Origin of the sequence: Pseudomonas sp. NFPP25 (genome assembly GCF_900116505.1) — a bacterium.
Taxonomy (GTDB): Bacteria; Pseudomonadota; Gammaproteobacteria; order Pseudomonadales; family Pseudomonadaceae; genus Aquipseudomonas; species Aquipseudomonas protegens.
In genome coordinates, this window is record NZ_FPBG01000007.1 from 224,286 (window position 1) to 278,940 (window position 54,655).

General features: G+C 62.8%; 57 protein-coding genes (2 of these 57 only partly in view). 24 read left to right on the plus strand and 33 right to left on the minus strand.

What is annotated here, in order from left to right; all coding sequences use genetic code 11:
- From nuoG to BM382_RS26295, 15 genes are all read right to left on the minus strand, one after another.
- A protein-coding gene (gene nuoG / locus BM382_RS26225) for an NADH-quinone oxidoreductase subunit NuoG (RefSeq protein WP_072444507.1) crosses the window boundary here: on the minus strand, window positions 1-751 show its beginning. Its footprint begins 1,964 nt before the window's first position; the window shows 751 of its 2,715 coding nt (coding positions 1-751); the start codon lies at window positions 749-751; its stop codon lies off the left edge, out of view.
- A 137-nt stretch (window positions 752-888) separates the two neighbouring features.
- Entirely contained in the window at window positions 889-2,244 is a 1,356-nt protein-coding gene (gene nuoF, locus BM382_RS26230; RefSeq protein WP_011062189.1) for an NADH-quinone oxidoreductase subunit NuoF, read from the minus strand.
- The gene (nuoE, locus tag BM382_RS26235; protein ID WP_011062188.1) at window positions 2,241-2,738 is read right to left on the minus strand and encodes an NADH-quinone oxidoreductase subunit NuoE; all 498 of its coding nucleotides are present in this window, start codon (window positions 2,736-2,738) and stop codon (window positions 2,241-2,243) included. Before nuoE ends, nuoF begins: the two co-directional genes overlap by 4 nt.
- Before the next feature lie 2 nt (window positions 2,739-2,740).
- Window positions 2,741-4,522: an NADH-quinone oxidoreductase subunit C/D gene (gene nuoC / locus BM382_RS26240; protein ID WP_011062187.1), complete on the minus strand. Its 1,782-nt coding sequence runs from the start codon at window positions 4,520-4,522 to the stop codon at window positions 2,741-2,743.
- Between the two features lie 70 nt (window positions 4,523-4,592).
- The gene (locus tag BM382_RS26245) at window positions 4,593-5,267 is read right to left on the minus strand and encodes a NuoB/complex I 20 kDa subunit family protein (RefSeq protein WP_011062186.1); all 675 of its coding nucleotides are present in this window, start codon (window positions 5,265-5,267) and stop codon (window positions 4,593-4,595) included.
- A gap of 10 nt (window positions 5,268-5,277) precedes the next feature.
- Window positions 5,278-5,691 (minus strand): NADH-quinone oxidoreductase subunit A, encoded by a 414-nt coding sequence (locus BM382_RS26250; protein WP_011062185.1) that lies wholly within the window; start codon window positions 5,689-5,691, stop codon window positions 5,278-5,280.
- A 602-nt stretch (window positions 5,692-6,293) separates the two neighbouring features.
- Complete coding sequence (gene aceA, locus BM382_RS26255) at window positions 6,294-7,619, minus strand: isocitrate lyase (RefSeq protein WP_011062184.1); 1,326 nt, start codon at window positions 7,617-7,619, stop codon at window positions 6,294-6,296.
- Window positions 7,620-8,134: 515 nt separating this feature from the next.
- Window positions 8,135-8,890: a secretin N-terminal domain-containing protein gene (locus tag BM382_RS26260; protein WP_019092908.1), complete on the minus strand. Its 756-nt coding sequence runs from the start codon at window positions 8,888-8,890 to the stop codon at window positions 8,135-8,137.
- A 178-nt stretch (window positions 8,891-9,068) separates the two neighbouring features.
- Window positions 9,069-9,491 carry a GNAT family N-acetyltransferase gene (locus BM382_RS26265; protein ID WP_011062182.1) on the minus strand — a complete coding sequence of 141 codons (423 nt, stop codon included), beginning with the start codon at window positions 9,489-9,491 and terminating at the stop codon, window positions 9,069-9,071.
- Window positions 9,484-10,650 carry a ribosomal protein uL16 3-hydroxylase gene (locus tag BM382_RS26270; RefSeq protein WP_011062181.1) on the minus strand — a complete coding sequence of 389 codons (1,167 nt, stop codon included), beginning with the start codon at window positions 10,648-10,650 and terminating at the stop codon, window positions 9,484-9,486. The genes BM382_RS26265 and BM382_RS26270 overlap by 8 nt, the downstream gene beginning before the upstream one ends.
- Before the next feature lie 83 nt (window positions 10,651-10,733).
- Entirely contained in the window at window positions 10,734-12,104 is a 1,371-nt protein-coding gene (purB, locus tag BM382_RS26275) for an adenylosuccinate lyase (protein WP_019092906.1), read from the minus strand.
- Between the two features lie 119 nt (window positions 12,105-12,223).
- On the minus strand, window positions 12,224-12,847 hold the full coding sequence (hflD, locus tag BM382_RS26280; protein WP_011062179.1) for a high frequency lysogenization protein HflD: 624 nt from the start codon (window positions 12,845-12,847) through the stop codon (window positions 12,224-12,226).
- The gene (gene mnmA, locus BM382_RS26285; protein WP_072444505.1) at window positions 12,844-13,977 is read right to left on the minus strand and encodes a tRNA 2-thiouridine(34) synthase MnmA; all 1,134 of its coding nucleotides are present in this window, start codon (window positions 13,975-13,977) and stop codon (window positions 12,844-12,846) included. Before mnmA ends, hflD begins: the two co-directional genes overlap by 4 nt.
- Window positions 13,978-14,048: 71 nt before the next feature.
- Window positions 14,049-14,495, minus strand: coding sequence for an NUDIX hydrolase (locus BM382_RS26290; RefSeq protein ID WP_011062177.1), 447 nt, complete (start codon window positions 14,493-14,495; stop codon window positions 14,049-14,051).
- A 147-nt stretch (window positions 14,496-14,642) separates the two neighbouring features.
- Window positions 14,643-16,868 carry an NADP-dependent isocitrate dehydrogenase gene (locus tag BM382_RS26295; protein WP_072444503.1) on the minus strand — a complete coding sequence of 742 codons (2,226 nt, stop codon included), beginning with the start codon at window positions 16,866-16,868 and terminating at the stop codon, window positions 14,643-14,645.
- Window positions 16,869-17,372: 504 nt separating this feature from the next.
- Between BM382_RS26295 and icd the strand changes: the two genes are divergently transcribed.
- Window positions 17,373-18,629 carry an NADP-dependent isocitrate dehydrogenase gene (gene icd, locus BM382_RS26305; protein ID WP_011062175.1) on the plus strand — a complete coding sequence of 419 codons (1,257 nt, stop codon included), beginning with the start codon at window positions 17,373-17,375 and terminating at the stop codon, window positions 18,627-18,629.
- 79 nt (window positions 18,630-18,708) lie between these two features.
- On the opposite strand, the gene cspD is transcribed toward icd, so the two are convergent.
- The gene (cspD, locus tag BM382_RS26310) at window positions 18,709-18,972 is read right to left on the minus strand and encodes a cold shock domain-containing protein CspD (protein WP_275656340.1); all 264 of its coding nucleotides are present in this window, start codon (window positions 18,970-18,972) and stop codon (window positions 18,709-18,711) included.
- Between the two features lie 218 nt (window positions 18,973-19,190).
- Between cspD and clpS the strand changes: the two genes are divergently transcribed.
- Window positions 19,191-19,553: an ATP-dependent Clp protease adapter ClpS gene (gene clpS / locus BM382_RS26315; protein ID WP_011062173.1), complete on the plus strand. Its 363-nt coding sequence runs from the start codon at window positions 19,191-19,193 to the stop codon at window positions 19,551-19,553.
- A gap of 29 nt (window positions 19,554-19,582) precedes the next feature.
- Entirely contained in the window at window positions 19,583-21,853 is a 2,271-nt protein-coding gene (gene clpA / locus BM382_RS26320) for an ATP-dependent Clp protease ATP-binding subunit ClpA (RefSeq protein ID WP_011062172.1), read from the plus strand.
- Window positions 21,854-21,979: 126 nt separating this feature from the next.
- Here clpA and infA read toward each other — a convergent pair whose 3' ends face one another.
- The 4 genes from infA to trxB form a co-directional block, all read right to left on the minus strand.
- A complete protein-coding gene (gene infA, locus BM382_RS26325; protein ID WP_002553999.1) occupies window positions 21,980-22,198 on the minus strand; it encodes a translation initiation factor IF-1 in 219 nt (72 codons plus the stop codon).
- Between the two features lie 100 nt (window positions 22,199-22,298).
- Window positions 22,299-23,006 (minus strand): arginyltransferase, encoded by a 708-nt coding sequence (locus BM382_RS26330; protein WP_015636288.1) that lies wholly within the window; start codon window positions 23,004-23,006, stop codon window positions 22,299-22,301.
- 58 nt (window positions 23,007-23,064) lie between these two features.
- Window positions 23,065-23,745: a leucyl/phenylalanyl-tRNA--protein transferase gene (gene aat / locus BM382_RS26335; protein WP_011062170.1), complete on the minus strand. Its 681-nt coding sequence runs from the start codon at window positions 23,743-23,745 to the stop codon at window positions 23,065-23,067.
- 72 nt (window positions 23,746-23,817) lie between these two features.
- The gene (gene trxB / locus BM382_RS26340; RefSeq protein ID WP_011062169.1) at window positions 23,818-24,768 is read right to left on the minus strand and encodes a thioredoxin-disulfide reductase; all 951 of its coding nucleotides are present in this window, start codon (window positions 24,766-24,768) and stop codon (window positions 23,818-23,820) included.
- A gap of 295 nt (window positions 24,769-25,063) precedes the next feature.
- Between trxB and BM382_RS26345 the strand changes: the two genes are divergently transcribed.
- From BM382_RS26345 to cysG, 6 genes are all read left to right on the plus strand, one after another.
- Window positions 25,064-27,472, plus strand: coding sequence for a DNA translocase FtsK (locus BM382_RS26345; RefSeq protein WP_019092904.1), 2,409 nt, complete (start codon window positions 25,064-25,066; stop codon window positions 27,470-27,472).
- Window positions 27,473-27,540: 68 nt separating this feature from the next.
- Complete coding sequence (gene lolA, locus BM382_RS26350) at window positions 27,541-28,164, plus strand: outer membrane lipoprotein periplasmic chaperone LolA (protein ID WP_011062167.1); 624 nt, start codon at window positions 27,541-27,543, stop codon at window positions 28,162-28,164.
- Window positions 28,165-28,197: 33 nt separating this feature from the next.
- Window positions 28,198-29,523: a replication-associated recombination protein A gene (locus tag BM382_RS26355; RefSeq protein WP_015636284.1), complete on the plus strand. Its 1,326-nt coding sequence runs from the start codon at window positions 28,198-28,200 to the stop codon at window positions 29,521-29,523.
- Complete coding sequence (gene crcB, locus BM382_RS26360; RefSeq protein WP_011062165.1) at window positions 29,520-29,894, plus strand: fluoride efflux transporter CrcB; 375 nt, start codon at window positions 29,520-29,522, stop codon at window positions 29,892-29,894. The genes BM382_RS26355 and crcB overlap by 4 nt, the downstream gene beginning before the upstream one ends.
- Before the next feature lie 16 nt (window positions 29,895-29,910).
- Entirely contained in the window at window positions 29,911-31,191 is a 1,281-nt protein-coding gene (gene serS / locus BM382_RS26365; protein ID WP_011062164.1) for a serine--tRNA ligase, read from the plus strand.
- Window positions 31,192-32,586 (plus strand): siroheme synthase CysG, encoded by a 1,395-nt coding sequence (gene cysG, locus BM382_RS26370; RefSeq protein ID WP_011062163.1) that lies wholly within the window; start codon window positions 31,192-31,194, stop codon window positions 32,584-32,586.
- Window positions 32,587-32,657: 71 nt separating this feature from the next.
- Here the strand turns inward: cysG and BM382_RS26375 are convergent, their stop codons facing one another.
- The 6 genes from BM382_RS26375 to tusD form a co-directional block, all read right to left on the minus strand.
- On the minus strand, window positions 32,658-33,659 hold the full coding sequence (locus tag BM382_RS26375) for a glutathione S-transferase family protein (RefSeq protein WP_065363241.1): 1,002 nt from the start codon (window positions 33,657-33,659) through the stop codon (window positions 32,658-32,660).
- An 88-nt stretch (window positions 33,660-33,747) separates the two neighbouring features.
- Window positions 33,748-34,749 carry a glycosyl transferase family protein gene (locus tag BM382_RS26380; RefSeq protein WP_072444497.1) on the minus strand — a complete coding sequence of 334 codons (1,002 nt, stop codon included), beginning with the start codon at window positions 34,747-34,749 and terminating at the stop codon, window positions 33,748-33,750.
- Window positions 34,746-35,081, minus strand: a complete 336-nt coding sequence (locus BM382_RS26385; protein WP_019092901.1) for a TusE/DsrC/DsvC family sulfur relay protein — start codon at window positions 35,079-35,081, stop codon at window positions 34,746-34,748. Before BM382_RS26385 ends, BM382_RS26380 begins: the two co-directional genes overlap by 4 nt.
- Entirely contained in the window at window positions 35,078-35,374 is a 297-nt protein-coding gene (gene tusB, locus BM382_RS26390) for a sulfurtransferase complex subunit TusB (protein ID WP_065363243.1), read from the minus strand. The genes BM382_RS26385 and tusB overlap by 4 nt, the downstream gene beginning before the upstream one ends.
- Window positions 35,374-35,736 carry a sulfurtransferase complex subunit TusC gene (tusC, locus tag BM382_RS26395; RefSeq protein WP_011062158.1) on the minus strand — a complete coding sequence of 121 codons (363 nt, stop codon included), beginning with the start codon at window positions 35,734-35,736 and terminating at the stop codon, window positions 35,374-35,376. Before tusC ends, tusB begins: the two co-directional genes overlap by 1 nt.
- A 1-nt stretch (window position 35,737) precedes the next feature.
- A complete protein-coding gene (gene tusD / locus BM382_RS26400) occupies window positions 35,738-36,130 on the minus strand; it encodes a sulfurtransferase complex subunit TusD (RefSeq protein WP_019092899.1) in 393 nt (130 codons plus the stop codon).
- A gap of 186 nt (window positions 36,131-36,316) precedes the next feature.
- Here tusD and BM382_RS26405 point away from each other — a divergent pair, with 186 nt between their 5' ends.
- The gene (locus BM382_RS26405; RefSeq protein ID WP_011062156.1) at window positions 36,317-37,066 is read left to right on the plus strand and encodes an SDR family oxidoreductase; all 750 of its coding nucleotides are present in this window, start codon (window positions 36,317-36,319) and stop codon (window positions 37,064-37,066) included.
- A 15-nt stretch (window positions 37,067-37,081) separates the two neighbouring features.
- On the opposite strand, the gene BM382_RS26410 is transcribed toward BM382_RS26405, so the two are convergent.
- From BM382_RS26410 to BM382_RS26420, 3 genes are all read right to left on the minus strand, one after another.
- Window positions 37,082-37,786 (minus strand): YoaK family protein, encoded by a 705-nt coding sequence (locus BM382_RS26410; RefSeq protein ID WP_011062155.1) that lies wholly within the window; start codon window positions 37,784-37,786, stop codon window positions 37,082-37,084.
- 42 nt (window positions 37,787-37,828) lie between these two features.
- Window positions 37,829-38,164, minus strand: coding sequence for a DUF6388 family protein (locus tag BM382_RS26415; protein ID WP_011062154.1), 336 nt, complete (start codon window positions 38,162-38,164; stop codon window positions 37,829-37,831).
- A gap of 61 nt (window positions 38,165-38,225) precedes the next feature.
- Entirely contained in the window at window positions 38,226-38,681 is a 456-nt protein-coding gene (locus BM382_RS26420; protein ID WP_072444495.1) for an RDD family protein, read from the minus strand.
- Between the two features lie 184 nt (window positions 38,682-38,865).
- Here BM382_RS26420 and BM382_RS26425 point away from each other — a divergent pair, with 184 nt between their 5' ends.
- Entirely contained in the window at window positions 38,866-39,618 is a 753-nt protein-coding gene (locus tag BM382_RS26425; protein ID WP_011062152.1) for an outer membrane beta-barrel protein, read from the plus strand.
- A gap of 72 nt (window positions 39,619-39,690) precedes the next feature.
- On the opposite strand, the gene BM382_RS26430 is transcribed toward BM382_RS26425, so the two are convergent.
- Window positions 39,691-40,599 carry a LysR family transcriptional regulator gene (locus BM382_RS26430; RefSeq protein ID WP_011062151.1) on the minus strand — a complete coding sequence of 303 codons (909 nt, stop codon included), beginning with the start codon at window positions 40,597-40,599 and terminating at the stop codon, window positions 39,691-39,693.
- A 125-nt stretch (window positions 40,600-40,724) separates the two neighbouring features.
- Between BM382_RS26430 and BM382_RS26435 the strand changes: the two genes are divergently transcribed.
- The 8 genes from BM382_RS26435 (at window position 40,725) to BM382_RS26470 (ending at window position 48,259) form a co-directional block, all read left to right on the plus strand.
- Complete coding sequence (locus BM382_RS26435) at window positions 40,725-41,873, plus strand: muconate cycloisomerase family protein (protein ID WP_011062150.1); 1,149 nt, start codon at window positions 40,725-40,727, stop codon at window positions 41,871-41,873.
- A gap of 10 nt (window positions 41,874-41,883) precedes the next feature.
- On the plus strand, window positions 41,884-42,174 hold the full coding sequence (gene catC / locus BM382_RS26440) for a muconolactone Delta-isomerase (protein ID WP_011062149.1): 291 nt from the start codon (window positions 41,884-41,886) through the stop codon (window positions 42,172-42,174).
- A gap of 51 nt (window positions 42,175-42,225) precedes the next feature.
- Window positions 42,226-43,155 carry a catechol 1,2-dioxygenase gene (gene catA / locus BM382_RS26445; RefSeq protein ID WP_072444493.1) on the plus strand — a complete coding sequence of 310 codons (930 nt, stop codon included), beginning with the start codon at window positions 42,226-42,228 and terminating at the stop codon, window positions 43,153-43,155.
- Window positions 43,156-43,291: 136 nt separating this feature from the next.
- Window positions 43,292-44,248 carry an AraC family transcriptional regulator gene (locus BM382_RS26450; RefSeq protein ID WP_072444491.1) on the plus strand — a complete coding sequence of 319 codons (957 nt, stop codon included), beginning with the start codon at window positions 43,292-43,294 and terminating at the stop codon, window positions 44,246-44,248.
- Between the two features lie 221 nt (window positions 44,249-44,469).
- A complete protein-coding gene (gene benA / locus BM382_RS26455; RefSeq protein ID WP_072444640.1) occupies window positions 44,470-45,834 on the plus strand; it encodes a benzoate 1,2-dioxygenase large subunit in 1,365 nt (454 codons plus the stop codon).
- A complete protein-coding gene (benB, locus tag BM382_RS26460) occupies window positions 45,831-46,319 on the plus strand; it encodes a benzoate 1,2-dioxygenase small subunit (protein ID WP_011062145.1) in 489 nt (162 codons plus the stop codon). The genes benA and benB overlap by 4 nt, the downstream gene beginning before the upstream one ends.
- A 10-nt stretch (window positions 46,320-46,329) precedes the next feature.
- Window positions 46,330-47,343 carry a benzoate 1,2-dioxygenase electron transfer component BenC gene (gene benC / locus BM382_RS26465; protein ID WP_072444489.1) on the plus strand — a complete coding sequence of 338 codons (1,014 nt, stop codon included), beginning with the start codon at window positions 46,330-46,332 and terminating at the stop codon, window positions 47,341-47,343.
- A gap of 142 nt (window positions 47,344-47,485) precedes the next feature.
- Window positions 47,486-48,259 (plus strand): 1,6-dihydroxycyclohexa-2,4-diene-1-carboxylate dehydrogenase, encoded by a 774-nt coding sequence (locus BM382_RS26470; protein ID WP_072444487.1) that lies wholly within the window; start codon window positions 47,486-47,488, stop codon window positions 48,257-48,259.
- Window positions 48,260-48,334: 75 nt separating this feature from the next.
- Here BM382_RS26470 and BM382_RS26475 read toward each other — a convergent pair whose 3' ends face one another.
- From BM382_RS26475 to BM382_RS26485, 3 genes are all read right to left on the minus strand, one after another.
- Complete coding sequence (locus BM382_RS26475; protein WP_019095866.1) at window positions 48,335-48,877, minus strand: hypothetical protein; 543 nt, start codon at window positions 48,875-48,877, stop codon at window positions 48,335-48,337.
- 190 nt (window positions 48,878-49,067) lie between these two features.
- The gene (locus BM382_RS26480) at window positions 49,068-50,450 is read right to left on the minus strand and encodes an ATP-binding protein (protein WP_072444485.1); all 1,383 of its coding nucleotides are present in this window, start codon (window positions 50,448-50,450) and stop codon (window positions 49,068-49,070) included.
- Window positions 50,447-51,109 carry a response regulator gene (locus BM382_RS26485; RefSeq protein WP_019092959.1) on the minus strand — a complete coding sequence of 221 codons (663 nt, stop codon included), beginning with the start codon at window positions 51,107-51,109 and terminating at the stop codon, window positions 50,447-50,449. Before BM382_RS26485 ends, BM382_RS26480 begins: the two co-directional genes overlap by 4 nt.
- A 170-nt stretch (window positions 51,110-51,279) precedes the next feature.
- On the opposite strand from BM382_RS26485, the gene BM382_RS26490 reads away from it, so the two are divergent.
- The 5 genes in view from BM382_RS26490 to BM382_RS26510 are tightly spaced (at most 49 nt apart) and all read left to right on the plus strand, a layout consistent with a single transcriptional unit that may run on beyond the window.
- On the plus strand, window positions 51,280-51,546 hold the full coding sequence (locus BM382_RS26490) for a PepSY domain-containing protein (RefSeq protein ID WP_042941807.1): 267 nt from the start codon (window positions 51,280-51,282) through the stop codon (window positions 51,544-51,546).
- Window positions 51,546-52,091, plus strand: coding sequence for a cytochrome b/b6 domain-containing protein (locus BM382_RS26495; protein WP_072444483.1), 546 nt, complete (start codon window positions 51,546-51,548; stop codon window positions 52,089-52,091). The genes BM382_RS26490 and BM382_RS26495 overlap by 1 nt, the downstream gene beginning before the upstream one ends.
- 45 nt (window positions 52,092-52,136) lie before the next feature.
- Window positions 52,137-53,432, plus strand: a complete 1,296-nt coding sequence (locus tag BM382_RS26500) for a sialidase family protein (RefSeq protein ID WP_072444480.1) — start codon at window positions 52,137-52,139, stop codon at window positions 53,430-53,432.
- Window positions 53,432-54,043 (plus strand): hypothetical protein, encoded by a 612-nt coding sequence (locus BM382_RS26505; RefSeq protein WP_072444478.1) that lies wholly within the window; start codon window positions 53,432-53,434, stop codon window positions 54,041-54,043. Before BM382_RS26500 ends, BM382_RS26505 begins: the two co-directional genes overlap by 1 nt.
- 49 nt (window positions 54,044-54,092) lie before the next feature.
- Window positions 54,093-54,655, plus strand: partial view of an LTA synthase family protein gene (locus tag BM382_RS26510; protein ID WP_072444476.1) — the 5' portion only. It continues 1,471 nt past the right edge of the window; 563 of the gene's 2,034 nt are visible here — the first part of the coding sequence; its start codon is at window positions 54,093-54,095; its stop codon lies beyond the right edge, outside the window.

The window sequence follows — 54,655 nt, forward strand, 5'->3', positions numbered from 1 at the left end:
TCTCGATGCGGCGCAGCTCGCCGTAGCGCTCGCCCGGGGAGATGTTGCAACCGCTGGAGCAGCCATGGCAGATGCTCGGCGAGAACTGCATGTCCCACTTGCGGTTGTAGCGCTCGGAGTGAGTCTTGTCGGTGAACACACCGGTCGGGCAGACCTCGGTGAGGTTGCCGGAGAACTCGCTTTCCAGGGTGCCGTCTTCAACGCGACCGAAGTACACGTTGTCGTGGGCGCCGTAGACGCCCAGGTCGGTGCCGCCGGCGTAGTCCTTGTAGAAGCGCACACAGCGATAGCAGGCGATGCAGCGGTTCATCTCGTGGGAAATGAACGGGCCGAGGTCCTGGTTCTGGTGGGTACGCTTGGTGAAGCGATAACGGCGCTCGTTGTGGCCGGTCATCACCGTCATGTCCTGCAGGTGGCAGTGACCGCCTTCCTCACAGACCGGGCAGTCGTGGGGGTGGTTGGTCATCAGCCACTCGACGACACTGGCGCGGAACGCCTTGGATTCTTCATCGTCGATGGAGATCCAGGTGTTGTCGGTGGCCGGGGTCATGCAGGACATGACGATACGACCACGGGTGTCGTTCTCGTCGGTGTACTGCTTGACCGCGCACTGGCGACAGGCACCGACGCTACCGAGAGCGGGGTGCCAGCAGAAATAAGGGATGTCGAGGCCTAGTGACAGACAAGCCTGTAACAGGTTGTCCGCCCCATCGACTTCGAGCGCTTTGCCGTCTACGTGGATAGTGGCCATGGTTCAAAGTTCTTCGTTGGCCCGGTGTCAGCGGGCGTGGCTAATGGAATCTTGTTATGCGTGCGAATCAACACAGCCGTTCACGGCGTCATCGCACGTCGAGCACAGGGCACGGACCCGGCGCCCTCATTTAAGCGTTACGCGCCGACTACGATCGGTCGGGCCAGAGGCGGGACGGCGGCGCTGGTGGGCGCGATGCCGGCTTCGAACTCTGGACGGAAATACTTGATGGCGCTGCCCAAAGGCTCCACGGCACCCGGTGCGTGAGCACAGAAGGTCTTGCCTGGGCCGAGGAAACCCACCAGGCCCAGCAGGGTCTCGATGTCCCCTTGCTGGCCCTGGCCTTTTTCCAGGGCCATCAGCAGCTTGACGCTCCAGGGCAGGCCGTCGCGGCACGGTGTGCAGAAGCCGCAGGACTCGCGGGCGAAGAACTGCTCCATGTTGCGCAGCAGGGACACCATGTTGATGCTGTCGTCCACCGCCATGGCCAGGCCGGTACCCATGCGGGTGCCCACTTTGGCGATGCCGCCGGCATACATCTGGGCGTCCAGGTGCTCGGGCAACAGGAAGCCGGTACCGGCGCCGCCTGGCTGCCAGCATTTGAGCTTGAAGCCGTCGCGCATGCCGCCGGCGTAGTCTTCGAACAGCTCGCGGGCGGTCACGCCGAAGGGCAGCTCCCACAGGCCGGGGTTCTTCACTTTGCCGGAGAAGCCCATCAGCTTGGTGCCGTGGTCTTCGCTGCCTTCGCGGGCCAGGGATTTGTACCATTCCACGCCGTCGCCGATGATCGCCGGCACGTTGCACAGGGTCTCGACGTTGTTCACGCAGGTCGGCTTGCCCCACACGCCCACGGCGGCAGGGAAGGGCGGCTTGGAGCGCGGGTTGGCGCGACGGCCTTCCAGGGAGTTGATCAGTGCGGTTTCTTCACCGCAGATGTAACGCCCGGCGCCGGTGTGGACGAACAGCTCGAAATCGAAACCGCTGCCCAGGATGTTCTTGCCCAGAAGGCCTGCGGCCTTGGCTTCTTCCACGGCACGACGCAGGTGCTTGGCGGCGGTGGTGTACTCGCCCCGCAGGAAGATGTAGCCGCGGTAGGTTTTCAGTGCGCGGGCACTGATCAGCATGCCTTCGATCAGCAGATGGGGCAGTTGCTCCATCAGCATGCGGTCTTTCCAGGTGTTGGGCTCCATTTCGTCCGCGTTGCACAGCAGGTAGCGGATGTTCATGGATTCGTCTTTGGGCATCAGGCCCCACTTCACACCGGTGGGGAAGCCCGCACCGCCGCGACCCTTGAGGCCGGCATCCTTGACGGTCTGCACGATGTCGTCCTGGGACAGGTCGGCGAAGGCCTTGCGGGCCGCCGCGTAACCGTTCTTGGCCTGGTACTCGTCGAACCAGACCGGCTCGCCGTCGTCGCGCAGGCGCCAGGTCAGGGGATGGGTTTCTGCGGTGCGCGCAATGCGGTTCGCAGGACCGAAAGAGGTCAGGGTCATACGTAGCCCTCCAACAGTTTGGCCACGCCAGCAGGCTGCACGTCGCCGAAAGTGTCGTCGTCGATCATCAGCGCCGGTGCCTTGTCGCAGTTGCCCAGGCAGCACACCGGCAGCAGGGTGAAGCGGCCGTCGGCGGTGGTCTGGCCGAGGCCGATGCCCAGCTCGCTCTGGATCTGGCTGACCACGGACTCGTGGCCGCCGATGTAGCAGACCATGCTGTCGCAGACGCGAATGATGTGGCGGCCCACTGGCTGGCGGAAGATCTGGCTGTAGAACGTCGCCACGCCTTCAACGTCGCTGGCAGGAATGCCGAGGATCTCGCCGATGGCGTAGACCGCGCCGTCAGGCACCCAGCCACGTTCCTTCTGGACGATCTTCAGGGCTTCGATGGACGCCGCGCGCGGGTCCTCGTAGTGATGCATCTCGTGCTCGATGGCCGAGCGCTCGGTTTCGCTCAGGGCGAAACGGTCTGTCTGGATAAGCGTGCTGTTCATGCTTAGCGGTCCACGTCGGCCATAACGAAGTCGATACTACCCAGGTACGCGATCAAGTCCGCGACCATGCTGCCGCGGATCACCGAAGGGATCTGCTGCAGGTGAGCGAAGCTTGGGGTACGGATCCGGGTGCGGTAGCTCATGGTGCCGCCATCGCTCGTCAGGTAATAACTGTTGATGCCCTTGGTCGCTTCGATCATCTGGAAGGATTCGTTGGCCGGCATCACCGGCCCCCACGAAACTTGCAGGAAGTGCGTGATCAAGGTTTCGATGTGCTGCAGGGTGCGCTCTTTGGGTGGCGGCGTGGTCAGCGGGTGATCCGCCTTGTACGGGCCTTCCGGCATGTTGCGCAGGCACTGATCGATGATCTTGATGCTCTGGCGCATTTCCTCGACGCGAACCATGCAGCGGTCATAGGCGTCACCGTTGGCGGCCAGCGGGACTTCGAACTCGAAGTTCTCGTAGCCGGAGTACGGACGGGCCTTGCGCAGGTCGAAATCGCAACCGGTGGAGCGCAGGCCGGCACCGGTGACGCCCCACTCCAGGGCTTCCTTGGTGTTGTAGGCGGCAACGCCGATGGTCCGGCCCTTGAGGATGCTGTTCTGCAGGGCAGCCTTGGTGTATTCGTCGAGGCGCTTGGGCAGCCATTCGACGAAGTCCTTGACCAGCTTCTCCCAGCCACGCGGCAGGTCGTGGGCGACGCCACCGATGCGGTACCAGGCCGGGTGCAGGCGGAAGCCGGTGATGGCTTCGATCACCGTGTAGGCGCGCTGACGGTCGGTAAAGGTGAAGAACACCGGGGTCATGGCGCCGACGTCCTGGATGTAGGTGCCCAGGAACAGCAGGTGGCTGGTGATGCGGAAGAACTCGGCCATCATGATGCGGATGACGTCGACCTTCTCTGGCACCTTGATGCCGGCCAGCTTCTCGACCGAGAGCACGTACGGCAGGTTGTTCATCACCCCGCCGAGGTAGTCGATACGGTCGGTGTACGGGATGAAGCTGTGCCAGGACTGACGTTCGGCCATCTTCTCGGCACCACGGTGGTGGTAGCCGATGTCCGGTACGCAGTCGACGATCTCTTCACCGTCCAGCTGCAGGATGATGCGGAAGGCACCGTGGGCCGAAGGGTGGTTCGGGCCCAGGTTGAGGAACATGTAGTCCTCGTTGGCACCGGAACGCTTCATGCCCCAGTCTTCCGGACGGAAGCGCGCGGCTTCTTCTTCCAGCTGCTGCTTGGCCAGGTTCAGGCTGAACGGGTCGAACTCGGTGGCGCGGGCCGGGAAGTCCTTGCGCAGCGGGTGACCTTCCCAGGTCGGCGGCATCATGATGCGCGAGAGGTGAGGGTGGCCGGCAAAGTCGATGCCGAACATGTCCCAGACTTCACGCTCGTACCAGTTGGCGTTAGGCCAGATACCGGTCACGGTGGGCAGGCTGAGGTCGCCTTCGGACAAGGCCACCTTGATCATCACGTCGCTGTTACGTTCGATCGACAGCAAGTGGTAGAACACGCTGAAGTCGGCACCTGGCAGGCCCTGGCGCTTGGTGCGCAGGCGCTCGTCCACGCCGTGCAGGTCATAGAGCATGACGTACGGCTTGGGCAGGTTGCGCAGGAAGGTCAGGACTTCAACGAGCTTGGAGCGGGTAACCCACAGCACCGGCATGCCGGTGCGGGTGGCTTGGGCGGTGAACGCCTCAGGGCCAAAACGGTTATTGAGTTCGACGACCACATCCTGGTCGTCAGCCTTATAAGGCGGGATGTACAGAGCACTGCCTGTAGTCATGGTTTTTTATCGCTTTCGGTCAACGTAAAGAGTGAAGCCAGGTTCGTTTCTTTGTAAGAACAGAACTGGATCAGACTTCGTCAGGGCTGCGCAGGTTGGTGACCTGTATACGCTGTTCGCGGCGCTGTTCCTTTTGCGACGGCATCTCGGCGCGATACACGCCTTGGTCGCCGACGACCCAGGAAAGTGGGCGACGCTCCTGGCCAATGGATTCCTGCAAGAGCATCAGGCCTTGCAGGAACGCTTCGGGGCGGGGCGGGCAGCCAGGTACGTAGACGTCCACGGGCAGGAACTTGTCCACCCCCTGGACTACCGAGTAGATGTCGTACATGCCGCCGGAGTTGGCGCACGAACCCATGGAGATAACCCATTTCGGCTCGAGCATTTGCTCATAGAGACGCTGGATGATCGGCGCCATCTTGATGAAGCAGGTCCCGGCGATAACCATGAAGTCCGCCTGACGCGGCGATGCCCGGATAACCTCGGCGCCAAAGCGCGCGATGTCGTGGGGCGCCGTGAAGGCGGTGGTCATTTCCACGTAGCAGCAGGACAGGCCGAAGTTGTACGGCCACAGGGAGTTCTTACGCCCCCAGTTGACCGCGCCGCTCAGCACGTCTTCGAGCTTGCCCATGAAGATGTTTTTGTGGACCTGATCCTCTAACGGATCGGAAACGGTTTCCCGTTCGCCGATCGGATACTGATCGTTAGGAGCATCGGGGTCGATCCGGGTGAGATTGTATTGCATCGCCAAAGCCTCATTGTTTTAGCTTCGCCTGCCGCTTACGACGACCTTCCGGAGCCCAGTCAAGAGCCCCCACCCGCCAAAGGTAGACAAGACCTGCCAACAGAATTGCTATGAAAACGAGAGCTTCGACGAATCCGGTCCAGCCGCTTTCGCGGACGGACACAGACCAGGCAAAGAGAAAGAGGGCTTCGATATCGAAGATCACGAAGAGCATCGCGACCAGATAGAATTTGGCTGAGAGCCGCAAGCGGGCGCCACCGGTAGGTAGCATGCCGGACTCGAACGGTTCGTTTTTGCTGCGGCCCCAGGCTTTTGACCCGAGGAGGCTGGAGACGCCGAGCATGAAGGCGCAAAGGCCGACAACGCCCAGAAGGAAAATGGCAAAGCCCCAGTTGTGGGCCATGAGTCCTGTCGCTTCGGGCATGCTGGTAATCCTTAACAGAGAGCAAGAGTCTCTGAGCTTGATAAAGAAATAAAGCAGTGACGATATGTCGCAGCGCAATCAATCGCGCTGATTTTATGGCTAAACACCGGGCAAGTAAAATTTCTAAAGCGAAATTGTTTATCGTAATAAGGACATAGCTCACCCCGGTAGCCCCGTAAGCCGCGGCCTGCGGGCATTAGGGGAGGTTTTGTTAATTATGTTTTGTAGCGGCTGTAACGAAAGTTACAACTGCTAAATGATAATCAATATTGTTTAGGGGCTGTTTTAATCTGCTTTCCTTCGGGGAGTGGGAAAGTTGCTTGTTATATCCCTGTTACTGCAAGTAGCAGGGGCGCACCTTTTAACCTCTTTCGCCCTTGCTAACACCGCCCTGGATCAATGTTTGGCCAGCTTTTTTGCAGGGGCGGTCATGGCGAGGCTTTTGAGGAGGGCGCGCAGGGTAGAGGTTCGCCGGCAAGCCGGCTCCTACAGGAGGGGTGGGCAAAAAAACGCCCCGAACCAGTCGGGGCGTCAGCTGTACAGCAATGCAGTTGTTTTTACCGGGTCTGCATTGGCCGCTCGATCAAGCCGTGAGGCCTAAATCAGTGGAACTGTTCTTCTTCGGTGGAGCCGGTCAGCGCGGTTACCGAGGACGAGCCACCCTGGATCACGGTGGTCATGTCGTCGAAGTAGCCGGTGCCCACTTCCTGCTGGTGAGCCACGAAGGTGTAGCCCTTGGCGGCGTCAGCGAACTCTTGCTCTTGCAGTTTCACGTAGGCGGTCATGTCGTTGCGGGCGTAGTCGTGCGCCAGGTTGAACATGCTGTGCCACATGTTGTGGATGCCGGCCAGGGTGATGAACTGGTGCTTGTAGCCCATGGCGGACAGTTCGCGCTGGAACTTGGCGATGGTCGCGTCGTCCAGGTTCTTCTTCCAGTTGAAGGAAGGCGAGCAGTTGTACGACAGGATCTGGTCCGGGTATTCCTTCTTGATCGCCTCGGCGAAGCGACGGGCTTCGTCCAGGTCCGGCTTGGCGGTTTCGCACCAGATCAGGTCGGCGTACGGAGCGTAAGCCAGGCCGCGGGCGATTGCCTGGTCCAGGCCGGCTTTCACTTTGTAGAAGCCTTCCTGGGTGCGGGTGCCAGTCACGAATGGCTGGTCGTATGGGTCGCAGTCCGAAGTCAGCAGGTCAGCGGCGTTGGCGTCGGTACGGGCCAGGATGATGGTCGGTACACCGGCAACGTCGGCCGCCAGACGGGCAGCGGTCAGCTTCTGTACGGCTTCCTGGGTTGGAACCAGTACCTTGCCGCCCATGTGGCCGCACTTCTTAACGGAAGCCAGTTGGTCTTCGAAGTGAACGCCGGCGGCGCCTGCTTCGATCATGCTCTTCATCAGCTCGTAGGCGTTCAGTACGCCGCCGAAACCGGCTTCAGCGTCGGCCACGATCGGTGCGAAGTAGTCGATGTAGCCGTCGTCGCCCGGGTTCTTGCCGGCTTTCCACTGGATCTGGTCGGCGCGACGGAACGAGTTGTTGATGCGCTTGACCACGGTTGGAACCGAGTCCACCGGGTACAGCGACTGGTCGGGGTACATGGATTCGGCGGAGTTGTTGTCCGCAGCCACTTGCCAACCCGACAGGTAGATCGCCTGGATACCGGCTTTAACCTGTTGTACAGCCTGGCCGCCGGTCAGGGCGCCCATGCAGTTGACGAAATCTTTATCAGGACGGAAGGACGGCTTGGCACCTTGGGTGACCAGGTTCCAGAGCTTCTCGGCGCCCATGCGTGCCAGGGTGTGCTCGGGTTGAACCGAGCCACGCAGACGGACCACGTCGGCAGCGGAGTAGGTGCGAGTCACGCCTTTCCAGCGCGGGTTTTCAGCCCAGTCTTTTTCAAGGGCTGCAATTTGCTGTTCGCGTGTCAGTGCCATGGAGATAAACCTCGTCGCGTCTTGTGTAAAAAGTCGTTCTTGGTTGGAGAATTCCGGCTCCGCCGATCACGCGTCATAACGCTGCGTAAAAGGCTGCTCGCTGACCAGGAAGCTTATGGCGGTCAAGTCGGGTCTGGCGGGGATGGCGACGGGTGAACGATGGGCTCGAGGGGAAAGTGAGCAGGTGAAGGCGAGCTGCGGGGCGCATGCCGGCGTCGTGGGCCTTGGTGCGTTCCATCAGTGTGTTGCCGATCTACCTAATTACGCTTCCGTCCCTCGGGACAACTTCGTTCCAGTCGCAATCTCGTCAAACACACCTTGTGGGCGGTACAGACACGAATCGGCTCAGGTGGGTAGGTTAGAGCGGCGATCCGAAGGCCCTTGCCAGGGCCCCTGATTAGCGGGAGCGAGGCCATCATGCCCGCGGTTTTTTGGCTCGTCAAATGTTTTGTAGTGCTTTTTTTGTGGCACTACATCTTTGGTCTAATACGACTAATCAGTCAGTTTTTGGTGCTTTAGTCCAAGGCATCGACCTTGACCCGCAAGGTCATGTCGTCCCGTCCTTGAGTCGAGTAGCTGCGGCCCGGGCCCTGTTTATCGGCCTGGGTCTGGCGATTGACCCCGGCCAGGGTGATCCACTCGCCCAGGCGCCCGCTGACAGTCGTGTCGGTACTTTGCACGTTCACTACATCGGGACGTTCCTGGCTCATGCGGTCACGGTTGGTGCTGATGCTCAGGTGCACGGTCTCGCCGGTGACGCTGGCGGTGACATAGAAACCCTGGGTGACGTTGCGGTACTGGGTCTGGTTCTGCAGGCGCCCGTAGGGGTCGGTCTGGGTGGTGGTCAGGGGCACGCTCTGGCCGACCTGGATCAGCGCTGGCACGCCTTCGCTGGCCTGGATCTGCTGGATACCGCCGTCGCGGCTCTCGGTGCTGCGGTTGATGATCCGCGTCTGCGGTACGCCGTTGACCGAATAGCCCTGGTTGTCCTGAAGGTTGTTTTCGTTGGTGTCGACGGTGATCAGCAGACGTTTGGCCGCGGTGTCCAGTTGGGCGATAAAGGCTCGCAGTTCGGCGATCTTGTCCGGCTCGGCGTTGACGATCAGCTGGTTGCCATAGGCGCTGACCTTGCCGTCCTTGCCGAGGAAGTTCTGCGCCACCGGCAGCAGGTCGGCACTGGTGCGGTTGTTGAGGGGCACGATCTCGGTGGCGGCCATGACCGAACAGCTGAAGGTCAGCAGCAGCGTCGTGAGCAGGGTGCGTAGGGACATATCCGTTATCTCCGCGAGTAGCTGGCGTAAAGCCTTGAGTTTGACACTTTGTCGGCTTTGGGTGGGGCAAGTTGAATCGCGCACGGCAAAACGCCCCGGCATCCTGGTCTCCAGCTTAGTTGCCGGAGGAGGGATGGCGGGGCGTTTTGGCTGGCCGTTGCCGCGAGCGGCGTGTCGGTCAGGCGCCGCGAACCATATCGACGTGGGGAATGCCCGCTTCGAGGAACTCCTCGCTGACGATGGAGAAGCCCAGGCGCTCATAGAACGCCGTGGCCTGGACCTGGGCGCTGAGCATCTGCTGCTTCAGGCCGCGCTTTTCGGCTTCATCGATCACCGCGCGCATCAGCGCGTCGCCAACCTTCAGGCCGCGCCAGTCCTTGAGCACCGAAACCCGGCCCACATGGCCGTCGGGCAGTAGGCGCGCGGTGCCGATGGGGAAGTCGCCCTCGAAGGCCAGGAAGTGCACGGCGCTGTCGTCGTCGGCATCCCACTCCAGTTCGGGCGGCACCGATTGCTCGGCAATGAATACGGCTTCACGGATGCGCCGGATCTCGGCGTTGTCCTTTTGCCAGTCTGCGACACGTACGTGAATCTTATTCATCGGCAAACCCCAGGCTCCCTTGCTTGACCAGTTCACACAACAGGCCGCGTCCATCTTCATCCGCCAGCCACTGGCCGAGGTTGTCGATATGCAGGGCATCGGCGGCGCAAATCATTTTCAGCAGTTCGCGCAGCTTACCGGGAAGCAGGCGGCTTTGGCCGCTGGCGAACAGTAGCAGGTCTTCATCGACTTCCGACCAGGCCAGGCGCGCGCTCGGGTTGCGGATCAGGATCGCGCCCTGTTCCAGGCTGCCCAGCAGGTCTTCTTCTTCCAGTTCGGGTCCGGTCACCAGTTCCGGGTAGCGTGGTTCGGTCATGAACTGGCCGAACCAGGTCAGCAGCAGGCGTTCATCGCTCATGTGCTCGGCCAGCAGGCCCTTGAGCCGGTCGAGGGCGTCCTGCTGGATCTGGTGCGGGTCGCTGGCCGGCTGTACGTCGGCGTCGGTGTAGCGGTCTTCGTCCGGCAGGAACTGGCCGAGGAAGTCGGTGAAGTGGGTCAGGACTTCGGCGGCACTCGGGGCGCGGAAACCGACCGAATAGGTCATGCAATCGTTCACCGCAACGCCATAGTGGGCCAGGCGCGGTGGCAGATAGAGCATGTCGCCGGGCTCCAGGACCCAGCTTTCGGTTTCTTCGAACTCGGCGAGGATGCGCAGGTCTGCGTGTTGCAGCAGCGGGCTCTCGGAGTCGCACATCTGGCCGATCTTCCAGTTGCGCTTACCAAAGCCTTGCAGCAGGAACACGTCGTAGTTGTCGAAGTGCGGACCGACGTTGCCGCCAGGCGCAGCGAAGCTGATCATCACGTCATCGATGCGCCAGCTCGGCAGGAAGCGGAAGTGCTCCAGCAACTCGGCGACTTCCGGGACGAACTGGTCCACGGCCTGGACCAGCAGGGTCCAGTCGCGTTCCGGCAGCTTGCTGAACTCGTCTTCGGCGAAGGGCCCGCGGCGCAGTTCCCATGGGCGCTCGCCGTTTTCGATCACCAGGCGCGATTCGACTTCTTCTTCCAGGGCCAGGCCGGCCAGTTCGTCAGGTTCGATCGGGCTTTCGAAGTCAGGCAGGGCCTGACGGATCAGCAGGGGTTTCTTCTGCCAGTAGTCACGCAGAAATTCCCGTGCAGTGATGCCGCCCAGAAGTTGAAGAGGAATATCAGGATTCATGTGTAACCTATTGAAAAAGTGTACTTTTCTAGCAGGAATAAAAACGCCCGGCGCGGCCGGGCGTCAAAAGGTCGAGCAATCGGTCAGATGCGCTTGGCCTGGGCTGCGGCATTACCGATGTAGCTGGCCGGGGTGAGCTGTTTCAGCTCGGCCTTGGCCGCGGCGGGCATGTCCAGCCCGTCGATGAAAGTCTGCAGCGCTTCTGGGCTGATGCCCTTGCCGCGCGTCAGTTCCTTGAGCTTTTCGTAGGGGTTTTCGATGTTGTAGCGGCGCATCACGGTCTGGATCGGCTCGGCCAGGACTTCCCAGCAGGCGTCCAGGTCTTCGGCGATTTTCTGGGCGTTGAGCTCCAGTTTGCTGATGCCCTTGAGGCTGGCCTCGTAGGCAATCACGCTGTGAGCAAAGCCCACGCCCAGGTTGCGCAATACGGTGGAGTCAGTCAGGTCGCGCTGCCAGCGGGAGATCGGCAGCTTGCTCGCCAGGTGCTGGAACAGGGCGTTGGCGATGCCCAGGTTGCCTTCGGAGTTTTCGAAGTCGATCGGGTTGACCTTGTGCGGCATGGTCGAGGAACCGATTTCGCCGGCGATGGTGCGCTGCTTGAAGTAGCCCAGGGAGATGTAGCCCCAGATATCGCGATCGAAGTCGATCAGGATGGTGTTGAAGCGCGCAATGGCGTCGAACAGCTCGGCGATGTAGTCGTGCGGCTCGATCTGCGTGGTGTAGGGGTTGAAGGCCAGGCCCAGTTCGTCTTCGATGAAGGCGCGGGCGTTGGCTTCCCAGTCGATGTCCGGGTAGGCCGACAGGTGGGCGTTGTAGTTGCCCACGGCGCCGTTGATCTTGCCCAGCAGCGGCACGGCAGCGACCTGGGCGATCTGGCGCTCCAGGCGGTACACGACGTTGGCCAGTTCTTTGCCCAGGGTGGTCGGCGAGGCCGGCTGGCCGTGGGTGCGCGACAGCATCGGCACTTCGGCGAAACGGATCGCCAGTTCGCGGATGGCGTTGGCGGTCTGGCGCATCAGCGGCAGCATCACTTCATCACGGCCTTCGCGCAGCATCAGGGCGTGGGACAGGTTGTTGATGTCCTCGCTGGTGCAGGCGAAATGGATGAATTCACTGACGTTGGCCAGTTCAGGCAACTTGGCAGCTTGCTCCTTGAGCAGGTACTCGATGGCCTTGACGTCGTGGTTGGTGGTGCGCTCGATCTCTTTGACGCGCTCGGCGTGCTCCAGGGAGAAATTCTCTGCCAGGGCATTGAGCACGGCGTTGGCTTCGGCGGAGAACGCCGGCACTTCGCTGATGGCGCTGTGGGCGGCCAGGCGCTGGAGCCAGCGCACTTCAACGAGAACGCGAGCACGGATCAGGCCGTATTCGCTGAAAATGGGGCGCAGGGCCTGGGTTTTGCCGGCGTAGCGGCCGTCAACAGGGGAAACCGCAGTGAGCGAAGAGAGCTGCATGGGGTGTTCTCGGACAGTCGGGCAACGAAATGGGGCGCGTATCATACATGAAAATATCCGCCGGTCCGTTGCCAACTGACCAGCGTCTTACGCGCAGCTCTTGAAAAATCAGGCGCAGCTCAGCTGCTGCGCATCAACGGATAAAGCTCTTTGAGCAATTTGCGCCGGCTGATCACCAGTTGCCAGCGATGGCCGCCCAGCTGTCGCCACAGGCGTGCCGAGCGGATGCCGGCCAGCAGTAGGGCGCGGATCTTCGAGGCATTGCTGGGCTGCTGCAGGTTGCGCATGTCGCCGTGTACCTGGATGCGCTGGCGCAGGGTGCTCAGGGTGTCCTGGTACAGCCCGCCGCACGCGGCGATGACGTTTTCGTGGGCTGGACCGAAATGTTCTACCTGGGACTGGATCTGCGGCAGGCGTTTGCCGATGGTCTCCAGCAGGTCGTCGCGCTTGGCCAGCTGGCGTTCCAGGCCGAGCATCGACAAAGCGTAGCGCAGCGGTTCGCGCTGCAGGGTGCTGGGGTCGCGCTCCAGGGCGCCGATCAGGGCCCGGTAACCCTCGCGCAGGTTGATGTCGTCGCCGCCGTAGACTTCCAGGGTGTCTTTCGGGTCGCGGATCAGCAGGCTGCCGAGCATGCAGCTCAAGGCCGCTTCGCTGACCTGGCCGGTCTTGGCGATCCGGTCCACCAGCACGGCGGCCAGGAATACACCGCCCAGCGCCGTCAGTTGTTCCTGAATCGGGCTCATGGACGGGCGTCCTTGCTGCTCCAGGGTTCGGCCACTTCGATCACGCCGCCACCTAGGCAGATCTCGCCGTCGTAGAACACCACGGACTGGCCGGGAGTGACGGCGCGCTGTGGGTCGTCGAAGGTGGCGCGGTAGCCGTTGGTGGTCTTTTCCAGGGTGCAGGGCTGGTCGCTCTGGCGGTAGCGCACCTTGGCGGTCAGGCGTCGCGGCTGGCTCAGGTCGATGGGGTTGACCCAATAGATGTCGGAGGCCAGCAGGGCGCGGGAGAACAGCCAGGGGTGATCATTGCCCTGGCCCACGATCAGCTCGTTGTGCTCCAGGTCCTTGATCAGCACGTACCACGGCTCTTCGCCGGCGTCTTTCAGGCCGCCGATGCCCAGGCCCTGACGCTGGCCGATGGTGTGGTACATCAAGCCGTGATGGCGGCCGATGACTTCACCTTCGGTGGTCTTGATCTCGCCGGGCTGGGCCGGCAGGTATTGCTTGAGGAAGTCGCTGAAGCGCCGCTCACCGATAAAGCAGATGCCGGTGGAGTCTTTCTTCTTCGCTGTGGCCAGGTCGTGTTTTTCGGCAATGGCGCGCACTTCGGGCTTTTCCAGCTCACCTACCGGGAACAGGGTCTTGGCGATCTGTTCGCCGCCAACGGCGTGGAGGAAGTAGCTCTGGTCCTTGTTCGGGTCCAGGCCCTTGAGCAGTTCGGTGCGGCCATCGATGTCGCGGCGGCGCACATAGTGGCCGGTGGCGATCAGGTCGGCGCCGAGCATCATGGCGTAGTCGAGGAAGGCCTTGAACTTGATTTCGCGGTTGCAGAGGATATCCGGGTTCGGCGTGCGGCCGGCCTTGTATTCGGCCAGGAAGTGCTCGAACACGTTGTCCCAGTATTCGGCGGCGAAGTTGGCGGTGTGCAGCTTGATGCCAATCTTGTCGCACACGGCCTGGGCGTCGGCCAGGTCGTCCATGGCGGTGCAGTATTCGGTTCCGTCGTCTTCCTCCCAGTTCTTCATGAACAGGCCTTCCACCTGGTAACCCTGCTCCATCAGCAGGAGGGCGGAAACGGAAGAATCCACGCCGCCGGACATGCCGACAATGACGCGCTTCTTTTGGGTGTCAGAAGGGGCTGGATCACGCATAGGAATTCAATGGGTGTCTTGAAAAAGGACGCGATTCTAACAGGCTGAGGCCTGCAAGGCTAAAACTGCGGTTAAAGCATTGGTCGGATCAGTGCCAGGCTGTGCAACTGGCCATCCAGGTAATCGTCCAGGCACTGCAGGATCAGCTCGCTGCGCCAGTTGGCCCGTTGCTCCAGCAGTTGCTCGCGGCTCAGCCAGCGCGGGCCGATGATGCCGTCATCCAACTGATAGTCCGGATGATGGCGCAGTGGCTTGGCGGCAAAGCACACGCGCTGGTAGGTCACGCCGTTGCTGGGGGCGGTGTAGAGGTAGATGCCGACCACGCCGGTCAACTCCACATCCCAGCCGGTTTCCTCCAGGGTTTCGCGTACGGCCGCCTGGAGCAGGCTTTCATTGGCGTCCAGGTGCCCGGCGGGCTGGTTGAGCACGGCTTGTTCGCCCTGGTATTCCTCGACGAACAGGAAGCGGCCCTGGTCCTCGACGATGGTGGCGACAGTAATATGCGGTTGCCATTCCATAAAGGCACTCCTTTATAAAGGGTGAGCATTGTAGGAGCCGGCTTGCCGGCGAAGCGAGCGCTGTCTGTTTCGCCGACAGGCCGGTTGCTGCGGACGCCAGAAGCACAAACCCCGGCGCGGGGCCGGGGTTTGTGTGTTCGCTCGTGCTTACACCAGCGCAGCGATGGCTGCGTTGAGGGTGGCGCTCGGGCGCATGGCCTGGCTCACCAGCTCGGGGTTGGCGCTGTAGTAGCCACCGATGTCCACGGGCTTGCCCTGTACGGCGTTGAGCTCGGCGACGATGGTCGCTTCGTTCTCGGTCAGGGTCTTGGCCAGGGTGCTGAACTGCGCTTGCAGGACAGCGTCCTCGGTCTGGGCGGCCAGGGCTTGAGCCCAGTACAGCGCCAGGTAGAAGTGGCTGCCGCGGTTGTCGATGTTGCCGACCTTGCGCGATGGCGACTTGTTGTTGTCGAGGAACTGGCCGGTCGCCTGGTCCAGGGTCTTGGCGAGCACCAGGGCTTTCGGGTTGTTGTAGGTGTTGCCCAGGTGCTCCAGGGAGGCTGCCAGGGCCAGGAACTCACCCAGGGAGTCCCAGCGCAGGAAGTTCTCTTCCAGCAGCTGCTGTACGTGTTTGGGAGCCGAACCGCCGGCGCCGGTTTCGAACAGGCCGCCACCGTTCATCAGCGGCACGATCGACAGCATCTTGGCGCTGGTGCCCAGTTCCATGATCGGGAACAGGTCGGTCAGGTAGTCGCGCAGTACGTTGCCGGTCACCGAGATGGTGTCCTTGCCGTCGCGGGTGCGGGCCAGGGTGAACTTCATGGCTTCAACCGGGGACATGATGCGGATGTCCAGGTCGCTGGTGTCGTGATCCTTCAGGTAGGCCTGAACTTTCTCGATCATCACACCGTCGTGGGCACGCATCGGGTCCAGCCAGAAAATGGCCGGGGTGCTGCTGGCACGAGCACGGTTGACCGCCAGTTTGACCCAGTCCTGGATCGGCGCGTCTTTGGTCTGGCACATGCGGAAGATATCGCCGGCTTCGACTTTCTGCTCCAGCAGCAGGCTGCCTTTGCTGTCGGTGACGCGAACCACGCCGTCAGCCTTGATTTCGAAAGTCTTGTCGTGGGAACCGTATTCTTCGGCTTTTTTCGCCATCAGGCCAACGTTCGGCACGCTGCCCATGGTGGTCGGATCGAACGCGCCATTGGCTTTGCAGTCTTCGATCACGGCCTGGTAGATGGTGGCGTAGCAACGGTCCGGGATCACGGCCTTGGTGTCGTGCAGCTGGCCGTCGGTGCCCCACATCTTGCCGGAGTCACGGATCATGGCAGGCATCGAGGCGTCGACGATCACGTCGCTCGGCACGTGCAGGTTGGTGATGCCTTTGTCGGAGTTGACCATGGCCAGGGCAGGGCGGGCTGCGTAGACGGCCTGGATGTCGGCTTCGATGGCGGCTTGCTGATCGGCAGGCAACGCCTTGATGCGGGCGTACAGGTCGCCGATGCCGTTGTTCAGGTTGAAGCCGATTTCCTGCAGCACGGTGGCGTGCTTGCTCAGGGCATCCTGATAGAACTCGGCAACGATCTGGCCGAACATGATCGGGTCGGAGACCTTCATCATGGTGGCCTTGAGGTGTACCGAAAGCAGTACGCCTTGCTTCTTGGCGTCTTCGATTTCAGCGGCGATGAAGGCGCGCAGGGCCTTTTTGCTCATTACGGCGCAGTCGAGGATCTCGCCGGCTTGCACGGCGGTCTTTTCCTTCAGGACGGTGGCAGTGCCGTCCAGGGCGATCAGTTCGATCTTGACGCTGTCGGCTGCTTCGATCAGGGCCGCTTTTTCGCTGCCGTAGAAGTCGCCGTTGCTCATGTGGGCGACGTGGGACTTGGAGTCCTTGGCCCAGGCGCCCATCTTGTGCGGGTGCTTGCGCGCATAGTTCTTCACCGACAGCGGAGCGCGGCGGTCGGAGTTGCCTTCACGCAGGACCGGGTTCACGGCGCTGCCCTTGACCTTGTCGTAACGGCTCTTGGCGTCTTTGTCGGCGTCGCAGGTCACGGTTTCTGGGTAGTCCGGCAGCGCATAGCCCTGGGCCTGCAGCTCTTTGATCGCGGCTTGCAGTTGCGGGACCGAGGCGCTGATGTTCGGCAGCTTGATGATGTTGGCTTCTGGGGTGACCGCCAGCTCGCCCAGTTCGGCAAGGTGGTCCGGCACCGCTTTGGTACCCAACTGCTCAGGGAAGCTGGCGAGGATGCGGCCGGCCAGGGAGATGTCGCGAGTTTCCACGGCGATATCAGCCGAAGCGGTGAAGGCTTCTACGATAGGCAGCAGGGAATAGGTGGCGAGGGCCGGGGCTTCGTCGGTGAAGGTGTAGATGATCTTCGAGCGGGTGGGCATATTCGGATTAACTCTCTTCTTTGCTAAAGCGTGCGCAGAAACTCGAGGTGCGCCGGGTAAGCGCTTTCGTTCAAAGGTCATCCATGAGCCGAATGTCGAGGTTTCTTCGCGGTGATGTTGGGTGCATCAGTCGAGCGTCAAGCGGGTGGGCTGCGGTAACAACCCGGCTTTGGGCGGCCATTCTCGGCTTGTTTTGTCGGTAGCAGAGCGTTCGGCCGTCGTGACTCTGTGGTCAGCGGCGGCATTATACATAGGTAGCTAGCAAAACGCCGATGCTTCATAGGCGCCCGTTCTCGTCCATTGGTCTAAAGGTCGCAGGCAGGGTGCAGGCGTAGAGTCGCTCGGGGTGCTTTACTTTGGCACTTTTCCCTTTGCTTTCAGGCTTGTAGGCCGCGAACTGTGCAGCTTTCACGGCATATGGGTGGAACATGAGGTTCCCGTCCAGATTCAACTGGGGTACGCTCGAACGCAGCCAGATGTTCAATCCACACAACGGAGTTCAGCATGGGATACAAGAAGATTCAGGTTCCAGCAGTCGGCGACAAAATCACCGTCAACGCAGACCATTCTCTCAATGTTCCTAACAACCCGATTATTCCTTTCATCGAAGGCGACGGTATTGGTGTTGATATCAGCCCGGTCATGATCAAGGTTGTCGATGCTGCGGTTAAGAAGGCTTACGGCGGCGAACGCAAGATTTCCTGGATGGAAGTGTATGCCGGGGAAAAAGCGACTCAAGTGTACGACCAGGACACCTGGCTTCCTCAGGAAACCCTGGACGCAGTGAAGGATTACGTGGTTTCCATCAAGGGCCCGCTGACCACTCCGGTCGGTGGTGGCATCCGTTCCCTGAACGTGGCCCTGCGTCAGCAACTCGATCTTTATGTATGCCTGCGCCCTGTGCGCTGGTTCGAAGGCGTGCCCAGCCCGGTGAAAAAGCCGGGTGACGTGGACATGACCATCTTCCGTGAAAACTCCGAAGACATTTACGCCGGCATCGAGTGGAAAGCCGGCTCGGCAGAAGCCACCAAGGTCATCAAGTTCCTCAAGGAGGAAATGGGTGTCACCAAGATCCGTTTCGACGAAAACTGCGGCATCGGCGTCAAGCCGGTTTCCCTGCAGGGCACCAAGCGTCTGGCGCGCAAGGCGCTGCAATATGTAGTGGATAACGACCGCGACTCGCTGACCATCGTGCACAAAGGCAACATCATGAAGTTCACCGAAGGTGCCTTCAAGGAATGGGCCTACGAAGTGGCGGCCGAAGAGTTCGGCGCGACCCTGCTGGACGGCGGTCCCTGGATGCAGTTCAAGAACCCGAAAACCGGCAAGAACGTCATCGTCAAGGATGCTATCGCCGACGCCATGCTCCAGCAGATCCTGCTGCGCCCGGCCGAATACGATGTGATCGCGACCCTCAACCTCAACGGTGACTACCTGTCCGACGCCCTGGCGGCGGAAGTGGGCGGCATCGGCATTGCACCAGGCGCCAACCTGTCCGATACCGTGGCCATGTTCGAAGCCACCCACGGTACCGCGCCCAAGTATGCCGGCAAGGACCAGGTCAACCCGGGCTCGCTGATCCTTTCCGCAGAGATGATGCTGCGCCACATGGGCTGGACCGAAGCAGCCGACCTGATCATCAAGGGCACCAATGGCGCAATCTCGGCCAAGACCGTGACCTATGACTTCGAACGCCTGATGGACGGTGCAACCCTGCTGTCTTCCTCGGCCTTCGGCGATGCGCTGATCTCGCACATGTAAGCTGTACGGCGCCCAAAGCAAACCGGCCGACTCAATCCCTTGAGTCGGCCGGTTTTTTTATGACTGGATGTTGGTTGGATCAGCTAAGGGCGCTTTCGGGCTGGGCCTCGGCGCTGACGATTTCGCCGGGCACCTTCAACGCGCTGATTTTGATCGCATGCAGGCCCTTGGGCCCTTGGATGATCTCGAAGCTCACAGCCTGTCCGGCTTTCAAGGTCTTGTAGCCATCCATATCGATGGCCGAGTAATGGGCAAACAGATCGTCAGTCTTGCCCTCCTCATTAATAAAGCCATAACCCTTGGCGTTGTTGAACCACTTGACCTTACCGCTAGCCATACTCATATCCCTCTGCAACAGACTCCATCACTGGAGTATCATCCAGTTCATCCGCCGCCAAGCTTGGTAAAAAGGTTGACGCCGCGGACGTTTATTACCCAATGTGGGCCCTATTGGTTGTAACACCGTTTTGCCGATAGTCAAGTTGACCCGGCGGTCGGAGTTGAAATCCTTCCAGGGCGCCCCCACCACTGTATTTGCACAACTGACGAACCTTTCTTTCCATGCATGCAATCAGCCAGATTCGACTAACATTCAATCAGGATCGCCCGGACTTGCACGACGACGATTCCGCTGGCTTGGCAGTACAGGAGGCTAAGCCTGCTCTCCAGGCGCCGCCGATGTACAAGGTGGTTTTGTTCAACGATGACTACACGCCGATGGATTTCGTCGTCGAAGTGCTCGAGATGTTTTTTAACCTGAATCGCGAGCTGGCGACCAAGGTCATGCTGGCCGTCCATACCGAAGGGCGGGCAGTGTGTGGATTGTTTACCCGCGACATCGCCGAGACCAAGGCCATGCAGGTCAACCAGTACGCCCGGGAAAGCCAGCATCCGCTACTCTGTGAAATCGAGAAGGACGGTTAACGCCGACCACTTGGGTATGAGGTGAAGCTATGTTAAACCGCGAGCTCGAAGTCACCCTCAATCTCGCCTTCAAGGAGGCCCGTTCGAAGCGTCATGAGTTCATGACCGTCGAGCATCTCCTGTTGGCTCTTTTGGATAATGAGGCCGCCGCCACCGTTTTACGTGCCTGCGGAGCAAACCTCGACAAACTCAAGCACGACCTGCAGGAGTTCATCGACTCCACCACGCCGCTGATTCCCGTGCACGACGAGGATCGCGAAACTCAGCCAACCCTGGGTTTCCAGCGCGTATTGCAACGTGCTGTCTTTCACGTACAGAGCTCGGGCAAGCGTGAAGTCACCGGTGCCAATGTGCTGGTGGCAATCTTCAGTGAGCAAGAGAGCCAGGCGGTGTTCCTGCTGAAACAGCAGAGCGTTGCCCGTATCGACGTGGTCAACTACATCGCCCATGGCATCTCCAAGGTGCCCGGGCATGGCGATCATTCTGAAGGTGAACAGGATATGCAGGACGAAGAGGGTGGTGAGTCGTCTTCTTCGGGCAATCCTCTGGATGCCTATGCCAGCAACCTCAATGAACTGGCCCGTCAGGGTCGCATTGATCCGTTGGTAGGGCGCGAGCAGGAAGTCGAGCGCGTAGCGCAGATCCTGGCGCGCCGGCGCAAGAACAACCCGCTGCTGGTGGGTGAGGCAGGCGTGGGCAAGACTGCGATTGCCGAGGGCCTGGCCAAGCGCATCGTCGACAATCAAGTGCCGGACCTGCTGGTCAACAGCGTCGTCTACTCGCTGGATCTTGGGGCGTTGCTGGCCGGTACCAAATACCGCGGCGATTTCGAGAAGCGCTTCAAGGCGCTGCTGGGCGAATTGAAAAAGCGCCCTCAGGCGATCCTGTTCATCGACGAAATCCACACCATCATCGGTGCCGGTGCGGCCTCCGGTGGGGTGATGGACGCCTCGAACCTGCTCAAGCCGCTGCTGTCCTCGGGTGATATCCGTTGCATCGGCTCGACTACCTTCCAGGAGTTCCGTGGCATTTTCGAGAAGGACCGGGCCTTGGCGCGGCGCTTCCAGAAAGTCGATGTGTCCGAGCCCTCGGTTGAAGACACCATTGGCATCCTGCGCGGCCTCAAGGGGCGTTTCGAGCAGCATCACAGTATCGAATACAGTGATGAAGCCCTGCGTGCCGCTGCAGAATTGGCCTCGCGCTATATCAATGACCGGCATATGCCGGACAAGGCCATCGACGTCATCGACGAGGCAGGGGCCTATCAGCGCCTGCAGCCGGCGGAGAAGCGCGTGAAGCGCATCGAAGTGGCCCAGGTCGAAGACATCGTGGCGAAAATCGCGCGGATTCCACCAAAACACGTCACCAGTTCCGATAAAGAGCTGCTGCGCAATCTTGAGCGCGATCTCAAGCTGACGGTGTTTGGCCAGGATGCGGCGATCGATTCGCTGTCCACCGCGATCAAGCTGTCCCGTGCAGGCCTGAAATCGCCGGACAAACCGGTCGGTTCCTTCCTGTTCGCCGGTCCTACCGGTGTCGGCAAGACCGAAGCGGCGCGGCAGTTGGCCAAGGCCATGGGGATCGAGCTGGTGCGCTTCGACATGTCCGAGTACATGGAGCGGCACACCGTCTCGCGCTTGATTGGTGCGCCTCCCGGTTATGTCGGTTTCGACCAGGGCGGCTTGCTGACCGAGGCCATCACCAAGCAGCCGCATTGCGTATTGCTGCTCGATGAAATCGAGAAGGCCCACCCGGAAGTCTTCAACCTGCTGCTGCAGGTGATGGATCACGGGACCCTGACCGACAACAACGGGCGCAAGGCCGATTTCCGCAATGTGATCGTCATCATGACCACCAACGCCGGTGCTGAAACCGCGGCGCGAGCCTCCATCGGCTTCACGCATCAGGATCACTCTTCCGATGCCATGGAAGTGATCAAGAAGAGCTTCACGCCGGAGTTCCGCAACCGTCTGGACACCATTATCCAGTTCGGTCGCCTGAGCCACGAAGTGATCAAGAGCGTGGTGGACAAGTTCCTTACCGAGCTTCAGGCGCAGCTGGAAGACAAGCGCGTGCAGCTGGAAGTGACCGATGCCGCTCGCAGCTGGCTGGCCGCCGGTGGTTACGACGTGACCATGGGCGCCCGTCCGATGGCGCGCTTGATCCAGGACAAGATCAAGCGTCCCCTGGCCGAGGAGATCCTGTTTGGCGAGTTGTCCGACCATGGCGGTGTGGTCCACATCGACATCAAGGATGGCGAGCTGACCTTCGATTTCGAGACCACGGCGGAAATGGCTTGATCGCCGCATAACGCAGCAGTACAGCCAAAGGCACCGGGAGGTGCCTTTGTGCTATCTGGCGTTTGAAACGTTTTTTGCAGACGAACAAAAACGCCCGGCATAACCGGGCGTCTTGTATTGACTTGCTTAGCGAGCGCGGTAAGTGATGCGCCCTTTGCTCAAGTCATAGGGCGTCAGCTCGACGCGCACTTTGTCACCGGTAAGAATACGAATGTAGTTCTTGCGCATCTTGCCGGAAATATGCGCGGTTACGACGTGCCCATTTTCCAACTCCACACGAAACATGGTGTTGGGCAGGGTGTCGACGACAGTGCCTTCCATTTCGAAGCTGTCTTCTTTCGACATGCAGTAAAGCCCTCGGTGTCCAATGAATGGCCCGGTGCAACTGCGCCAGGCAAAAGCGGCGTGCATTGTGCCCGAAAAGTGGGGTTTAAGCCAAGACCTTCTAGTTGAGGATCACCCATCTCTGGTTAACCAGCAGCTCTATGGGGCGATATTGGGTCTTGTAGTTCATCTTTTTGCAGTTCTTGATCCAGTAGCCGAGGTACACCGCATCCAGCCCCAGGCGCAGGGTTTCGCCGATTTGCCAAAGGATCGCAAAGCGCCCGAGGCTGCGGCGCTCTTCGTCGGGTTCATAGAAGGTGTAGACCGCTGACAGGCCATTGGGCAGCAGGTCGGTGACCGCCACGGCCAGCAGGCGGCCGTCCAGGCGGAACTCGTAGAAGCGCGAGAAGGGCAGGTCTCGAACCAGAAAGGTCGAGAACTGGTCGCGGCTGGGGGGGAACATGTCGCCATCGGCGTGGCGTTGCTCGATGTAGCGCTGGTAGAGGTCGAAATACTCTTCGCTGAAGCAGGGTTTGGCCGCGTGTACGGTCAGGTCGCTGTTGCGTTTGAGAATGCGCTTTTGCTGGCGGCTGGGCAGGAACTGTGTAGCAGGAATGCGCGCCGGCACGCAGGCGTTGCAGTTCTGGCAGTGGGGGCGATACAGATGATCGCCGCTGCGCCGAAAGCCCATTTCCGACAGATCCGCGTAGACATGCACGTCCATGGGCTGGCTGGGATCGAGGAACAGAGTGGTCGCCTGTTCGTCGGGCAGGTAGCTGCAAGAGTGGGGTTGGGTGGCATAGAACTTCAGGCGCGCCAACTCGGTCATGAGTCAACCCTCGGAATAAGCTTTGCAATTAAGTGTAAGCCACCCCCGGCAAACCCGCCTAGGAAACCCATATGGCGCGGCTCGGCAGGTCCAGGTGGTGTTTCAGGTAATTCGCGAACTCTGGCCGGGAAATGGATCGGGCGCCGAGGCTGTGCAGGTGTTCGGTGGGCATCTGGCAGTCGATCAGCACAAATCCCCACGCCTTCAAGCGTTCCACCAGAGTGGCAAAGCCGAATTTCGAGGCATTGTCGGCGCGGCTGAACATCGACTCGCCGAAAAACAGCTGCCCCATGGCCAGTCCATACAAGCCGCCCACCAGCACTCCCTGATCCCAAACTTCCACCGAATGGGCGTAGCCGCGTTGATGCAGTTGCAGGTAGGCGCGTTGCATCGCTTCGCTGATCCAGGTGCCGTCGGCATAGGCGCGAGGCGCTGCACAGGCGCTGATGACTGCGGCAAAGTCCCGATCGAAGGTCACCTGATAGTGTTGTTTGCGCAACAGTTTGCCCAGGCTGCGGGAGACATGCAGTTCGTCCGGGAATAACACCGTGCGCGGATCGGGGGACCACCAGAGAATCGGCTGGCCCTCGGAAAACCAGGGAAAGCAGCCGTGACGATAGGCCTGGATCAGGCGGTCGGCAGACAAGTCTCCGCCCGCGGCCAGCAAGCCATTGGGCTCGCGCATGGCCTTTTCCAGCGGCGGGAAGTCGAGTGTGTTGCGTTGTAACCAGGTCAGCATGGTATCCAGACTTGCGGCAGGGGAGGGCGGTGGCGAGCCATTGCGGGCCCGCCACAAGCGTAGGGCGAGGGCTTAGTTGTCGTCGAGGAATTTTTCCGCATCCAGCGCTGCCATGCAGCCGGCGCCGGCCGAAGTGATGGCCTGGCGATAGACGTGGTCGGCCACGTCGCCGGCGGCAAATACGCCCTGGATGCCGGTGGCCGTGGCATTGCCTTCGCTGCCGCCACGCACCAGCAGGTAGCCGTCGCGCATCTCCAGCTGGCCCTGGAACAGATCGGTATTGGGCTTGTGGCCGATGGCGATAAACACCCCGGCCAGTGGCAGATCCTTGGTTTCTCCGCTGTGGCTGTCCTTGAGGCGGGCGCCGGTCACGCCGCTGGCATCGCCCAGCACTTCCTCCAGGTGCTGGTTCCAGTGCAGGCGGATATTGCCATTGGCGGCCTTGTCGAACAGCTTGTCCTGGAGAATCTTCTCGGCCCGCAGCTTGTCGCGGCGATGCACCAGGTGCACTTCTTTGGCGATGTTCGACAGGTACAGTGCTTCCTCCACGGCGGTGTTGCCGCCGCCCACCACGGCCACCACCTGATTGCGGTAGAAGAAGCCATCGCAGGTGGCGCAGGCGGAAACCCCCTTGCCGGCAAAGGCCTCTTCGGAGGGCAGGCCCAGGTATTGCGCCGAGGCGCCAGTGGCGATGATCAGCGCGTCGCAACTGTAGGTGCCGCTGTCGCCGATGAGGATAAACGGCCGCTGCTGCAACTGTGCGGTGTGGATGTGGTCATAGACGATCTCGGTGTCGAAGCGTTCGGCGTGTCTCTGCATCCGCTCCATCAGCACCGGGCCGGTCAGGCCTTCGACATCGCCGGGCCAGTTGTCGACTTCGGTGGTGGTGGTCAGTTGGCCGCCGGCTTGCAAACCGGTGATCACCGTCGGTTTGAGGTTGGCCCGAGCGGCATAGACGGCAGCGCTGTAACCGGCAGGGCCAGAGCCCAGAATGATCAGGCGTGAATGCTTCGCATCGTTCATAAAAACACCTCATAAGCCTTTGTCACAAAAGAGAATGCATGCTCCAATTGAACAGTGCGTAACAGGCCGTTGACTATGCTGGTCGGAGGGTTCCGACGTGGCATGGCGTGAACAAACCCGTACAATACGACGCTGTACCGGGTTTATTCAGAATTGCACTGTTTCAGAAGCAAGGGGCAGAGTGTTAAAAGTAGCCCCAGTTACGCCGGTCAACTTTATTTACCTGCTCGGATTGAGCAGTATCTTGTAGTCAATCACCCGTTGGACGCGCCCTTGGCGCAGGAAAAGACGCGTTTTGAAGAAATCCACCGCAGCACCTAAACCTGTTGTTCCGCTCTGGCGTCAACAATTGCACTACCGGCTCAAGGAAGGTGCGTTGATCGCCATTGGCGCCCTGTGCCTGTTCTTGATGATGGCACTTCTGACCTATGGGAAAGATGATCCGGGCTGGAGTCATAACAGCAAGATTGAAGACGTGCAGAACTTCGGTGGCCCGGCCGGTTCCTACAGCGCCGATATCCTGTTTATGGTGTTGGGTTACTTCGCCTATATCTTCCCGCTGCTGTTGGCGATCAAGACCTACCAGATCTTCCGCCAGCGCCATGAGCCCTGGCAGTGGAGCGGCTGGCTGTTTTCCTGGCGGCTGATCGGCCTGGTGTTCCTGGTGCTGTCGGGCGCCGCGCTGGCCCATATCCATTTCCATGCCGCCACGGGCCTGCCGGCCGGTGCCGGTGGCGCCTTGGGCGAGAGCCTGGGCGACCTGGCCAAGAACGCCCTGAACGTGCAGGGCAGCACCCTGATGTTCATTGCCCTGTTCCTGTTCGGCCTGACGGTGTTCACCGACCTGTCGTGGTTCAAGGTGATGGACGTGACCGGCAAGATCACCCTCGACCTGTTCGAACTGTTCCAGGGCGCCGCCAACCGCTGGTGGGATGCGCGCGTGGAGCGCAAGCAACTGGTGGCGCAATTGCGCGAAGTGGATGCCCGGGTCGATGAAGTCGTGACCCCGAACGTGGCCGACAAGCGCGAGCAGGCCAAGGTCAAGGAGCGCCTTATCGAGCGCGAGCAGGCCCTGAGCAAGCACATGTCCGAGCGCGAAAAGCAGGTGCCGCCAGTGATCACGCCGATCGCCACCAAGGCGCCGGAGCCCAGCAAGCGCGTGCAGAAAGAGAAACAGGTGCCGTTGTTCGTCGACAGCGCGGTGGAAGGCACCTTGCCACCGATCTCGATCCTCGACCCGGCAGAAAAGAAACAGCTGAATTATTCCCCCGAATCCCTGGCGGCGGTTGGCCACCTGCTGGAAATCAAGCTCAAGGAGTTCGGTGTCGAAGTCTCGGTGGATTCGATCCACCCGGGGCCGGTGATTACCCGTTACGAAATCCAGCCGGCGGCAGGGGTGAAAGTCAGCCGGATCGCCAACCTGGCCAAGGACCTGGCGCGTTCCCTGGCCGTGACCAGTGTTCGCGTAGTGGAAGTGATTCCCGGCAAGACCACCGTGGGCATCGAGATTCCCAACGAAGACCGGCAGATCGTGCGCTTCTCCGAAGTGCTCTCGACCCCGGAATACGACAACTTCAAATCCCCGGTCACCCTGGCCCTGGGCCACGATATCGGCGGCAAGCCGATCATCACTGACCTTGCAAAAATGCCTCACCTGCTGGTGGCCGGTACCACCGGTTCCGGTAAGTCGGTGGGGGTCAACGCGATGATCCTGTCGATCCTGTTCAAGTCCGGCCCGGAAGACGCCAAGCTGATCATGATCGACCCGAAGATGCTCGAACTGTCGATCTACGAGGGCATTCCGCATCTGCTGTGCCCGGTGGTGACCGACATGAAGGACGCGGCCAACGCCCTGCGCTGGAGCGTGGCGGAGATGGAACGGCGCTACAAGCTCATGGCCAAGATGGGCGTGCGCAACCTCTCGGGCTTCAACGCCAAGGTCAAGGAAGCGATTGACGCCGGTACCCCGCTGGCCGACCCGCTGTACAACCGCGAAAGCATCCACGACGAAGCGCCGCTGCTGACCAAGCTGCCGACCATCGTGGTGGTGGTGGACGAATTCGCCGACATGATGATGATCGTCGGCAAGAAGGTTGAGGAACTGATCGCCCGTATCGCCCAGAAGGCCCGTGCCGCCGGTATCCACCTGATTCTCGCCACCCAGCGGCCATCGGTGGACGTGATCACCGGCCTGATCAAGGCCAACATCCCGACCCGCATGGCGTTCCAGGTGTCGAGCAAGATCGACTCGCGGACCATCATCGACCAGGGCGGTGCCGAACAATTGCTGGGCCACGGTGACATGCTCTATATGCCGCCGGGCACCAGCCTGCCGATCCGCGTCCACGGCGCCTTCGTCTCCGATGATGAAGTGCACCGCGTGGTGGAGGCCTGGAAGCTGCGCGGTGCGCCGGAATACAACGACGACATCCTCAACGGTGTCGAAGAGGCGGGCAGTGGTTTCGAAGGCAGCAGCGGTGGCGGTGACGGCGATGATCCGGAAGCCGACGCGCTCTACGACGAAGCCGTGCAGTTCGTCCTGGAAAGCCGCCGGGCCTCGATCTCTGCGGTACAGCGCAAGCTGAAGATTGGCTACAACCGCGCCGCCCGGATGATCGAAGCCATGGAAATGGCCGGGGTGGTGACGGCGATGAACACCAACGGCTCCCGCGAAGTGCTGGCGCCGGGCCCGACGCGCGACTGATCCTTGTTTCGCTTGCAGCGGCGTGAAGTCACGCCGCTCGTATACCCATCCAATTAATGAGGAATTCCATGCGCCTGATTCGCATGTTGCTGCTGCCGGTATTGGCTGTGACCACCTTGTCGGCCCACGCCGACCCGAAAGACGTGGCGCGCCTGACCCAGTTGCTGGAAAAGTCCCAGACCCTGACCGCGCGTTTCTCCCAGCTGACCCTGGATGGCAGCGGCACCCAGTTGCAGGAAACCGCCGGCGAGATGTCCCTGCAGCGCCCGGGCCTGTTCTACTGGCACACCGATGCGCCACAAGAACAGCTGATGGTTTCCGACGGCCAGAAAGTCTCCCTGTGGGACCCGGACCTGGAGCAGGTGACCATCAAGAAGCTTGACCAGCGCCTGACCCAGACCCCGGCCCTGTTGCTCTCCGGTGACGTGTCGAAAATCAGCGAAAGCTTCGACATCACCTCCAAGGAAGCCGGCGGCGTGATGGACTTCACCCTCAAGCCGAAAACCCGCGACACCCTGTTCGACAGCCTGCGCCTGTCGTTTCGCAACGGCATGATCAACGACATGCAGTTGATCGACAGCGTTGGCCAGCGCACCAATATCCTGTTCACCGGGGTCAAGGCCAACGAAGCCATCCCGGCGTCCAAGTTCAAGTTCGACATCCCCAAGGGTGCCGATGTGATCCAAGAGTAAGCAGCCGCAACCGCAAGGTTTCGAAGGTAGTCCATGGACCTGTTTCGTAGTGCCCCGATTGCCCAGCCACTGGCCGCACGCCTGCGTGCGACCAACCTGGACGAGTACGTTGGCCAGCAGCACCTGTTGGCCCGGGGCAAGCCGCTGCGCGAGGCCCTGGAGCAGGGCGCGCTGCATTCGATGATCTTCTGGGGCCCGCCCGGGGTCGGCAAGACCACCCTGGCGCGGCTGTTGGCGGAAGTCTCGGATGCCCACTTCGAAACCGTCTCGGCGGTGCTGGCCGGGGTCAAGGAGATCCGCCAGGCGGTGGAAGTCGCCAAGCAGCAGGCCGGGCAATACGGTCGGCGAACCATCCTGTTTGTCGACGAAGTGCACCGCTTCAACAAATCGCAGCAGGATGCCTTCCTGCCCTACGTGGAAGACGGCACGCTGATCTTTATCGGCGCCACCACGGAAAACCCGTCCTTCGAGCTCAACAACGCCTTGCTCTCCCGAGCGCGGGTCTATGTGCTCAAGAGCCTGGATGAAGCGGCCCTGGGCACCCTGGTACAGCGCGCCCTGACCGAGGAGCGGGGGCTGGGCAAGCGCCAGCTGAGCCTCAGCGATGAAGGCTTCCAGATGCTGCTGTCGGCCGCCGATGGCGATGGCCGGCGCATGCTCAACCTGCTGGAAAACGCCTCGGACCTGGCGGAAGACGGTGGCGAGATCAGTGTCGATCTGTTGCAAAGCCTGCTGGGTGACACCCGCCGGCGTTTCGACAAGGGCGGCGAAGCCTTCTACGACCAGATTTCCGCGTTGCACAAGTCGGTGCGCGGCTCCAATCCCGACGGCGCCCTGTACTGGTTCGCGCGCATGCTAGATGGTGGCTGCGACCCGCTGTACCTGGCCCGGCGCGTGGTGCGCATGGCCAGCGAGGACATCGGCAACGCCGACCCGCGGGCCCTGAGCCTGTGCCTGGCGGCCTGGGATGTGCAGGAGCGCCTGGGCAGCCCCGAAGGCGAGCTGGCAGTGGCCCAGGCCATCACCTACCTGGCCTGTGCGCCGAAGAGCAACGCCGTGTACATGGGCTTCAAGGCCGCCATGCGCGCTGCTGCCGAGCACGGCTCGCTGGAAGTGCCGATCCATCTGCGCAATGCTCCGACCAAGCTGATGAAGCAACTGGGCTACGGCGACGAATACCGCTACGCCCATGACGAGCCGGATGCCTACGCTGCCGGTGAAGACTATTTCCCCGAAGAACTCGAACCCTTGCCGCTCTATCAACCGGTGCCCCGCGGCCTGGAACTGAAGATCGGCGAGAAGCTCAAGCACCTGGCCGCCCTGGACCGGGCCAGCCCCTTGCAGCGGAGAAAACCTTGATCCCCCTGATCCTCGCAGTCTCCGCCGGCGGTGTGGCTGGCACCCTGTTGCGCTTTGCCACCGGCAACTGGATCAACGCCAATTGGCCGCGGCACTTCTATACCGCGACGCTGGCCGTTAATATCGTGGGCTGCCTGCTGATCGGCGTGTTGTACGGGCTGTTCCTGGTCCGTCCGGAAGTGCCGATCGAAGTGCGTGCCGGATTGATAGTGGGCTTCCTCGGTGGCCTGACGACTTTTTCATCCTTTTCACTGGATACCGTGCGTCTGCTGGAAAGCGGACAAGTGGCGCTGGCCCTGGGCTACGCGGCACTGAGTGTATTCGGCGGGCTGCTTGCTACCTGGGCCGGCCTGTCCTTGACCAAACTTTGATAAACGAGAGAACGACATGCTCGATTCCAAACTGTTACGTAGCAACCTCCAGGACGTAGCGGATCGTCTGGCATCCCGCGGCTTTGCCCTGGATGTGGCACGCATCGAAGCGCTGGAAGAACAGCGCAAGACCGTGCAGACCCGCACCGAGCAACTGCAGGCTGAACGTAACGCGCGCTCCAAGTCCATCGGCCAGGCCAAGCAACGCGGTGAAGACATCGCCCCGCTGATGGCCGACGTTGAGCGCATGGGGAACGAGCTGAGCTCCGGCAAGGCGGAGCTGGAAAACATCCAGAGCGAACTGGATTCGATCCTGTTCGGCATTCCCAACCTGCCCCACGAGTCGGTGCCGGTGGGCGAAGATGAAGACGGCAACGTTGAAGTGCGCCGCTGGGGCACCCCGACCGCCTTCGATTTCCCGATCAAGGACCACGTGGCCCTGGGCGAAACCCACGGCTGGCTGGACTTTGAAACCGCCGCCAAGTTGTCCGGCGCGCGTTTTGCCCTGTTGCGCGGCCCGATCGCCCGTCTGCACCGCGCCCTGGCGCAGTTCATGATCAACCTGCACACCGGCGAGCACGGCTACGAAGAGGCCTATACCCCGTACCTGGTGCAGGCGCCGGCCCTGGTGGGCACCAGCCAGTTGCCGAAGTTCGAGGAAGACCTGTTCAAGATCACTCGCGAAGGCGAAGCCGATCTGTACCTGATCCCGACCGCTGAAGTGTCGCTGACCAACATCGTCGCTGGCGAGATTCTCGACGCCAAGCAATTGCCGCTGAAGTTCGTCGCCCACACGCCGTGCTTCCGTAGTGAAGCCGGTGCTTCGGGTCGCGATACCCGCGGCATGATCCGCCAGCACCAGTTCGACAAGGTCGAGATGGTCCAGGTGGTCGAGCCGTCGACCTCCATGGAAGCCCTGGAAGGCCTGACCGCCAACGCCGAGAAAGTCCTGCAACTGCTGCAACTGCCGTACCGCGTACTGGCCCTGTGCACCGGCGACATGGGCTTCAGTGCGGTCAAGACCTACGACCTGGAAGTCTGGGTACCGAGCCAGGACAAGTACCGCGAGATCTCCTCGTGCTCCAACTGTGGCGATTTCCAGGCCCGCCGCATGCAGGCGCGCTTTCGCAACCCGGAAACCGGCAAGCCTGAGCTGGTGCACACCCTCAACGGTTCCGGCCTGGCCGTGGGCCGCACTCTGGTGGCGGTGCTGGAGAACTACCAGCAGGCCGACGGTTCGATCCGTGTGCCGGATGTGCTGAAGCCGTACATGGGTGGCCTTGAGGTCATCGGCTAAATGGAATATCTGCCGCTGTTTCACAACCTTCGCGGCAGTCGTGTGTTGGTGGTCGGCGGAGGGGAGATTGCCTTGCGCAAATCCCGTCTGCTGGCCGATGCCGGTGCGCAGCTGCGAGTGGTCGCACCTGAAATAGAAGCGCAATTGCAGGAACTGATCGTCGCCAGCGGCGGTGAGTCCCTGTTGCGCGGGTATGTCGAGGCGGACCTCGACGGCTGCACCCTGATCATCGCCGCCACCGACGACGAATCCCTGAATGCCCAGGTCTCCGCCGATGCCCATCGGCGTTGCGTGCCGGTCAATGTGGTGGACGCGCCGGCCCTGTGCAGCGTGATCTTCCCGGCTATCGTCGACCGTTCGCCGTTGGTCATCGCGGTCTCCAGTGGCGGCGATGCGCCGGTGCTGGCGCGGCTGATCCGGGCCAAGCTGGAAACCTGGATTCCTTCCACCTACGGCCAACTGGCCGGGTTGGCGGCGCGTTTCCGCGCCCAGGTCAAAGGCCTGTTTCCGGATGTGCAGCAACGCCGGGCGTTCTGGGAGGACGTGTTCCAAGGGCCCATTGCCGATCGTCAGCTGGCGGGGCAGGGCGCGGAAGCCGAACGTCTGTTGCAGGCCAAGATTGCCGGCAAGGCGCCTCATGCGCCGGGCGAGGTGTATCTGGTGGGCGCAGGCCCGGGTGATCCGGACCTGCTGACCTTCCGCGCCCTGCGCCTGATGCAGCAGGCCGACGTGGTGCTCTACGACCGCCTGGTGGCGCCGGCGATTCTCGAGCTGTGCCGCCGCGACGCCGAACGCATCTACGTCGGCAAGCGTCGTGCCGATCACGCCGTGCCCCAGGAACAGATCAACCAGCAACTGGTGACCTTGGCCCAGCAAGGCAAGCGTGTAGTGCGTCTCAAGGGTGGCGATCCGTTCATCTTCGGCCGGGGCGGCGAAGAGATTGAAGAGCTGGCGGCCCACGGCATTCCGTTCCAGGTGGTGCCGGGGATTACCGCGGCCAGTGGTTGCTCGGCCTATGCCGGGATTCCCCTGACTCACCGTGACTACGCCCAGTCGGTGCGCTTCGTCACCGGCCATCTCAAGGACGGCACCAGCAACCTGCCCTGGAGCGACCTGGTGGCGCCGGCCCAGACCCTGGTGTTCTACATGGGCCTGGTGGGCTTGCCGACCATCTGCGAGCAACTGATCAAGCACGGTCGCGGCGCCGACACCCCGGCGGCGCTGGTTCAGCAGGGCACCACCAGCAACCAGCGTGTCTTCACCGGCACCCTGGGCAACCTGCCGGCCCTGGTTGCGGAACACGAAGTGCATGCCCCGACCTTGGTGATCGTTGGCGAAGTGGTCCAGCTACGCGAGAAGCTGGCCTGGTTCGAAGGCGCTCAGTCCGAGGTCTGAAAAGCTTCGCCGGCAAGCCGGCTCCTACACATCCCGCTGTTGTAGGAGCCGGCTTGCCGGCGAAAGCGTCCTCAACCCCTGCACCAAACCCCTTGCCCACTCAACCGCTGCCGATCATGGCCGCGGCTGAAGTCCTGTAACGGCCCCTTCGGCACAATCCCCGTCGGATTGATGGTGGTGTGGCTGGCGTAGTAGTGCCCCTTGATGTGGGTAAAGTCCACGGTCTGGGCAATCCCCGGCCACTGGTACAGCTCCCGCAGCCAGTTCGACAGGTTCGGGTAATCGGCAATCCGTCGCAGGTTGCACTTGAAGTGGCTGTAGTACACCGCATCGAAGCGGATCAGGGTGGTGAACAGCCGCACGTCGGCTTCGGTCAGGTACTCGCCGGCCAGGTAGCGCTGCGTGTCGAGCAGGGCCTCCAGCGCATCCAGTTCGGCGAAGACATCATCGAACGCCGTCTCATAAGCCTTTTGCGAGGTGGCGAACCCGGCGCGGTACACACCGTTGTTCAGCGCCGGATAGATGCGCCCGTTGAGCTCATCGACCCTGCTGCGCAAGGGTTGCGGATAGAAGTCCAGGGTATTGTCGGTCAAGCCGTCGAAGGCGCTGTTGAACATGCGGATGATTTCCGCCGATTCGTTGCTGACGATGCATTGGCGCTGTTTGTCCCACAGCACCGGTACGGTGACGCGGCCGGTGTAGTCCGCGGTGTCGGCGGTGTAGCGCTGGTGCATGAAGTCGAAGTGGTCCAGGGGGTCGCCGCTGGAGCCGTAGGCGGTGTCGAAGGTCCAGCCGTTCTCGCGCATCAGCCAGCTGACCACCGAGACGTCGATCAGCTTTTCCAGACCCTTGAGCTTGCGCAGGATCAGCGTGCGGTGGGCCCAGGGGCAGGCCAGGGACACATAAAGGTGGTAGCGCCCGGCCTCGGCGGCGAAGCCGCCTTCACCGCTGGGGCCGGGGCGGCCATCGGCAGTGACCCAGTTGCGACGTTGCGCCTGTTCCCGTTGGAAGGCGCCGTCCTTGCCGCTTTCGTACCACTGGTCATGCCAGCGCCCTTCGATCAGCAGACCCATGAAATGCTCCTCGGCTGTTTTGCGTTGGAGTGCAGTCTATGCCCCTGGGTTCGAACAAAAAGCGCAAAGCATGGGCGGTTTTGATCGATTAAATCGATCTGTCCCGCGCATCCCAGTACTGCCGGGCGCGCTCGAAGGCCTGCTCCCGAGGCGTGCCCAGGCCGCGCAAGGCCAGGGCCATGGTGGCCAGCAGGGCCAGTTGCGGGTAGCTGTCTTCTACATCGCCGCGCCACAGCGCCTTGAGGTGCTCGGGTTCCAGGCTGGCAGGTTTCACATGGCGTTGCGCCGACAGTGCCGGCCATTCCTCGTCCCAACTGACGCCACAGGTGCTGCCGTACAGATGGCTGGCGGTGTCCGGGTTGATCTCGATCTCGCCGCCATCGCCCTTGATCACGATGACGTTGTCCCCCAGCAGGCCGCTGGCATCGCGGTGCACTGCCTGGTAGCCGGGGTGGAAGATGCTTTGCAGGCCGCAACGGGCGCCCAGGGGGTTGAGGATTCGCGCCAGGGAATGGATCGGTGAGCGCAGGCCGAGGATGTTGCGCAAGTCGATCATGCGCTGCAGTTGCGGCGCCCAGTCCCCCAGGGGCATGAAGGCCAGGTTGCCCTGGTCCAATGCCTGGCCGACCGCCTGCCAGTCACGGCACAGGGGAATTCCCAGGGGTTCCAGCAATTGTTCGGTGTACAAGCGCCCGGCGGTGTGGGCGCCGCCACCGTGGAGCAGGATGCGCACGCCATTCTGTGCCAGGCACTTGGCCGCCAGCAGGTACCAGGGCAGGTGGCGCTTCTTGCCGGCGTAGGTCGGCCAGTCGAGGTCCAGGGCAATCGCCGGGGTGTTGAGGCGTTCGCGCAAGGCTTCGGTGAAGCCCGCCAGCTCTTGCGGGCTTTCTTCCTTGTGCCGCAGCAGCATGAGGAAGGCGCCCAGTTGGGTGTCCTCGACCTTGCCGTCCAGCAGCATGCCCATGGCTTCCCGGGCTTCCTCGCGAGTCAGGTTGCGCGCGCCGCGCTTGCCCTTGCCGAGAATCCGCACGAATTGGGCGAAAGGGTGTTCTTCCGGGGTTTGGGTGAGCAGGGGAGCGAAATCGTTCATAGGCAATTGGTCGGCTTGGGCAGGCCCGCCAGCTTGGCGGCAAGTTTGGCGGGAGTGCCTTTGAACAGTCGGTTCAGGTGCAGGCTGTTGCCCTTGTCCGGGCCCAGCTTGAGGGCGGTGTACTTGATCAGCGGGCGGGTGGCCGGGGACAGCTGGAACTCTCTATAGAAGCCTTGCAGCAGCTCGAGGATTTCCCAGTGTTCCGGGCTCAGTTCAAGTGCTTCATTGGCGGCCAGGGCTTGGGCCACGTCGGCGGACCAGTCGTCGAGGTTGACCAGGTAACCGTCCTTGTCCAGTTCGATGGCGCGAGCGCCCACGGTCAAGGTACTCATAGCCAGGTGTTGACCTTGTCATGCTGAAGGGACAGCTCGACGAAGCCCGGGTAATCCACCGCGCGGGCCCAGGCCGGCAGGGCCAGGCCGCGGGCGTTCAGGTCTTCTTCCAGCACGTACAGATTCAAGCCGCTACGGGTGCTCAGTTCGCTGCAAATGGCGCTGCCCGGTTGCAGGGCATAGGCGGCGTCGCCGCACAGCAGCAGGCCGTCGGCGCTGCCCAGCAGGCGCAGGCAACTGCTCAGGCGGGTGTCGGTGAAGGGCGAGTGGGACAACACATGCAAGGTCGACATCAGAGGGTAATCACCTGGTCAAAACGGTCGATGATCCCGGCCAGTTCCGGGGCGTCCAGCAGCTGTACATCGTCAAGACTCAAGCTCGCCGGGTCGAGGCCGCGGGCAGCGAGGCTGGCGCTGCAGGCAAACAGTTCGTCGACGCCGAACAGCGACAGCGCCTGCAGGTTGGCGCTCAGGTCTTTCTGGCGCAGCAGCGAGGCCTGTTGCCCGGGCGCCAGTTGCAGCACGCCATCATCGAGAAACAGCAGGCCGATGGGCAGGTCGAAGGCGCCGCCGGCCAGGACGATATCCAGCGCTTCCCGGGCGCCAGGGCCGGTCCACGGCGCCTGACGGCTGATCAACAACAGGGATTTGGCCATGTCACGCCCCTCCAAAACAGATCAGGCGGTCGGCGGCCTGTACCGCGTCATGCAATTGCCCGAGCCCCGACAGCTCCCAGGGGGCTTCGACGCTCACCGACGTGCGCTGGTAGCGCTGGGCTTCGTCTGCATTCAACACACCTCGGCGCAGGGCTGCGGCGATGCACACCACGCCGTCCAGTTGATGCTGGCCGACAAACTCGCGCCATTCCCGAGGCAGGTCCTGTTCGTCCTGGGGCGTGACGATGCTGTTGGCGGCGTTGTACACGCCGTCCTGGTAGAAAAACAGCCTGACAATTTCATGCCCGCCCGCCAGCGCCGCCTGGGCGAACAGCAGGGCGCGGCGCGAGGAAGGCGCGTGGGCGGCAGAGAACAGGGCGATGGCGAACTTCATGACGGACTCGATGGATAAAACTGCGGCCATGATAAAGCTTTATCCGAACATCGGCTAAACCCGTTTCGCCCCTGGGGCTCTGGTTCCAGGCATGCAGGACATATCGGGTAAAGCTTTGCCCGGCCCCAAACTGCGAAGCGAGGGATAGACTCGCGCCTTCATTCAACCGGGGACAAGGAGCAAGGGATGATGGATTTGAATTCGGCGGTGGTAGTGGTCACGGGGGCCGGAAGGGGCTTGGGGGCCGCGCTGGCCATCAGCCTGGCGGACCAGGGCTGCAAGCTGATTCTCTGTGGGCGCAACCCCGAGGCCCTGGCGCAGGTCAGCGCGGCCATCGAGGCGCGTACCGGCAGCCCCGCCGATCAGGTGGTGGTGGACCTGGCCAGCAGCGATAGCGTCAAGGCCGCCCTGGCTGAGATCCACGTCCGCCACCCGCAAGTGGACATCCTGATCAACAACGGCGCCATGTGGCTGGAGGCCAGCGAGCAGCCCCACAGCGCCGCTGAAGTCACCGGGGTGATCGACGCCGCACTGAGCGGCACCTTCCTCCTGACCCAGGGCCTGCTGCCGGTGCTCAAGGCTTCCAAGCGCCCGGACATCGTCACCATCGGCTCCATCAGCGGCTTGCCCAATGCACCGCTGCACAGCGTGTCGCTGCCGTTCTATGCGGCCAAGCACGGGCAACTGGCCCTGGCCGATGGCCTGCGGCAAATGCTCAAGGGCACGCCGGTGCGCTCGCTGTGCGTGCACCCGCCGTACCTGGAGGATGTCTCGCCTCTGGATGAGGCCTGGCAGCAGATTCCGGCGCGGCAGAAGGGCGAGCAGGGCACCAACCGTGATGTGGTGGAGGCCGTGATCTTCGCCCTGACCCGGCCGCGGCATATCAGCCTGTCGTCGATCGTGATCGATACCGACAGCGGCGGCCTGTTCAGCTGATAACCGTGCTCAATGTCAGCGGTTCTTGTAGCCCAGTTGCCAGCGGCGGGGGATCTTCAATGACGCCACACCCAGCAGCACGGCAAACAACCCGCTGACATACAGCGCCTTGAGTCCCAGGTGCTGTTCCAGCAAGGCGCCCAGCACCGCCCCGGCGAACATGCCGCTCCAGGGCACCAGTTGCACCCGCCAGCCGTTGCGCCGGTCGCCGAGCATCCAGCGCCCCAGGCCGCGGCCAAAGCGTGAGAGGGCGCCGGTGACGTAGGTCAGGCCGATGGGCAGGCCGTTCACTTCCTCCACCGCGGCGTTGAGCATGCCCATGGCAATGATGGCCGCCAGCAGGGCCGGCAGTTGCTGCTCGAAAGGCCAGGCAGCAGAGGCGCAGAGCAACGCGCCGATGCTCAGCAGCAAGGGCAGGGCACGGTGCCCGGCAAGGCGGCTGACCACCACGCCCAGGGCGTTACCGACGATAAAGGTGGCCACCAGGAGCAGCAGGCGCAGCACCAGGCCCGGTTCGCCATCGCTGATGGCCACGGCCATGCGGGTGGTGTTGCCGCTCATGAAGGAGACGAAATCCCCGGTGGCCATGAAGCCGATGGCGTCGGTCATCCCCGCCAGCACCGAAAGGCAGGCCACCAGCCCGAGGCCGACCCGTCCGCGCCATTTCTGCGTGTGCTGCAGGGCTGCGCTGGCCGATTGCGTGGAAGTCGAAGGCAACATCGTCGGTTCTCCTGAACAGGGACTGCGAGGGGCGCGTGCGGGTCAAGGCCGAGGGTCAAGATGGTGCAGGGTGCAGTACTCGTCCCACGGCATGCCGGCCATCTCCGCCACTTCCCGGTGCACTTCGAGGCGCTGGGCGTGGAATTCCTCGGGGTTGGCAGCGGTCAGTTGCAGGCTCAGTTCCCAGGCGAACAGCCCAAGGCGTTCGGCTTCGGCCTCGAAGGCTTCATGCAGGCGCTCGGCGCGATACTGCGCCGGGGTTTCGCCCCGGGCCCGGGCCTCCAGGGGGTTGAGGTTGTCCAGCTGTTCGCGCAGCTCGGGGCGCTGTTCGAGGAACGTGACCAAGGCCTGTTCATGCGGGTGTTGATCGATTGCCATGAAGACTCCCGGAAAAAGCGCCACGCCAGGGCGCAAGACTGAATGGGTTACGGCCGGATGCTCAAGGCAGGTTCGGCTGAGCGGTCATCAAGCCACGCAGCCGCGCCAGATCCTTGCACGGGATGACATAGGTGCGCGCCAGCCGGTCGCCGATGCGCTGGCCGCGGCTTGATTCGCAGCAGATCAGCAGGGTCACCGGGCTGATGGCCGCTTCGAAGGGGCGGGTCGCCGAGCGGATCAATACCTGCAACAGCGAGGGGGGCTGGCCGATGCCATTGATCACTTGCAGGCCGCAAAGGGCCTTGCCGGCGGTGTAGCCACGCCACAGGTATTCGTTGAGGGGAAAATACAGGCACCAGGTGGCCAGCAGGCACCAGGTGGAGAATTGCTCCATATCCGGGTATTGGAGGCGTTCGGCCAGTCGGCACAGGACAAACCAAAGCAGCAGTACCAGCAGGCAGTCGACCAGATAAGCCAGAATGCGCCGGACGATCAGGCCGGCTCTCGATACTTCCATGCACTGCCCCAAAGACTACGCCCTGTATTGAGCGCCCTATTGTAAGGCCTAAAGCCCCTGCGGGGGCGAGGCTTCACAGGGATGTGAAAAAAACGTGAAAAATAATTAGAACCTTTTGCTTTCGACTTCCCTCGAAAAGGCTCCTGCAGCATTTGCCTTATTCAAACAGGGAGATCTACACACGATGTCAAAGGTATTCGCAACCCTTCTGGCCAGCACCTCTGCAGCCACCTTGCTGGCCCTTTCCAGCAGCGCCATGGCCGCCCCGGCCACCGGGCCGATTTCCACCCTGGGTATCCTCGGTAGCTACAACGACTTCAAGCTCGAAGGCGGTAGTGAAAGCGACAAGGAGCACCTGGGTGAAGGGGGTGTGTTCTACAACTTCGGCAACAAGATGACCGCCGAATCGGGCCTGATCTACCAGGCCGGGGTCGAGGCCAAGTTCGGCAAGAAGCACGACAACAAGCTCAAGGAAGGCCAGGCCGACCTCGACCTGGGCTGGCGCGCGGCCCTGGACGCACGCAACTTTGTCGATGTGCTGGTGGGGGGTGGCTACACCTGGACCCGCTACGAGCCGGACACCGGCGACTACGACATGAAGCTCACCAACAAGTCGCCCTTCGCCAAGGCCGCCCTGGGCTACAACCACCAGTTCGACGACCTGACCATGCGCGTCGAGCTGGGTGCGCGCCACACCATCAACGGCAAGGCGCGGCTCAAGGTGGATGACGTCGGCAGCGACACCGTGGACCTCAAGGACCGCACCAACCCTTACGCCGAAGTGAATTTCTTGATGAACCAGAACGGCTCGCTGCCGGTCATGGCCGGGGTCTATTACACCCGCACCGAGTACAAGCTGGACGAAGATACGCCTGTGGCTGACAACACCAAGCTCAAGCGTAACGAGTATGGCTTCAAGGTTGGCCTGACCTTCTAAGGGCAGCCGCCCGTTCCAAGCTGCAAGAGAGCCGCCGGTGCCCGTCTTTCGATGGGGCCGGCGGTTGTGCTTTCAGCTGACGATGGGGTGTTCGCGGCCGATCTCGCTGCGCAACTGGGCGATCAGGTGCAGGCAGTGGGTGAGGCCCGGCGAGGGCTCGCCGATGCGGCGGCTGAGGATGATCGGCGAGGTGGCCTCGGCCTCCAGTAGCGGGCAGAAGCCGATGTCGTCACGGTGCAGCACCTGCACCGAGGCCGGTACCAGGGTAATGCCGATGCCGGCGCCCACCAGGCCGATGGCGGTCTGCAATTCGTTGGTCCACTGGGCGATCTTCAGGTTCAGGCCGCGGGCACTGAACAGCGCGATCACATGGTCGGCGTAGCTCGGGCGCGGGTTGGCCGGGTACAGCACGAAAGGCTCGTCCGCCAGTTGCGCCAGGCTCACCGGTTGCCCCAGCAGCGGGTGGCCGGCGGGCAGGGCGACCACCAGGCGGTCTTCGGTCAGCACCTTCTGCACGATGGCCGGGTCGTCGATATGGATACGCCCGAAGCCGATATCGATGCGCCCGGCCTTCAAGGCTTCCACCTGCTGCAGGGTAGTCATCTCCGACAGGCCCAGTTCCAGTTCCAGGGTGCCGTTGCTGCGCAGGCGGCGGATCAGTTGCGGCAGCACGCCGTACAGGGTCGAGGGGGCAAAGCCGATGCCCAGCCAGGTCTTGTGCCCCAGGCCGATGCGCCGGGTGTTGTCGCAGACCTTGCCCAACTGCTCCAGTACCCGGTTGGAATGCTCGTAGAAAAACCGACCGGCGGCGGTCAGGCGCAGCGGTCGGCCACGCTCCAGCAGCAGCACCCCCAACTCGTCTTCCAGTTGCTGGATCTGCCGGCTCAACGGCGGCTGGGCGATGTGCAGGCGCTCGGCGGCGCGGGTGAAATTGAGGGTTTCCCCCAGCACCTGGAAATAGCGCAGATGACGCAGTTCCATGACAGCTCCCCAGTGGTGAAGTGCATACCTTAAAGGTATCAAGCCAGACCAATTCTATATTGGAACCCCGGAAAAAGCCGGGACAGAATCGCTGGCAGAACTTCAAGAACCTGATGGGTATGGAAATGCACGCTTCTGCCATTGAATCGATCGAGACGATCATCGTCGATCTGCCGACCATCCGCCCCCACAAGCTGGCCATGCATACCATGCAGAACCAGACCCTGGTGCTGATCCGCCTGCGCTGCGCCGACGGCATCGAAGGCCTGGGGGAATCCACCACCATTGGTGGCCTGGCCTATGGCAATGAAAGCCCGGACAGCATCAAGACCAATATCGACCGTTTCGTCGCGCCGCTGCTGATCGGCCAGGACGCCAGCAACATCAACGCCGCCATGCTGCGCCTGGAGCAGAGCATCCGCGGCAACACCTTCGCCAAATCCGGTATCGAAAGCGCCTTGCTCGACGCCCAGGGCAAGCGCCTCGGGCTGCCGGTCAGCGAACTGCTGGGCGGCCGGGTGCGCGATGCGCTGCCGGTGGCCTGGACCCTGGCCAGCGGCGACACCGCCAAGGACATCGCCGAAGCGCAGAAGATGCTCGACCTGCGCCGCCACCGCATCTTCAAGCTGAAGATCGGCGCCGGTGAAGTGGACCGCGACCTGGCCCACGTGATCGCCATCAAGAAGGCCCTGGGCGACAGCGCCAGCGTGCGGGTCGACGTCAACCAGGCCTGGGACGAAGCCGTGGCCCTGCGCGCCTGCCGCATCCTCGGCGGCAATGGCATCGACCTGATCGAACAACCGATTTCGCGCAACAACCGCGCCGGCATGGTGCGCCTGAATGCCAGCAGCCCGGCGCCTATCATGGCCGACGAATCCATCGAGTGCGTGGAAGACGCCTTCAACCTGGCCCGGGAAGGGGCGGCTTCGGTGTTCGCCCTGAAGATCGCCAAGAACGGCGGTCCTCGCGCCACCCTGCGCACCGCGGCGATTGCCGAGGCGGCGGGCATCGGCCTGTACGGCGGCACCATGCTCGAGGGCGGCATCGGCACCCTGGCCTCGGCCCACGCCTTCCTGACCCTGAACAAACTGAGCTGGGACACCGAACTGTTCGGCCCGCTGCTGCTGACCGAGGACATCCTCGCCGAGCCGCCGGTGTACCGGGATTTCCACCTGCATGTCTCAAAGGCACCAGGCCTTGGCCTGAGCCTGGACGAAGAGCGCCTGGCGTTCTTCCGTCGCGACAAAACCACCCCCGTGCTGCATCACACCTGAGGAGGGCTGCATGCTATTCCACGTGAAAATGACCGTGAACCTGCCGGTCGACATGAACCCCGAGCGCGCCGCGCAGCTGAAAGCCGACGAAAAGGCCCTGGCCCAACGCCTGCAGGCCGAAGGCAAGTGGCGCCACCTGTGGCGCATCGCCGGGCTGTACGCCAACTACAGCGTGTTCGACGTCGACAGCGTGCAGGAATTGCACGACACCCTGATGCAATTGCCGCTGTACCCCTACATGGCCATCGAAGTTGACGCCATGTGCAGGCATCCTTCTTCCATTCATGAGGATGACCGCTGAGCCCGTGCCAGCCCGTTCACCACTCTAATAAATACAAGATGAGGATTAATCATGAACGTCAGAATTTCCCACACTGCCAGCGCCCAGCAGTTTCTTGAAGAAGCCAGCGGCCAGTTCACCGAGGGCGGCAACCCCCGGGCCAAGGCCATCATCTACCGCATCCTGCGAGATTCGGTGAACATCATCGAAGACCTGGAGATCACCCCGGAAGAGTTCTGGAAGGCCGTCAACTACCTCAACGTTCTCGGCGCCCGCCAGGAAGCCGGGCTGCTGGCCGCGGGCCTGGGCCTGGAGCATTACCTGGACCTGCTGATGGACGCCGCCGACGTACAGGTGGGCAAGACCGGCGGCACTCCGCGCACCATCGAAGGCCCGCTGTACGTGGCCGGTGCACCGCTGAGCCAGGGCGAAGCGCGCCTGGACGACGGCGTCGACCCGGGGGTGGTGCTGTTCATGCAGGGGCAGGTCCGCAACACCGCCGGCGAGCCACTGGCCGGGGCCATCGTCGATGTCTGGCACGCCAACACCGGCGGCACCTATTCCTACTTCGACGGCAGCCAGTCGGAGTTCAACCTGCGCCGGCGCATCGTCACCGACGCCGAGGGCCGCTACCGCTTTCGCAGCATCGTGCCGTCCGGCTACGGCTGCCCACCGGATGGCCCGACCCAGCAACTGCTGGACCAACTGGGCCGGCATGGCCAGCGCCCGGCGCACATCCACTTCTTCATCTCGGCCGATGACCATCGCCACCTGACCACCCAGATCAACCTGGATGGTGACCAGTACCTACACGACGACTTCGCCTACGCCACCCGCGACGAGCTGATCGCCCAGATCACCTTCAGCGAAGACCAGGCCCGGGCCAAGGCCCTGGGGGTCAGCGGGCGCTTTGCCGAGATCGAGTTCGACTTCACCCTGCAGTCTTCGGCCCAGCCGCAAGAGCAGCAGCGCCACGAGCGGGTCCGCGCCCTGGAGGACTGAAGCGCCGACCGTGCCTGGCCCGGCCACGGAGCACCGACCCAGGTGCCCGTGGCTTTTGCCGTTATGCCGGGCCTGACGAGACTGCGCTGCGTGCCTGAAGCGCAGACCCAATAAGAACCATCAGAGTGACCCGATCATGCAGATGCATCTGTTGAGTGAGCGCAGCCGCGTGTTTGTTCAAGCCGATCCCTATGCCGTATCCGGTTACGTCAACCAGCACGTGGGCAGCCACTGCATCCGCCTGCCCCGGGCGGGCCAACCCCAGGCCAGCCTCAACCACCGGGCCCTGGCCAGCCTGGATTTGTGCAGCATCAGCTACGGCGCCAGCGTGCGCGTCACCTCGCCGGCCCTGGAAAGCATCTACCACTTGCAAGTACTGCTGCGGGGCCACTGCCGGTGGCGTGGCCCGGGCCAGGAGCACTACTTCGCCCCGGGGGAACTGCTGCTGATCAACCCCGACGACCCGGTGGACCTGACCTATTCCGACGACTGCGAAAAATTCATCATCAAGATTCCCACCCACCTGGTGGAAAACGCCTGCCAGGAACAGCGCTGGCAGTACCCGGGGCAGGGCGTGCGCTTTCTGCGCCAGCGCTACCAACTGCAGGAACTGGAAGGCTTCGTGCCCTTGCTGAGCCTGCTGTGCCAGGAAGCCGAAGCCCTGGAAAGCATGCCCAAGGTCCAGGAGCACTACGCGCACATCCTGGTGGGCAAACTGCTGGGGCTGATGCAGACCAACGTGCAGCGCGGTGCCCTGGGCGCCTCGGCGGCGACCTTCGAACGGATTGCCGACTACATCGAACGCAACCTCAAGCACGACATCGGCTGCGAAGAACTGGCGCAACAGGCGCGCATGAGCCTGCGCTCGCTGTACGCGCTGTTCGAGCGCAACGCCCGCACCACGCCGAAGAACTACATCCGCCAGCAGAAACTGCAACGGGTGCACGCCTGCCTCAGCGACCCGCACAGCCCGGTGCGCAACGTCACCGAACTGGCCCTGGATTTCGGCTTTTTGCACCTTGGGCGTTTTGCCCAAAGCTACCGCCAGCAATACGGCGAACTGCCCTCCGACACCCTCAAGCGTCGGCACTGATCCTCTGGCATCGGCCTCTTGTAGGAGCTGGCTTGCCAGCGAAGAGGCCTGCAGGCTCAGCACCCCATCCAAGGGCCTTTTCGCCGGCAAGCCGGCTCCTACACAGGCCACGTCGGCGCTTTTGCAGAAAACGGATACAGGTCTGCAGGCATTGGCTATTGCCCGTTCCAAGCCCGCCCTAGCATGGCCCTGCCTGAATAAAAACAATGGAGGCGGCGGCCATGTCCCTGCGACCCGAATACCTGCATTCCCTGCTTGAAGAAGACCCCGACCAGGGCGTCTACCGCTGCAAGCGGGAGATGTTCACCGACCCCCGGCTGTTCGACCTGGAGATGCAGCACATCTTCGAAGGCAACTGGCTGTACCTGGCCCACGAAAGCCAGATCCCCAATCCCAACGACTACTACAGCACCACCATGGGCCGGCAGCCGGTGTTCATCGCGCGCAACAAGAACGGCGAGCTCAATGCCTTCATCAACGCCTGCAGCCATCGCGGCGCCATGCTCTGCCGGCACAAGACCGGCAACAAGGCTTCTTTCACCTGCCCGTTCCACGGCTGGACCTTCAACAACACCGGCAAGCTGCTCAAGGTCAAGGACCCGGCCGCCGCCGGCTACCCGGCCAGCTTCAACTGCGAAGGCTCCCACGACCTGACCCGCGTCGCGCGCTTCGAGTCCTACCGTGGCTTCCTGTTCGGCAGCCTCAACCCCGACGTGCTGCCCCTGGTGGAGCACCTGGGGGAGTCGGCGAAGATCATCGACATGATCGTCGACCAGTCCGCCGACGGCCTGGAAGTGCTGCGCGGTTCCTCCAGCTACATCTACGAAGGCAACTGGAAGCTCACCGCCGAGAACGGCGCCGACGGCTACCACGTCAGCTCGGTGCACTGGAACTACGCCGCCACCCAGAACCAGCGCAAGCAGCGCGAGGCCGGGGAAGACATCCGCACCATGAGCGCCGGCACCTGGGCCAAGCAGGGCGGCGGTTTCTACTCCTTCGACAAGGGCCACATGCTGCTCTGGACCCGCTGGTCCAACCCCGAAGACCGCCCGCTCTACGAGCGCCGCGACGAACTGGCCCGGGACTTTGGCCAGGCCCGCGCCGACTGGATGATCGAGAACTCGCGCAACCTGTGCCTGTATCCGAACGTCTACCTGATGGACCAGTTCAGCTCGCAGATCCGCATCGCCCGGCCGATCTCCGTGGACCGCACCGAAATCACCATCTACTGCATCGCGCCCAAGGGCGAGAGCGACGAAGCCCGGGCCCGGCGCATCCGCCAGTACGAAGACTTCTTCAACGTCAGCGGCATGGCCACCCCCGACGACCTGGAGGAATTCCGCTCCTGCCAGCTCGGCTACCAGGGCAGCACCACGGCCTGGAACGACATGTCCCGCGGCGCCGAGCATTGGGTCCAGGGGGCGGACGACGCAGCGAAAGAAATCGACCTGCAACCGATCCTCAGCGGGGTGCGCACCGAGGACGAAGGCCTGTTCGTGATGCAGCACAAGTACTGGCAGCAAACCATGCTCGCGGCCCTGGAGCTTGAAGCCTCTCGCCGGATCGACGTGGAGGCCGTGCAATGACCATTTCCTACGACGCCGTGCGCGATTTCCTGTATCGCGAAGCCCGCTACCTGGACGACAAGGACTGGGACAGCTGGCTGGAGCTCTACGCCCCGGACGCCACCTTCTGGATGCCCTCCTGGGACGACAGCGACCAGTTGACCGAAGACCCGCAGCGGGAAATCTCGTTGATCTGGTACGGCAATCGCAGCGGCCTGGAAGACCGGGTGTTCCGCATCAAGACCGAGCGTTCCAGCGCCAGCATTCCCGACACCCGCACCTCCCACAACCTGAGCAATATCGAGCTGCTGGAGCAGGGCGACGGCCAGTGCAAGCTGCGCTTCAACTGGCACACCCTGAGCTTTCGCTACAAGACCGTGGACAGCTACTTCGGCTGCAGCTTCTACACCCTCGACCTGCGGGGCGAAAACCCGCTGATCCTGGCCAAGAAAGTCATCCTGAAGAACGACTACGTTCGCCAGGTCGTCGATATCTACCACCTCTGAGGCGACTGCCATGAGCCATCAAATCGCACTCAATTTCGAAGACGGCGTGACCCGTTTCGTCAACGCCAACCCGGGCGAAACCGTGGCTGACGCCGCCTACCGCCAGGGCATCAATATTCCCCTGGACTGCCGCGACGGCGCCTGCGGCACCTGCAAGTGCCTGGCCGAGGCGGGGCGCTACGAGCTGGGGGAGGACTACATCGAGGACGCGCTGAGCGCCGACGAGGCCGAGCAGGGTTTTGTCCTCACCTGCCAGATGCGCGCCTTGAGCGACTGCGTGGTGCGGGTGCCGGCCTCGTCCCAGGTCTGCCGTGCCGGGCAGGCCACCTTCCAGGCCAGCATCAGCGCGGTGCGCCAGCTGTCCGACAGCACCATCGCCCTGTCGATCAAGGGCGAGGCCCTGAACCAGCTGGCGTTCCTGCCGGGGCAGTACGTCAACCTCGGCGTGCCTGGCAGCGAGCAGACCCGCGCCTATTCCTTCAGCTCCCTGCAGCGCGATGGCGAAGTCAGTTTCCTGATCCGCAATGTGCCCGGCGGCCTGATGAGCAGCTTCCTCACCAGTCTCGCCAAAGCCGGCGACAGCATGACCCTGGCCGGGCCCCTGGGCAGCTTCTACTTGCGGGACATCCGCCGGCCCTTGCTGTTGCTGGCCGGCGGCACCGGGCTGGCGCCGTTCACCGCGATGCTGGAGAAAATCGCCGAGCAGGGCAGCGAGCACCCGTTGCATTTGATCTACGGCGTGACCAACGACTTCGACCTGGTGGAACTGGAGCGCCTGGAAGACTTTGCCGCGCGTATCCCGCAGTTCAGCTTCAGCGCCTGCGTGGCCAACCCCGAAAGCCAGTACCCGCGCAAGGGCTACGTGACCCAGCACATCGAACCGACGCACCTCAACCAGGGCGATGTGGATGTCTACCTGTGCGGGCCGCCGCCAATGGTGGAGGCGGTGAGCCAGTTCATCCGCGAACAGGGCATCGCCCCGGCGAACTTCTACTACGAGAAGTTCGCCGCCAGCGCCGCCTGAAGAGCGCCTCGCCGCTGTAGGAGCTGACTTGCCAGCGAAGGCGTCCACAAGAGCGCTGCTAGGCTCGAGGGCCTCTTCGCCGGCAAGCCGGCTCCTACGTCGGGTGGTGTTCTCCCTATCTTTTTGCATTCACGAGGTTTCCATGAACCGTTTCCACAACCAAGTCGCCCTGGTCACCGGCGCCGCCCAAGGCATCGGCCGTCGCGTTGCCGAACGCCTGGCCGAGGAGGGCGCCCGCGTGGTGCTGGTGGATCGCTCCGAACTGGTCTTCGAACTGGCCGCTGCACTCAGCCCCCGCTACCCGGTCCTGGCCCTGACCGCCGACCTGGAGCAGTACAGCGAATGCAGCCGCATCATGGCCGCCGCCATCGCCCACTTCGGCCGCCTCGACATCCTCATCAACAACGTCGGCGGCACCATCTGGGCCAAGCCCTTCGAACACTACGAGCCGGCGCAGATCGAAGCCGAAGTGCGTCGCTCATTGTTCCCCACCCTGTGGTGCTGCCACGCCGCCTTGCCGCAGATGCTGGAGCAGGGCCGCGGCGCCATCGTCAATGTTTCCTCCATCGCCACCCGCAGCCTCAACCGCGTGCCTTACGGCGCGGCCAAGGGCGGCATCAACGCACTCACTGCGTGCCTGGCCTTTGAAACCGCCGGCCGCGGCGTGCGGGTCAACGCCACCGCTCCCGGCGGCACCGAGGCACCGCCGCGGCGCATTCCGCGCAACAGCACCGAGCCCAGTACCGAAGAGCAGGCCTGGTACCAGCAGATCGTCGACCAGACCCTGGATAGCAGCCTGATGCACCGCTACGGCAGCGTTGACGAGCAGGCGGCGGCGATCCTGTTCCTGGCCTCCGACGAAGCCTCCTACATCACCGGCACGGTGCTGCCGGTGGGCGGCGGCGATCAGGGCTGAATGAGGGGCGAATTGGACGCCCCTACCTGTGGCTGGCCACGGCGGTGCTTATGCAGCTGGCCAGCCCGAAGGCCTCTATGGCTGCGGTGGAATGGGGTAGGGCAAGGTGATCGGCGGTGCATCCTGCAGTTGCCGCGAAGACTGCGCCATCAGATAACCGATGATCTGCGCCGAGCTCAGCTCGATATGCAACATATCTTGATCGCCAAACCACTCGTTGGGCCAGAAGATCAGGTCCGAGGCATTGGCCTCGGGGAAGTTGGTTTCCAGCAGGTTCAGGGCGTAGTCCGTATCAGACTCCGTGCCTTCGCACTGGCAGATGAAATCCGCCACGGCGCAGGCCTCGGCGAAGCTCAGGTCGTCAACGTAGCGCTCCTGATGAAAGGCCGTGCGCAGAAAGTTCGCCGCGCTGGTATGGCTGTGCATATCGCGAAATTCGTGGAACTCGAAAGGTCGGCCGGCGTGGCTGTTCCACTGCTGGATCAGTGCATTGATCTCGGGGCTTTCCCGTTCCTGGTTGTCCCAGATCCGGTCGAGGATCTGCTTCAGCAAGCCCTTCATCAGCGCACGTATTTTCGGCGTGGCGGGTGTTGGTTTCAGCCGTTCCGGCATGGCCATGGGTGTCTCCCTGATTGTCATTTCGTTTGTAGGAGTCGGCTGCCGACGAAGGCGATCTTACGGATGCTTTCGCCGGCAAGCCGGCTCCTACGGGGGCGTGCTTGTGTAGGCGCTGGCTTGCCAGCGAATACGCCCGCAAGGCCGCCCCCATTCCCGAGCGGCGCACAGGATAGGCCCTTCGCTCCGCCGACTAAAGCGCCGGCCCCAGCAACAACAATGCACACAGCCCGCCCTCAGGCCGATTGCGCAACTCCAGGCGACCGCCGATCTTGCTGACGATCATCTGCACAATCGCCAGCCCCAGCCCGGCGCCATTGGCGTTGCCCTGGCTGTAGAAGCGCTCCAGCAAACGCTCGCGCTGCTGCTCGTCGATACCCGGCCCCGCATCTTCCACACACAGGTGCATCGCGCCGTCCGCCTGGGGCCGCAGGCCGACCCGTACCTCGCTGCCCGCTGGGGCAAAGTTCAGGGCATTGGTCACCAGGTTCTGCAGGGCGATGGCCAGGGCCATCGGGTCGGTAGCGATCAGGCAGCCTTCGTCGCCTTCCAGCACCAGTTCGACGTCTTTCTCCAGGGCCAGGGGCGTCAGTTCCGCCAGCTCTTCGCGCACCAGGGCGCTGAGGTCGATGCGGCTCAGGCGCGGGCTGTTCAGCTGCGGTTCGATGCGGGCCATGGTCAGCAACTGGCTGCCGATGCGGGTGGCCCGGTCGACGCCGCTCACCAGAAAGTCCAGGGCCTCCCGGCGCTGCTCCGGGCTGCTGGCACTCTGGGCGTTCTGCGCATGAATCCGCAGGATCGCCAGGGGCGTGCGCAGTTCATGGGCGGCGTCGGCGATAAAGCGCCGCTCGCGCTCCAGCAGGCTGTCGATCTGGGCCAACAACTGGTTGAGGGCGGTCTGCATTGGCTCCAGGTCCTGGGGCAGGGGCTTGAGCCCGAGCGGCTGCAAGGTGTCGCTGCTGCGCCCGCGAATGGCCCGGGCCATGGCCCGCAGCGGCGCCAGGCCCCAGCCGATGGTCAGCCAGATCAGCAGCGCCAGCAGCGGCACGCCGATCAGGGTCGGCCACAGGGTATGGCGCACGATGCGCTGGATCAGGTCCTGGCGAATGTCATCGCGCTCGCCAACCCAGATCAGCAAGCCCTGCTGCGGGTCGGCCAGCAGAAAGGCGCACCAGTCCTTGCCGTTTTCCAGAATGTCGTGGGCCCCCAGGGTGGTGGGCGGCGCCTCCAGCAGCGGGGCCTCGGCGGAGCGCATCAGCAACTGGCCATCGTCGCGCCAGACCTGGAAGGTCAGGCGGGTTTCATAGGGGTGGGCGGCACCGTCCACGCCGACCCGGCTCATGGCCTGGTCGAAGGCCTGGTGCAGGCGCTCCCAGTCCGCCGCGTCCGGCTTTTGAGCCGGGTCGCGCTGGCGCAGCACCCCTTGCAGCAGGCGCGCGCTCTGGGCCAGCTGGGCGTCGTAGACCTCTTCGATTTCGTGGTGGCTGTCGCGCAGCACCAGCCAGCTGATCAGCAGGTCCCCCAGCAGCACCAGCACCAGGACCGGCAGCAGAATCCGCGTGCGCACCGAGTTCATGGCTTGAGCGCCAGCACGTAACCGACGCCGCGCACGGTGCGGATCAGCTCGCTGCAGAGCTTCTTGCGCAGGTTATGGATCAGTACTTCCAGGGTGTTGCTCTCGACCCGGTCCTGCCAGCCGTACAGCGCCCGGGACAGGCGCTCGCGGGTCACCACCTTGCCCGGGCGCACCATCAGCTGGTGCAGCAACTGGTATTCCATGGGCGTGAGCACCACTTCGTTGTCTTGGTAGTGCACCTGCTGGTTGGCCGGGTCGAGGCGGATGCCGGCGTGTTCCAGCAGCGGCTGGGCACGACCCTGGCTGCGGCGCAGCAGGGCGCGGACCCGGGCCTTGAATTCCTCGACGTCGAAGGGCTTGACCAGGTAGTCGTCGGCCCCGGCATCCAGCCCGGCGATGCGTTCGGCGGTGCCGTCGCGGGCGGTGAGGATCAGCACCGGCAGGTCCTGCTGGGCGGCACGCAATTGCTGCAGCAGTTCCAGGCCGTCGAGCCGCGGCAGGCCCAGGTCCAGCAGCAACAGGTCGAAGCTTTCGGTGCGCAGGGCGTGCAGGGCGCTGGCACCGTCCTGCAGCCAGTCCAGGGTGTAGCCTTCGGCGCTCAGGGCCACGCGAATGCCCTGGCCGAGGGCACGATCATCTTCGACAAGCAGCAGGCGCATGGGCGGTTCTCGGTAGGGCGAGGGGGCAGGGAAGGGGCGCATGATGACGCCGGCCAGGGTCCGTCGGCAGGGGTTTTTAGCGGGGAAAATGTTACCGCGCGTTGCCAACTAAGCTTTCACTAAGCTTGGTTTTGCACAGTGGAATCTCCCCCATCACCGGAGCGTTTTCCATGCGCAAGATCCTCCTGCTGTCCCTGGTTCTCGCCAGCCCCCTGGCCCTCGCCGGCCCGCAATGCACCACCGCCGAACGCTCGCAATGGCAGGATCAGAAGGCCTTTCAGGAACAGCTCAAGGCCCAGGGCTACCAGATCAGCAAGTTCAAGGTCACCGACGGCAACTGCTACGAGATCTACGGCTTCGACAAGGACCAGCGCAAGGTCGAGATCTACCACGACCCGGTCACCGGCAAGGCGGTGAAGACCGAGATCAAAGGCTGATGCCGCACGCTTCCCTGCGGCTGTGGGACCCGCTGGTGCGACTGTTTCACCTGTCCATCGCCGGGGTCTTTATCGGCAACTACTTCTTCAATGAAGCCGGTGACGACTGGCACGTCTGGCTCGGCTACTACGCCATGGCCTGGCTGCTGTTGCGCACGCTGTGGGGATTTGTCGGGCCGCGCAGTGCGCGCTGGTCCGACTTCTGGCCGACCCGGGCCCGGCTGGCGGGGCATCTGCGCTCGCTGCGGGCCGGGCGCCCCGAACATCGCCTGGGGCATTCACCCCTCGGTGCCTTAGTGATGCTGTTGATGCTGCTGGCGCTGTTGCTGATCGGCATCAGCGGTTTTCTGATGGAAGAGGTCGATGCCCTGTGGGGCGCCGACTGGCCGCTGCAGGTGCACGAAACCAGCGCCGATGTGCTGCTGGGGCTGGTGCTGCTGCATGTGTGCGCGGCGATTTTTGAAAGCTTCCAAGTGCGCGACAACTTGCCGTTGTCGATGCTCACCGGCCGCCGCCGACCCTTGCCGGACAGTGATAAGCGCTAATGGTTTCTCCCTTGTTCCCACCCTGTATTTGCCACGGGCTCCTGTATGCGTGCGCTGTCCTTTCGCCTGATCTTCCTCGGCAGCAGCCTGCTCTTGGCCGTCGTCTTTATCGCCGCCTGGCGCAGCCATCCGCCTCACCAACTGGCGCCGTTCGCCCAGGCCACCGTCGGCAGCGATGCGGCTAAAGCCAACAGCACGCCGCAATACAACAGCCGCTTCGTCTCTTCGGACCTGGATGACTTCGTGCATTCCTCCTCGGTGACCGCCTTGCCCGGCGGCGACCTGATGGCCGTGTGGTTCGCTGGCTCCCGGGAAGGCGCCGCCGACGTCCAGGTGCGCAGCGCACGTTTTGACGCCCAGAGCGGCGAGTGGGGCGCCGAGCAGGTGCTGGCCACCCGGGAGTCGACCCGCGTCGGCACCGGGCGCTATATCCGCAAGCTCGGCAACCCGGTGATCGCCCTGGGCCCGGACCAGCGCCTGTGGATGTTCTACGTCTCGGTGTCGGTGGGCGGCTGGGCCACCAGCGCCATCAACCTGATGGTCTCCGACGACCTCGGGCGCAGCTGGTCGGCGCCACGGCAACTGATCACCTCGCCGTTCTTCAACATCAGCACCCTGGTGCGAGCCGCGCCGGTGTTCCATGCCGATGGCGCGATCGGCCTGCCGGTGTACCACGAGTTCATGGGCAAGTTCGCCGAGTACCTGTACCTGAGCGCCGACGGCGCGGTGATCGACAAATTCCGCATCAGCCGTGGCAAGCACTCCCTGCAACCGACCATCGTGCCCCTGGACGAACGCCGCGCCGTGGCCATGCTGCGCTACGCCGGCGACACCCACCACAAGGTCCTGGCCAGCCGCACCGAAGACCCCGGGCAGACCTGGAGCGAGCCCTATCCGTTGCAACCGTCCAACCCCAACTCATCGCTGGCGGCGGTGGGCACCGACGACCAGGGCCTGCTGGTGGCCCTCAACGACCTGCAGGACGGACGCTTCAAACTCAGCCTGTACGGCACCGATGCCGGCCTCAGCCAATGGCGGCCCCTGGTGGAACTGGACCAGTCCCCCGATCCCCTGGGCCAGCCGTTTTCCCACGAGGCCTACAAGGACATCATCGGCGAAGGCTTTCGTGCCTCCAGCGGCGCCCGGCGCCTGCCCCTGGAACAGCGCTTCCTGAGCAACCTCGACTACCGGGTGTGCAAGCCCCAGGGCTGCGACTTCGAGTACGAATACCCCTACTTCAGCCGCGGGACGGACGGCCTGTACCACCTGGTCTATTCCTGGAACAACACCTTTATCAAGCACGTCAGCTTCAACGCGGCGTGGCTGGCGGAGCGCTTGTGATGATGTCGCTATGGCAAGCCCACCTGAGTTTTATCCTCCTGGGCTTCGTGCTGCTTGGCAGCCTGCGCCTGACCGCGCCCTGGCGGCCCTGGCTGCTGCCGGTGCTGGCGCTGGTCAGCTTTATTCCACTGAACCAGCTGCCGCTGGCGGCCTATGTGCGCAGCTTCACCGATGACCTGGCCATCAGCACCCTGGTGCTGCTGGGCTGGGTCAGCCTGCGGCACTTGGGGGTGATTGCGCCCTTGCCAGCCAAACACCGGGTGCAGGTCCTGCTGCTGTTTATCGGCCTGACCCTGAGCCTGTACCCCGCGACCCTGGGCCTGACCTACCTCGACCCCTACCGCTGGGGCTACAACCCAAGGCCGATGATCGTGCTGATGGGCCTGGCGGCGCTGGTGCTGCTGTGGCAGCGCAACCTGCTGGGGGTACTGATGCTGGCGGCCGGGACCCTGGCCTTTGCCTTGCGTCTGAAGCTTTCGGAAAACTACTGGGACTACCTGCTGGACCCGCTGCTGGCGGGCTACTGCCTGATCGCCGGCAGCGGCGGGGTGCTGCTGTGGCTGTGGCGCCGCGTCACCCAGCGCAGCCGCGGGCAGCCCCTTGCCGGGTAAACCAACAGGCCGCGCCGCGGCCTTCGACAACACCACACAGAGGTCAATGATGGGCGGGTTGCAATCACGCCGCTTGCGCTACGGCGTGGGCGCAATCGGGCTGGTATTCGGCTTGCTGGCACTGCTGCGGCTGCTGTTCGCCGTGGGGTTTTCCGGGGTGGACCTGAGCGCCGCCGACCAGCGCGAGGCCATTCTGCAGACCCTCGGCATCGGCCTGCGCTTCGACCTGCGCTTGACCTTGCTGATACTGCTGCCCCTGGCCCTGCTGGCCTGGCTGCCGCGCTGGAACCTGCTGCGCCTGCCAACTTTGCGCTGGCTGGCCCGGGCCTACCTGCTGCTGGTGCTGGGCGGGGTAGGGCTGCTGTACATCATCGACTTCGGCCACTACGCCTACCTGGGCGTGCGCATCAACGCCACCGTGCTGCGCTACCTGGACGACGCACAGATCTCCCGGCAAATGCTCTGGGAAAGCTACCCGGTGCTGTGGATCGTCCTCGCCTGGGGCAGCGCCCTGAGCCTGTGGTGCTACGCCTTGCTGCGCCTGGAACGCCGGACCCTCGACCGCCCGGCGCAACCCCTGGGCCGCTGGTCCCTGGCCAGCGTCAGCGCCCT

What these genes read in the sequence shown, in the direction of transcription:
- nuoF (WP_011062189.1), bottom strand. Translation starts at nt 2,244, where the DNA reads ATGACCCTGACCTCTTTCGGTCCTGCGAACCGCATTGCGCGCACCGCA.
- nuoE (WP_011062188.1), bottom strand. Translation starts at nt 2,738, where the DNA reads ATGAACAGCACGCTTATCCAGACAGACCGTTTCGCCCTGAGCGAAACC.
- nuoC (WP_011062187.1), bottom strand. Translation starts at nt 4,522, where the DNA reads ATGACTACAGGCAGTGCTCTGTACATCCCGCCTTATAAGGCTGACGAC.
- BM382_RS26245 (WP_011062186.1), bottom strand. Translation starts at nt 5,267, where the DNA reads ATGCAATACAATCTCACCCGGATCGACCCCGATGCTCCTAACGATCAG.
- BM382_RS26250 (WP_011062185.1), bottom strand. Translation starts at nt 5,691, where the DNA reads ATGCCCGAAGCGACAGGACTCATGGCCCACAACTGGGGCTTTGCCATT.
- aceA (WP_011062184.1), bottom strand. Translation starts at nt 7,619, where the DNA reads ATGGCACTGACACGCGAACAGCAAATTGCAGCCCTTGAAAAAGACTGG.
- BM382_RS26260 (WP_019092908.1), bottom strand. Translation starts at nt 8,890, where the DNA reads ATGTCCCTACGCACCCTGCTCACGACGCTGCTGCTGACCTTCAGCTGT.
- BM382_RS26265 (WP_011062182.1), bottom strand. Translation starts at nt 9,491, where the DNA reads ATGAATAAGATTCACGTACGTGTCGCAGACTGGCAAAAGGACAACGCC.
- BM382_RS26270 (WP_011062181.1), bottom strand. Translation starts at nt 10,650, where the DNA reads ATGAATCCTGATATTCCTCTTCAACTTCTGGGCGGCATCACTGCACGG.
- purB (WP_019092906.1), bottom strand. Translation starts at nt 12,104, where the DNA reads ATGCAGCTCTCTTCGCTCACTGCGGTTTCCCCTGTTGACGGCCGCTAC.
- hflD (WP_011062179.1), bottom strand. Translation starts at nt 12,847, where the DNA reads ATGAGCCCGATTCAGGAACAACTGACGGCGCTGGGCGGTGTATTCCTG.
- mnmA (WP_072444505.1), bottom strand. Translation starts at nt 13,977, where the DNA reads ATGCGTGATCCAGCCCCTTCTGACACCCAAAAGAAGCGCGTCATTGTC.
- BM382_RS26290 (WP_011062177.1), bottom strand. Translation starts at nt 14,495, where the DNA reads ATGGAATGGCAACCGCATATTACTGTCGCCACCATCGTCGAGGACCAG.
- BM382_RS26295 (WP_072444503.1), bottom strand. Translation starts at nt 16,868, where the DNA reads ATGCCCACCCGCTCGAAGATCATCTACACCTTCACCGACGAAGCCCCG.
- icd (WP_011062175.1), top strand. Translation starts at nt 17,373, where the DNA reads ATGGGATACAAGAAGATTCAGGTTCCAGCAGTCGGCGACAAAATCACC.
- cspD (WP_275656340.1), bottom strand. Translation starts at nt 18,972, where the DNA reads ATGAGTATGGCTAGCGGTAAGGTCAAGTGGTTCAACAACGCCAAGGGT.
- clpS (WP_011062173.1), top strand. Translation starts at nt 19,191, where the DNA reads ATGCATGCAATCAGCCAGATTCGACTAACATTCAATCAGGATCGCCCG.
- clpA (WP_011062172.1), top strand. Translation starts at nt 19,583, where the DNA reads ATGTTAAACCGCGAGCTCGAAGTCACCCTCAATCTCGCCTTCAAGGAG.
- infA (WP_002553999.1), bottom strand. Translation starts at nt 22,198, where the DNA reads ATGTCGAAAGAAGACAGCTTCGAAATGGAAGGCACTGTCGTCGACACC.
- BM382_RS26330 (WP_015636288.1), bottom strand. Translation starts at nt 23,006, where the DNA reads ATGACCGAGTTGGCGCGCCTGAAGTTCTATGCCACCCAACCCCACTCT.
- aat (WP_011062170.1), bottom strand. Translation starts at nt 23,745, where the DNA reads ATGCTGACCTGGTTACAACGCAACACACTCGACTTCCCGCCGCTGGAA.
- trxB (WP_011062169.1), bottom strand. Translation starts at nt 24,768, where the DNA reads ATGAACGATGCGAAGCATTCACGCCTGATCATTCTGGGCTCTGGCCCT.
- lolA (WP_011062167.1), top strand. Translation starts at nt 27,541, where the DNA reads ATGCGCCTGATTCGCATGTTGCTGCTGCCGGTATTGGCTGTGACCACC.
- BM382_RS26355 (WP_015636284.1), top strand. Translation starts at nt 28,198, where the DNA reads ATGGACCTGTTTCGTAGTGCCCCGATTGCCCAGCCACTGGCCGCACGC.
- serS (WP_011062164.1), top strand. Translation starts at nt 29,911, where the DNA reads ATGCTCGATTCCAAACTGTTACGTAGCAACCTCCAGGACGTAGCGGAT.
- cysG (WP_011062163.1), top strand. Translation starts at nt 31,192, where the DNA reads ATGGAATATCTGCCGCTGTTTCACAACCTTCGCGGCAGTCGTGTGTTG.
- BM382_RS26375 (WP_065363241.1), bottom strand. Translation starts at nt 33,659, where the DNA reads ATGGGTCTGCTGATCGAAGGGCGCTGGCATGACCAGTGGTACGAAAGC.
- BM382_RS26380 (WP_072444497.1), bottom strand. Translation starts at nt 34,749, where the DNA reads ATGAACGATTTCGCTCCCCTGCTCACCCAAACCCCGGAAGAACACCCT.
- BM382_RS26385 (WP_019092901.1), bottom strand. Translation starts at nt 35,081, where the DNA reads ATGAGTACCTTGACCGTGGGCGCTCGCGCCATCGAACTGGACAAGGAC.
- tusB (WP_065363243.1), bottom strand. Translation starts at nt 35,374, where the DNA reads ATGTCGACCTTGCATGTGTTGTCCCACTCGCCCTTCACCGACACCCGC.
- tusC (WP_011062158.1), bottom strand. Translation starts at nt 35,736, where the DNA reads ATGGCCAAATCCCTGTTGTTGATCAGCCGTCAGGCGCCGTGGACCGGC.
- tusD (WP_019092899.1), bottom strand. Translation starts at nt 36,130, where the DNA reads ATGAAGTTCGCCATCGCCCTGTTCTCTGCCGCCCACGCGCCTTCCTCG.
- BM382_RS26405 (WP_011062156.1), top strand. Translation starts at nt 36,317, where the DNA reads ATGATGGATTTGAATTCGGCGGTGGTAGTGGTCACGGGGGCCGGAAGG.
- BM382_RS26410 (WP_011062155.1), bottom strand. Translation starts at nt 37,786, where the DNA reads ATGTTGCCTTCGACTTCCACGCAATCGGCCAGCGCAGCCCTGCAGCAC.
- BM382_RS26415 (WP_011062154.1), bottom strand. Translation starts at nt 38,164, where the DNA reads ATGGCAATCGATCAACACCCGCATGAACAGGCCTTGGTCACGTTCCTC.
- BM382_RS26420 (WP_072444495.1), bottom strand. Translation starts at nt 38,681, where the DNA reads ATGGAAGTATCGAGAGCCGGCCTGATCGTCCGGCGCATTCTGGCTTAT.
- BM382_RS26425 (WP_011062152.1), top strand. Translation starts at nt 38,866, where the DNA reads ATGTCAAAGGTATTCGCAACCCTTCTGGCCAGCACCTCTGCAGCCACC.
- BM382_RS26430 (WP_011062151.1), bottom strand. Translation starts at nt 40,599, where the DNA reads ATGGAACTGCGTCATCTGCGCTATTTCCAGGTGCTGGGGGAAACCCTC.
- BM382_RS26435 (WP_011062150.1), top strand. Translation starts at nt 40,725, where the DNA reads ATGCACGCTTCTGCCATTGAATCGATCGAGACGATCATCGTCGATCTG.
- catC (WP_011062149.1), top strand. Translation starts at nt 41,884, where the DNA reads ATGCTATTCCACGTGAAAATGACCGTGAACCTGCCGGTCGACATGAAC.
- catA (WP_072444493.1), top strand. Translation starts at nt 42,226, where the DNA reads ATGAACGTCAGAATTTCCCACACTGCCAGCGCCCAGCAGTTTCTTGAA.
- BM382_RS26450 (WP_072444491.1), top strand. Translation starts at nt 43,292, where the DNA reads ATGCAGATGCATCTGTTGAGTGAGCGCAGCCGCGTGTTTGTTCAAGCC.
- benA (WP_072444640.1), top strand. Translation starts at nt 44,470, where the DNA reads ATGTCCCTGCGACCCGAATACCTGCATTCCCTGCTTGAAGAAGACCCC.
- benB (WP_011062145.1), top strand. Translation starts at nt 45,831, where the DNA reads ATGACCATTTCCTACGACGCCGTGCGCGATTTCCTGTATCGCGAAGCC.
- benC (WP_072444489.1), top strand. Translation starts at nt 46,330, where the DNA reads ATGAGCCATCAAATCGCACTCAATTTCGAAGACGGCGTGACCCGTTTC.
- BM382_RS26470 (WP_072444487.1), top strand. Translation starts at nt 47,486, where the DNA reads ATGAACCGTTTCCACAACCAAGTCGCCCTGGTCACCGGCGCCGCCCAA.
- BM382_RS26475 (WP_019095866.1), bottom strand. Translation starts at nt 48,877, where the DNA reads ATGGCCATGCCGGAACGGCTGAAACCAACACCCGCCACGCCGAAAATA.
- BM382_RS26480 (WP_072444485.1), bottom strand. Translation starts at nt 50,450, where the DNA reads ATGAACTCGGTGCGCACGCGGATTCTGCTGCCGGTCCTGGTGCTGGTG.
- BM382_RS26485 (WP_019092959.1), bottom strand. Translation starts at nt 51,109, where the DNA reads ATGCGCCTGCTGCTTGTCGAAGATGATCGTGCCCTCGGCCAGGGCATT.
- BM382_RS26490 (WP_042941807.1), top strand. Translation starts at nt 51,280, where the DNA reads ATGCGCAAGATCCTCCTGCTGTCCCTGGTTCTCGCCAGCCCCCTGGCC.
- BM382_RS26495 (WP_072444483.1), top strand. Translation starts at nt 51,546, where the DNA reads ATGCCGCACGCTTCCCTGCGGCTGTGGGACCCGCTGGTGCGACTGTTT.
- BM382_RS26500 (WP_072444480.1), top strand. Translation starts at nt 52,137, where the DNA reads ATGCGTGCGCTGTCCTTTCGCCTGATCTTCCTCGGCAGCAGCCTGCTC.
- BM382_RS26505 (WP_072444478.1), top strand. Translation starts at nt 53,432, where the DNA reads ATGATGTCGCTATGGCAAGCCCACCTGAGTTTTATCCTCCTGGGCTTC.